This is a genomic window from Pinisolibacter sp., from assembly GCF_036782435.1.
Classification (GTDB): Bacteria; Pseudomonadota; Alphaproteobacteria; order Rhizobiales; family Ancalomicrobiaceae; genus CALBKH01.
In genome coordinates this window covers 115,344-161,212 of record NZ_DAIPZB010000001.1, presented here as the reverse complement: position 1 = coordinate 161,212, position 45,869 = coordinate 115,344, and the positions used below count along the sequence as shown (strand labels likewise).

Here is a 45,869-nt window from a genome sequence, read left to right as displayed (position 1 = left end):
CGGGGACGACGGTGAGGCGGAGCGGCGCGGCCGCCCCGCCCGCGGTTCACCAGTCGGCGACTTCGGGGAACTTGGCGATCATCTCGCAGGCCTCGCCGACCGCCTTGGTGCCGGCCTCGGCGAGCTTCGATAGATCGTCGTGGCCCCAGCGGTGGACATCGCGCAACGACTTCGACAGCACCACCAGCCGGCCGACGGTGAGGATCACCCGGCCGAACCCCTCGTGGCTCATCTTCATCATCGGCGAGGCGATGTGGCCGGCCTCGCCCTCGATGGCGAGGCCGATGGCGGCGTAGAACTTCTCCACCCGCCACAGCACGTCCGGGTCGGGATCTCCGATGATCGGGATCTGGCGGCGCTGTTCCTTGGTGACGATGAAGTCCTTCAGGAGATCGGCGTCGGAGCGCTTCTCCCAGGTGCCGTAGGCATCCTCGGCGCGGACGAGCCGCACCAGTGTCTTCAGGTAGGGCGTGGCGAGGGCGGCCTCGTCGGCGGAGAGTTCGGCGGTGACGGTCATGGTCGGTCCCTTGTTCTCGGCAGGTGAAATTCGGATCCGTCCGAATTTCAGTCGTCGGCGAAGGAAGGTTTCGGGGCGGCGACGCCGGCCTGGGCCAGCACCTTGCGCAGCCACGGCGGCGGCGTACCGGCGAGCATGGCGCGGGTCTTCTCCAGCACCTCTTCGATCGGCGAAGGCGCCTGGACCTTGATCGGATGGATCTTGGCCGAGACCACCTTGGCGGCGGAGGGACCACCGATCGCCAGGCAGAACAGCAGATGGCAACCGGAGAGCGCGTTCACCTTCGGGGTGATGCGGTCGTCGCCGTCGGTCTTGTGCGAACCGGACTCCTCGGTGACGTCGTCGAAGGCGAGCGCCTCGACGAAGCCCCAGCCGGCTTGCGTCACGTCGTAGACGGCGAAACGTCTGGCGGAGCCGAAATGGGCGTCGAGCGCCTTCATGTCGGTGGTGGCGATGGCGACGCGCACCGCCCCGGCGGGGCGCTCGGGCGCGGCGGGCATCTCCCCGTCAGTGGCGACGAGGCTCAGACGACGGACGGCTGTCATGGTCGGTCTCTCTCCTGGCGAAGGGGTTCAGGCCCTCCGGCGTGGGCGCATGGAGGTGGGACTGGAAGATGTTGGCGACTTCGAAGATCAGATCGCGGGTGCCGCGATAGCCGACGTGGGCGCGGTGCTGGGTGCCGAGACGATCGAAGATCGGGAACCCGACCCGGAACAGCGGGATGCCCAACCGCTCGGAGGCCTGACGGCCGTGGCTGTGGGTGACCAGCAGATCGGCGTCGCCGGCGAGTTTCTCGAAGAGCCCGAGGTCGCCGATCTCGACCGTCTCGGCCGGCACGTCGGCGAGGATGCGCGAGCCGCCGACGGTGGTCACCGCGGTGGTCACCTCCGCCCCGAGACCGACGAAGAAGGTCGCCAGCCGGTAGAGCAGATCGGGTTCGGCGGCGATGGCGATCTTCTTGCCGCCGAAGTGGAAATGGCCGTCGAGCAGGGCGTCGGCGAGCTGCGAGCGCTGGCGGCGTAGCTTCGCCGGCACCGGCCGCCCGGAGATCTCCGAGAGCGCCGTGACGAAGCGATCGAAGGGCCTCAGCCCGGTCAGCGTGCCGAACAGCGTGTAGGGGACGTCGGCGACCTCGGCCAGCTTCTCGGCCGCCGCCCGCTGGTTCTCGCCGACGGCGAGGCAATGGACGCATTCACCCAGCGTGCGGATGTCCTCGACCGAGGTGCCGCCGTAGGTGGTCGGGATCCACCTGCCCGGTACGGTGCCGTCGAGCGCGCCGGAGACGTCGGGCAGGATCGTCGGCTCGAGCCCGAAGGCCTCGATCGTCTCGCGGATCTCCTCGATGTCGGCGACCGTCAGGTCGAAGCCGGGGAGAACCGCGACCCGGCGCGGGTTGCGGCGGGCCGAGACGCGGGCGGTGATGCCGTCGATCATCGCGACGACGGCCTTCGACCAGCCGTCCTCGATCGAGCCGTTGAAGTCGGGCGTGGCGGCCAGCACCACCTCGGTGCCGACCAGCGCCTCGGCGCGCTTCGCCTTGATGATCGCCAGATCGCCGGCGAAGTCCTCGCCGCGGGTCTCGACCAGCGCCGTGGTGGCGATGCCGATCAGCTTCGGCTTGGTACGGTTCTTCAGGTTGAGGATCGCCTCTTCGAGGTGATCGGCGCCGCCCATGATGGTGGCGACCTCGTCCATCGCCGTCGTCTGCAGCGGGATCGTCTCCTTGAAGTGGCGGACGAAGAGCACGAGGGCGAAGGAGGTGCAGCCCTGGGAGCCGTGGAACAGCGGCACGCAACCGTCGACGCCGAGATAGGCGAAGGCGGCGCCGAGCGGCTGGCTCGACTTCAAGGGATTGGTGGACGCCGCTTTCTCCGAATGGAGGACGTGGGCCATGGGTTCCTCCTCAGCAATCGTCGGCGTCGCCGGAGCCTGAGCCGGCGAACTTCTTGTAGGTGTGGGTGGGGGTGAGGTCGGACGTGGCGACCGAGGCGAAGCCCAGCCCCCCCTCTCTGTCTCTCCCCCTCGAGGGGGGAGAGGACGATGGGGTACCGCCCGTCGAACCTCCGGCGCCGAAGCTCGACGACTGGCCGACATCCTCACGACCGACGCTTTGCGAAGACCCCATCCCCGCAAGTCCCCTCCCCCCTGGAGGGGGAGGGACAGGGAGGGGGGGCTGGGCGCCGGCGGATCTCCGCGACAGCCCGATCACCGTCTCGCCGATCACGTTGCCCTCCGCGTCGAAGGGCGACGGCGCATTGACCTCGGCCCACATCGGATTGGCGATGGCGATGTCGATCTGGCGGACGAGTTCCACCATGCCGTCGTAGCCGGCGTAGGGGTGGTGGCGCTCCTGGTTGATGTCGAGCCAGGGCATGCGCGCCTTCAGCGCGATGAACTGGGTGCGGCCGCCCGACAGCATGATGTCGGCATCGTGACGCTCGAGCAGCGTGTAGAGATCGCGCGGCGCGAGCCCTTCGAACATCTTGTGCTCGTCCTCGAGCAGCTCTCTGATCCGCTCCTTGTCCTCGTCCGTCGACTTCTTGGTCGAGGTGCCGACGATCTCGATGCCGATCTCCATCAGCGCCGAGGCGACCGACCACGACTTGACGCCGCCGGTGTTGAGCAACACCCGCTTGCCCGAGAGCCGAGCGCGATAGCGCTCCAACTTCGCCCAGACGATCGCCTCTTCCCGGGCGATCAGCGCCTCGGTGCGGTCGATCAGGTCGGCCGGTACGCCGCGCTCGACGAGCAACTTCGCGATCTGCCGGAGCGCGTCGGAGGTGTCGGCGACGCCGTAGAACGAGCCCTCGAAGAAGGGGATGCCCCAGCGCTCCTCCATCTTGCGGGCGAGATTGATCAGCGCCGTCGAGCACACCATCATCGACGCCTTCGCCGTGTGGGCGGACGCGACGTCTAGATAGCGCGCATCGCCGGGGATGCAGGCGCGCACCCGGATGCCGAGCTCGTCGAGGAGCGGCTTCACCATCCAGAATTCACCGACGAGATTGAACTCGCCGAGGATGTTGATGTCGGTCGGGCCGACGTCGTCGGGCTCGTGGGTGCCGATGACGTGATCGAGGAGGGCTTCGCCGGCGAGCTTGTTGCCGAGGTTCTTCGAACCGACGAAGCCGGCGGCATGGACGGGGATGACGGGGACGCCGAACTTGTCGGTGGCATGGCGGCAGACCGCGTCGAGGTCGTCGCCGATCAGCGCGGTGACGCAGGTCTCGTAGACGAAGACCGCCGGGGGGGCGTGCTCCTCGATGATCTCGCGGATCGCCCGGTAGAGCTTCCGCTCGCCCTGCCCCATCACCACGTCGAGTTCGGTGAGATCGGTGGTGAAGGAGGTGCGCCACAGCATCGGGCCGGAGGACGCGGCGCCGCGGTTGTCCCAGGAGTTGCCCTCGCAGGCGAGCGGCGCATGGACGAGATGGGCGGCGTCGGTGATCGGCTGCAGCACGATCTTGGCGCCGTCGAAAGCGCAACCGCCGGCGGCCGCGCCGGGGGTGAGCGGCTTGGAACAGCCCTTCTTGCGCGCCTTGTCGTCCTTCGCCTGGTTCTTGTCGCAACCGGGCTCGTCGAACAGCGCCTGAACCTTCGGCGAGAGCATGTCGTCTTCCCCTCTCGTCGGCTTTGTCGGGGTTCCGACAAAGCGCTTTCGTCAGAGGGGAAGGAGCAAGCGGTGTGCCAGGGGTCGACACAAACGCCGAAGCAGCGTTCAGAAAAAGTCCACCGCAAAGGAAACGTTTATCGTCAATAAAATTTGCGACGGAAATAGCGCACTACCATGCCAACAAAGCGCCGTACGGCAAATTTAAAATCTCTATAATAGGCAAATTGGAGACGTTGACGAACTTGCGAAGCCATCACAGAAGTACAACGTCCACGCTCATAATTCCACATCAAACTGTTTGAAGCGCGAACACAAAGTGATTGATCCACAATTACAGACCACTCGCAAATAGCAAACACCCTTCTCCAACAATTGAGAACGCTTATCCTGATTCATCATCTTAGATGCCGATCGACGGCAGTTTTATATAGATGCCGCAAAAATCGAAATTAATATAAAAACCACAATACGCCAAACCCAATTAGCCAAATATTTTCCAATGATAAATATTAAGAAAAATAAGCGGCCACCTTCTTGGTAGCCGCTACTATAATACATCTAAATTAAAAGTAATCCCAAAAACCCTACTCAAACCACCGCACATTTGCCTTCACACCGAATCACGATATCCGGGCCGCGATCAAAAGTTGTAAAAGTAATCACTTTCGAGTCGTTTACCATTTTAAGCAACTTCTTTCCAGACTTCCGAAACTTTGGATAGCCTTTTAGGACTCCCCACCCGGACTCGCGCAAAACTTGGAATATCCGCGCTCTGTTGATTTCTTCATAACCATTGCGTGCGCGCCTTATTTGATCTTGGATTGCATGCCACTCAGGGCATTGCATACATCCGTCACCCTCAAACAAAATCGACATTTCTACTCGCCTTCTTGTTCCGTTCGCGGTGAACAATCTTCCAACAAGCTTGTGACCCGCCTATCCAACTCATCCCTTTGCGGCCTAATTACCCCGGCCTCCCGCTTTGTCAACCAGGAAATTCTACCAAGCATAAATACAAAAGGCATAAATAGTAATATCGATACAACACCCATCCAGTCACCAGCATCTCCAGATGATAGGGAGGAATAAAATAGTAACAATATTGATGCTACTGCTGTAGCCAAGACAACGTACCTCATCCATCCATATGTAGCAGCTTCTATTCTTTGAGATGCGCTAATTCTATCCGTTTGTAGCCTTTCAATTTCGAGTTTTAATTCATTATATCTGTGCAGAAAAACATCATCAGAGATAATATAATTGCGACTTTGCTCCATAAGAAGAGAAAGATCATTAATTAAAAGCTCCTCCCTTTTCAAAGCATCTCCTGATAGCGAAATAAACCCAAGAAAACCCAGATTTAACGCAACAGATAACTGAAAAATACTCTGCAGATTGGTCAACCCAAGAGACATTGATAATCTCCTTGAAGCGAGAAAATAACTTATGGACAATTTTTGCGCGATTCTGCCACTTCGTCAAATACCGATTGGAACGAATTTCGTTACGAAACGGCCGCCCTTTCGGGCGGCCGTCGCATGTCCGACAGGTCGGGTTTCCGACGGGCCTCAGCGGGTGAGGTCGAAGGAGTAGTCGGTGACGCCGGGGATGATGGTGTCGGCGTCGAGCTTGTCGAAGACCTTGTCGAGGATCGTCGTCAGCACGCGCAGGCCGCCCTGGTAGCCCATCAGCGGGAAGCGGTGGTGGTGGTGACGGTCGAAGACCGGGAAGGTCAGGCGGATCAGCGGCGTGCCGGTGTCGCGCTCCAGGTACTTGCCGTAGGAGTTGCCGATCATGAAGTCGACCGGCTCGGTGAAGAGCAGCGAGCGCAGATGCCAGAGGTCCTTGCCCGCCCACACCTGGGCCGCCTTGCCGAACGGGTTCGCCGCCAGCATCTCCTTCATCTCGGCATCCCAGGCCTTGGTGCCGTTGGTCGCGAGACAGTGGGTCGGCTCGCCGCCGGTCTCCATGATGAACTGGGCCATGGCGCGAACGAAGTCCGGATCGCCGTAGATCGCGTACTTCTTGCCGTGCAGGTGCGACTGGCTGTCGGCCATGGCGTCGACGAGGCGGCCGCGTTCCATGCGGATCGCTTCGGGGATCGCCTTGCCCGAGAGCTCCGAGACCTTCATCAGGAAGGCGTCGGTGGCGCGGATGCCGAGCGGGTAGTTGAAGGTCGCGGTCTCCTGGCCCTGCTCGGCGATGTAGTCCATCGTCTTGCGGGTGTTCCAGTATTGCAGCGAGATCGTGCCCTTGGCGTTCAGCGCGCCCTTGACCTGATCGATGGTGGTGCCGCCGTCGTACATGCGGAACTCACCGTCCGAGGGGGTGTCGAACTGGTCGGAGGCGTCGGAGATGAAGGTGTAGTCGACACCCATCATGTCGAGGAGGCGCTTCAGCTCGCGGTTGTTGCCGACGCAGTAGCCGTCGAAGCCGGGGATGATGTTGATCGAGGTGCCGGGAGTGCGCTCGGCGCCCTTCCAGAAGTTCTCGAGGATACCCTTGATCATGTTGTCGTAGCCGTCGACGTGGCTGCCGACGAAGGCCGGGGTGTGGGCGTAGGGGACGGGGAAGTCCTCCGCCACCGAGCCCTTCTTCTTGGCGTTCTGGATGAAGCCCTGCAGGTCGTCGCCGATGACTTCGGCCATGCAGGTGGTCGACACCGCGATCATGTCGGGCTGATAGAGCGACGAGCAGTTGGCGAGGCCGTCGATCATGTTCTGCAGGCCGCCGAACACCGCCGCGTCTTCGGTCATCGACGAGGAGACCGCCGAGCACGGCTCCTTGAAGTGACGGGAGAGGTGCGAACGATAGTAGGCGACGCAACCCTGCGAGCCGTGCACGAAGCTCATACACTTGGAGAAGCCGGCGGCGGCGAACACCGCGCCGAGCGGCTGGCAGGCCTTGGCCGGGTTCACGACGAGGGATTCTCGAGCGAAGTTCTTCTCGCGATAGTCCCAGGTCTTGGTGAACTCGCCCTGTTCGGCGACTTTGTCGTCCGGCACCGGGCATTCGAACTCGGCGCGCTTGCGGGCGAACATCTCCTGGTACTCGGGCTCGCGGAAGAGCGGAGCGTGGTCGAGCACGCGATCGGCTGACTGCGGCATGTCTGGTCACCTCTCTTGGGGCCTCCGCGCCATACGGCGGACGTGCACCGGGGTGTGAACGAGGGTTCGCGCGGGCGAAGAGCTCGCGGCGGGATGTCGTGTCGTCGTTTCGGCTTCGTCGGATCGGAGGGGCCGAGCCCCCCCTCCCTGTCCCTCCCCCTGTCCAACTCGGATCTATCCGAGTTGGACCACTTCCAAGGGCCGAAATCGGATACATCCGATTTCGGTGGGGGAAGGAACGCTGGGGTCGACGCCCCGCCCGCTCTTCGCGCCGCGCCCGGAAGACCGGACTCCGATTTGCGAAGGTCCTCTCCTCTGGAGTCCCCTCCCCCCTATCGAAATCGGATACATCCGATTTCGAACTTTCCGGGTTGTCCAACTCGGAAACATCCGAGTTGGACTTGGGGAGGGACAGGGAGAGGGGGCTGGGCCTCACCGGATCACACCGGTGCCCCCCGAGCATTCGGCCGATCACTCCGCCGCGGCTGCGAGCGGCGCTTCCTTGGTCCAGGGGGCGTCGAACAGATCCCAGACCGGGTTGTTGATCGCCAGATCCATGTCGCGCGCGAAGATCGCGAAGCCGTCGTAGCCGTGGTACGGGCCGGAGTAGTCCCAGGAGTGCATCTGACGGAACGGGATGCCCATCTTCTGCACCGGGTACTTCTCCTTGATGCCCGAGCCGACCAGGTCGGGACGGACCTTCTCGATGAACTTCTCGAGTTCGTAGCCGGTGACGTCGTCGTAGATCAGCGTGCCCTTCTTCACGTAGTGACCGGTGCGCTGGTAGTCGTCGTTGTGGGCGAACTCGTAGCCCGTGCCGGCGATCTCCATGCCCAGGTCTTCGTAGGCGTTGACCACGTGACGGGGGCGCAGGCCACCGACGTAGAGCATCACCTTCTTGCCCTTCAGGCGCGGGCCGTACTTGTCGATGATCTTGTCGACCAGCGGCTGGTACTTGGCGATCACCTCTTCCGCCTTGGCCTCGATCTCGGGGCCGTAGTGCTTGGCGATCTTGCGCAAGCTCAGGGCGATCTGCGAGGGACCGAAGAAGTTGTACTCCATCCACGGGATACCGTACTTCTCTTCCATGTGCCGGCAGATGTAGTTCATCGAGCGGTAGCAGTGGATGAGGTTGAGCTTGGCCTTGGGGGCGTTCTCGACCTCGGCGAGCGTCGCATCGCCCGACCAGTTGCCGACGACGCGCAGACCGATCTCCTCGAGCAGGATGCGCGAGGCCCAGGCGTCGCCGCCGATGTTGTAGTCGCCGATGACGTTGACGTCGTAGGGCGTGGTGACGACCTCGCGATCCTTCTTGTCGAAGACCCAGTCGCGGATCGCGTCGTTGGCGATGTGGTGGCCGAGCGACTGCGAGACGCCGCGGAAGCCTTCGCAACGCACCGGCACGATGGTGGTGTCGTGCTCCTTGGCCTTCTTCTTCGACACCGCTTCGATGTCGTCGCCGATCAGGCCGATCGGGCATTCCGACTGGATCGAGATGCCGTTCGCCAGCGGGAACAGACCCTCGATCTCGTCGATGATGCGCTCGAGCTTCTTGTCGCCGCCGAAGACGATGTCACGCTCCTGGAAGTCGGAGGTGAACTGCATCGTCACGAAGGTGTCGATGCCGGTGTTGCCGATGTAGTAGTTGCGGCGCTGGGACCAGGAGTACTGGCCGCAGCCGACGGGGCCGTGGGAGATGTGGACCATGTCCTTGATCGGACCCCACACCACGCCCTTGGAGCCGGCGTAGGCGCAGCCGCGGATGGTCATGACACCCGGGATCGACTTGATGTTCGACTTGACGTCGCACTCGGTGATCGCCTGGGTCTCGCCCTCGATCTCCTCGGTGCCGGCGTCGGACGCGACCGACAGATGCTTCTTGCGGCGCTTGGCGAACTTGTCGGGATACTGAGCGAGGACCTCCTCGATCAGCTTGGCGTGCATTTCGCCGTCGTTCTCATAATCGAGGCTCATGGGAACCCCCTTCTTCGAGGACCGGCGGGCATGGCTTCGCCCACGCACGGTCCGGAGCCGTGGCGCATGGCCCGCGAAGGGGCCGTTCGATGGAGATGGATCCTCCGAGGAGGGCCGGGTCGCGGGAGTGCCGCGACCCGACGACACCGCATCACTGCGCGGCGGCTTCCTTGGCCTGAAGCTCGGCGAGCTGCTGCTCTTCGGTCTTCATGATGCCGAACTCGATCAGCATGTCCTCGAGCTCTTCCATGGTGATCGGGGTCGGGATGACGCCCTTGCCGGAGTTCTCGTGGATCTTGCGGGCCAGTTCGCGGTACTCGCCGGCCTGCTTGGAGGTCGGAGCGTACTCGATGACCGTCTGGCGGCGCAGCTCGGCGTGCTGGACGATGTTGTCGCGCGGCACGAAGTGGATGAGCTTGCAGCCCAGACGCTCGGCGAGAGCCTCGGCGAGCTCGAGTTCCTTGTCGGTCTGACGCTCGTTGCAGATCAGTCCGCCGAGGCGCACGCCGCCGGAGTGGGCGTACTTCAGGATGCCCTTGGCGATGTTGTTGGCGGCATAGAGCGCCATCATCTCGCCGGACATGACGATGTAGATCTCTTGCGCCTTGTTCTCGCGGATCGGCATGGCGAAGCCGCCGCAGACGACGTCGCCGAGCACGTCGTAGGACACGTAGTCCACGTCGTCGTAGGCGCCGTTCTCTTCCAGGAAGTTGATGGCGGTGATGACGCCGCGGCCGGCGCAGCCGACGCCCGGCTCCGGGCCACCGGACTCGGTGCACTTGATGCCCTTGTAGCCGATCTTCATGACGTCCTCGATTTCGAGGTCCTCGACCGAGCCGGCTTCCGCCGCGAGATGAAGAACGGTGTCCTGGAGCTTGGTGTTCAGGATCAGGCGGGTCGAGTCCGCCTTGGGATCGCAGCCGACGATGAGGATCTTCTGACCCATCTCGACGAGAGCGGCGAGCGTGTTCTGGGAGGTGGTGGACTTGCCGATGCCACCCTTGCCGTAGAAGGCGATCTGCCGAAGCTTGGCCATGTTTCGAACCCCTTCGAGGAAACGCGGTTTCGTGGAAACTGGTCGGACACCGTCCGGTGTCGTTCATCCGTCCGGCAGCTTCCGCCGCCTTCGCAGCCAAGAGATTTCAAGCTTCGTGCCAACTGCCGAAGGAGCCGGCGCTAAATTTTTTATGTCAATGAAAACAACATGATGCTGTGTTCTCACATAATTCGGAGGGCTCGGACCGGCCCTGTCGCGACCCCGACATTTCGCGACAAGCGCTGTCGGGGTCGCGTCCGACACGGCCGGACCTCCCCATCCCGACAGGTCCTGTCGCGACCCCGACAAATTCGCGACACCCCTCCCCTCGCGCCCGCCCGCGCGAGGCGCGCGCACTCGTTCCGTCCTGGAAAAACCGGGGAAATCGGAGCTCCCGGCGCCTTGGCGCGGGGCTTGCTCGAAGGGGGTGACGCGAACCCCGTCTCGGGGCGCGGGCCGCCCCCGGGGTGCGCCTTCGTCCATGGGGTTCTCGCCGGTCCTCACCCCGCAAGTGGAGCCACGCGCATGGCCAATGTCACCTTTTCCTCCCCACTCCTCCACAAGGACGTGACCGTCTACGCCATCGCCGGCGATCGCGGCACGATCCTGTCGGTCGCCGAGAAGAACAAGATCCCGATCCCGTTCGAGTGCCGCGACGGCGAATGCGGCTCGTGCCTGTGCGAGATCGTCACGCTCACCGGCAAGACCATGGGCTCGATGCTCACCGACAAGGAGAAGAGCATGTTGAAGTCGCTCGGCAAGATCACCTCCGCCGAGATCGCCAAGGCCGAGACCGACGACATCATGCCGAAGTACCGGCTCGCTTGTCAGACCATCGTCCGCGACCAGGACATCCTGGTGAAGTTCGCCGGCGACGAGCCCGGCGGCGCCGAGTGATCCTCCCCCGACGGGCGGGGTCCGCCCCGCCCGCCGCCACATCGAGTGGAGACGAGAGATGAAGAACGTCGAGGAATTCCTCGCCTATGCCATCAAGCTCGAGGAGGAGGCGATGTTGCGCTTCGGCGAGCTCGCCGACAGTATGGCGACCTACGGCAACGCCCAGGTGGCGAAGCTCTTCCGCCGGCTCTCCGACTATTCGGCGCTGCACATGGGCGACGCCAAGGCGCGGGCCGGCTTCCGCGAGATCCCGGAGATGGGACCGCAGGACTTCCACTGGCCGCAGGGCGAGAGCCCCGAACGCGCCGCCATCTGGGCCGCCGATCCGTTCATCGCCCGCGACGAGGCGCTGCACATCGCACTGGAGGCGGAAAAGGCGGGCCTCGCCTTCTACGCCCACGTGCTCGCCACCACCGACGATCCCGAGATCCGAGTTCTCGCCAAGGAGTTCGTCGAGGAGGAGGAGGGCCACGTGCGCGAACTGGAGAAGTGGATCGCCGCCCACGACGCCGGCAAGCCGCTGCCCGTCGACGCCTGAGGGGCGGCCGACCCGCCCGACTTGACCACCCGGCCCGCACGATGCGGGCGCGGGTGTTTCGTCACGCGCCTTCGAAGCCGGTCAGCACGCCGACGACGTTGTCACCGATCGCCGCCACCGCGTAGCCGCCCTCGAGCACGAAGACGGTCGGCAGGCCGAGGCGGGCGATGTGCGCGCCGATCGCCGGATAGTCGGCGGTCTTCAGGCGGAAGTGGCTGATCGGGTCGCCCTCGTAGGTGTCGACGCCGAGCGAGACGACGAGCGCCTCGGCGCCGGTCTCGCCGATGCGCCGGCAGCCCTGCTCGAGCGCCGCGCTCCAGACCGACCAGTCGGAACCCGCGGGCATCGGCAGGTTGAGGTTGAAGCCCCTCCCCTCGCCGTCGCCGACCTCGTCGGCCGCACCGAGGAAATAGGGGTATTCGGTCGCCGGATCGCCGTGCAGGTTGACGACCACGACGTCGGAGCGTCGCCAGAAGATCTCCTGGGTGCCGTTGCCGTGGTGGAAGTCGACGTCGAGGACGGCGACGCGTTTCGCCCCGCGATCGAGGAGGTGCTGCGCGGCGCAGGCGGCGTTGTTGATGTAGCAGTAGCCGCCGGCGGCGCGGACACCGGCGTGATGACCGGGCGGACGCGCCAGCGAGAACGCCGCCCGGTCGCCCGCCGCCAACGTGTCGGCCGCGGCGAGTGCGCAGGCGTAGGAGGACTCGATCGCGTCCCAGGTCCCGGCGACGAAGGCGGATCCCGCGTCGAAGGAATAGTAGCCGAGGAGCGCGTGATCTTCTCGGGGCGGAGGTCGTCGCGCAGGCCCGGCGTCGGCCAGACGAAGGGCAACGCCGATCCGCCGTGGCCGGCCTCGGTCCACAGCCGCCACGCGTCGCGCAGGAAGTCGACATAGTCGGGACGGTGGACGCGGCGGGCGACGTCGAGGTTCGCCTCGCCCGGCTCGAGGATCGGCCCGAGCCCGACCTCGGCGACGCGGGCGCGAACGATCTCGGCGCGTTCGGGACATTCGAAGCCCGCGAGCAGCCGGCCGGCGGTCAGTTCGAGTTGGCCGGTGTGACCGGCGTGGCGGGGCGAATGGAAGGTTTTCACGGCGCGGTCCTCACGGCTCTCATGGCGGCGGCAGTCCAGGTCCGCTTCGCGGCCGATGACACCGTCGCCTTCGCATCTTCGGTCGACGGCCAACGCGATCCGTCCCGTTCGGCCCTGGTTCGGCGTCTCTTCCGTCGTCTGAGCACGGCGACGCCTTCGCCGAACCGCCGCGGCCCCGTGGGCGAGCCGCTCCGGCCGGTTTCACCGCGCCTTCCTCCAACGCTCCCGGTGACGATCGCCTCGAGCACACGTGAATATCTGAACGTTGCATCGAAGGCTTCGATCAATTTAGTTCTTCTGAAAGGGCGGATCATCGAAACGCTCGCCCTCCTGGAGGCCCCATGACGACGCTGCGCCACGCTACGACGTTTCTCTCCGTCCTCGCTCTCACCACGGCTTGCGCGGCGGTCTCCGCCGGTGCGGCGGAACCGGCGGAGATCGTGACCCGGATCTTCGCCGCGACGCCCGCGGGCGACGGCAAGGACCTCGGTACGATCCGCGCACGTGCAGCGCAGGCCCCAGCGGTCGGCGTCGTCTTCACCGCCGATCTCGCCGGGCTCGCTCCCGGTATGCATGGTTTCCACATGCACGAGAACCCGACCTGCGCGCCGGCGGCGAACAAAGACGGCCAGATGGTCGCGGCGCTGGCTGCCGGCGGACACTACGACCCGGACAAGACCGGCAAGCACGAAGGTCCCGATGGTCACGGCCACCTCGGCGACCTCCCCTACCTTTCGGTCGGCGCCGACGGTGTTTCGAAAGCGAGCGTCTCGGCTCCGCGCCTCACGATGGACCATCTCGCCGGACGCTCGCTGATGATCCATGCCGGCGGCGACAACTACTCGGATCAGCCCGCGGCGCTCGGCGGCGGCGGAGCCCGCATGGCCTGCGGGGTCATCGGCCGATAGGTCGCCGGACCGCGAGAGCCCTCGCACACGACGTCGCGCACCCCCGCACGCCTCGTGCAGGGTGGCGACGTCTGCACGCGATGGCGGCCGGGCTGCTCCGTCAGCCCACCAGGATCGCGCTCGCCTCGGTCAGCGGCATGTCGAGCACCGTGACGCCCATGTCGGCGTAGAAGCGGACTTCGTTCTTCGTCGCCGTCGCGAGGTCGGCGATCGCCACGTGGCCGCCGGCGGAGCGCTTGGTGATCTGCTTGGCGTAGATCCTCAGCATCTGGTCGTGGAAGCGACAGCCGACGAAGAGGAAGCCACGATCGGCGCGCCGGCTCTTCACCTCCTCGGGGATCGGCGACTGGATGTCGATCTCGGTCAGAACCTCGACGTAATCCGAGTCGGCGACGAGAAAGTTCTTCGCCGGGGTGATGCCGCCGTGGGGCTTGTAGAGCACCGTCCGCGCCGATCGCGCGACCTCGGGGAGCACTTCCACGCCCGAGGGGTCGTAGGCCTTGACCCAGATGTCGCGGCTCTCGCCGGCCCGCGTCACGCCCTGGATCTCGACATAGTCGTCGCGTCCGGCGGCCGTCAGGGCGGCGCGGAAGGCACCGTCGTACCAGGTGTCGACGACCAACGAGAGCGGCAGTCCGGCGAGGAAGTTCATCAGGCGCGGCGGCGTGACCGGCGCGGAGAAGACCTCCGCCATCCAGCCGGTGAGCGTCTTACGGTGGCGGCGCTGCTCGATGAACTGGGCGACCGACCACATCGAGTTGCGGATGCGCGAGGGGGCGGGCGCCCTGGCGTTCAGCGCCGCGGCGATCGCCTCCGGGGTCGCGGGAACAGGCGACGCCGCGCCGTCGGCGGTCAGGAGATCTGGCCCCAGGAACGGTGCGAGGCGATCGGCGAGGAGGGCGGCGCGGACGTCCGCGAGCTTCGCCGCGGCCGCCGCGCCGGTGAGCGCGATCGGGTCGGTACGGGTGGCGGTCATGGTCATCTCTCACTCCTCGTCGACGGCGCGTGTCTCGCGGCCTCGATCTTCCATCATCCGGCGGCCGAGCCGCGGGTTCATCCATCGATCGTCTCGTCCGACCTCGGGCCTTCTCCCCGCGGAGACCGGCGGCGGGACCTCGAACTGACCCCCGGCTTTCCCCTTCTCCCCTCGCGGGAGAAGGTGCCCCGTCAGGGGCGGACGAGGGGTGCGCACGGCAGTGCGCATCGACCGACCATCGGCGTCGTACCGGAGGAAAGGCCCAGCCCCCTCATCCGGCCTTCGGCCACCTTCTCCCGCAAGGGGAGAAGGGAGGGTCTCCCGGATGCGCCTCGCGGAACGCCGAGAGTGTTGCTCCGACCTTCCCCACCCGTCATCCCCGGGCTCGACCCGGGGACCCATCTGCCTTTCCCCGCGTCGCGCCGCCGATGGGTCGCCGGGTCGAACCCGGCGATGACGGCGGAGAGGGCGGCGTTCCGGTCGAGGTCACGCGTTTCCCGGCAGGCGGGCCACCCCCGATCACTCGTCGTCGCCGACCTTGCGGGCGTTGACGGTCACCGGCAGGCGGGTGTCGGCGGGCATCGCCGGCAGGATCAGCACCCAGCCGTTCTTCATCTTCACCGAGCCGCCCCACATGCTCTCCTTCTCCATCTCGACGATCGGCTCCTCGAGATCCTTCTTCGGCAGATAGGCCGAAAGGCCCTTGGGGGTGTTGCGGATCATGACCTTCATGCGTGGGCTTCCCTCTCGTCCCGCGACCGGCGTGGGCCCGGCCGCTTCCCCCGGCTCGGGGCCGGAAAATTCGCTTTCGGCACCCCGAACGGGACGCACGACGTCGCCTCACGCGGCGGCGACCGCCGCCTCGGCGTCGCCGTCCGGCGCCGTTTGCGGATTGTCGAGGCTGATCAGTTCCTTGCCGCGCATGCCGACGATGGTGCCGCGCTCCGGCCACTCGACCGCGTAGATCCAGAACATCTGCAGGAAGGTGCCGATGTCGCGCACGTAACCCATGTCGCCCTTCTGGACGAGCGGCTCGCCGATCTCCTTGCGTGGATAGGTGCCGTCGTTCTTGACCATGCGCTTGGCCCGCACCCGCTCGCCCGGCTTGAACACCGGCGGTCTGCGGACCTCGACTTCTTCCTCGCGTCCGAGCCCCATCACACGTCCCCCTGCGGTTCGAGCCTCTGGCGCGCGCTCTCGCGCACCACGTCTTCCGGATCGTCGAGAAAGCGGGGAAGCTCCTCGAGCGGCGCGCGCTCCACCACGGTGAAGCGCACTCTGAGATCCTCGTCGTCGGCCAAGAGTTTCAGGTGCTCCGGCCGCATCCGTTCGGCGACGATCAGGCGGACCGTCGGATCGACGTCGGCGACCATCGCGGTCAGCAGATTGTCGTCGATGCGTCGCGCCGCCTCGCGGCGGATGTCGGCGTCCGCGTCGTGGATGACGCGGACGAGCAGCGCCGGCGGCGCCTTGCGCGCCGCGGCGAGGCGGACGCCGTAGTCGGGATCGGCGAGGAGCGGCACGAGATCGTCCCCGTCGAGCCGGCGCGCGATGGTCATCCGCACGCGACGGTCGGGATCGCCGACGAAACGCCGCACCCGGGTCTTGGGCAGTCTCAGCGCCACCATGGCGCGGACGTCCGGCTCGGGGTCGTCGATCAGCGGCGTCAGGCGGAAGAGGCTGGCGTATTTCGCCGCCAGCGTCCGCACCTCGAAATAGGGATGCCCGAGGTAGCGATCGGCCTGCAGCGGATTGGCCGCAAAGAAGCGGTCGATGCGCTTGCCGCGGCGATCATTCACGCAGGTCCGGCCGAGATCGCACATCCCCGCCCGGCGGTTCTCCTCGTGGGCACAGTCCCGGCAGGAGACCGGATTGCCCAGCCAATCGACCGTCTCGTCTTCGACGACCGGCTGGGCCACGGGTTCGGTGCGCTCGCTCTCGGATCCGGCCATGCGGCGTCCCCTCTCGCCGGTGGTCGCGACGGCTCAGGCCTTGATGCAGGTCTTGGGCACCGGGCAGACGGCGGCGCACTGCTGGGTGTCCATGCCGTCGCATTCGGTGCACTTGGCCGGGTCGATGATGTAGGTTTCGCCCTTCATCTTGATGGCGGCGGAGGGGCACTCGAACTCGCAGGCGCCGCAGCTGGTGCACTGGGAGGCGATGATCTTGAAGGCCATGGAAGTCTTCTCCTGTGGTCGTCACGTCGTGTCGGCGGCGGAGCGCCGGGTGGGGCCGTCCGGAGGGATCCCCGGACCTGACGCGAGCGAACGACGGCCCAACTTCCGTCGACACCCACGAAGCTCCGGGACGGGCCGATCCGGCCCCGCCCCGGAAAAGGCGGGCGGTCAGGCGACCGCGGTGATCGGCTCGACGCCGTATTCGGCGGCATAGAGCGCGCCGATCGCCGTCTCGATGTAGTCGAAGCCGTAAGCATCGGTGGCGCGGATGCCGGCGGCCGTCAGCATGCCCTTGGGGCAGTCGCCGATCTTGGCGCAGAGCACCACCTCGACGCCTTCCAGCGCCCGGATCACGCTGTCGAGCGTCGCGTCCTCGCCCCAGCCGCCCTCGCAGTACTGGGTCTCGACCTTGCGGTGACCGACGAAGGTGATGCCCTTCGGACCGGCTTCGTAGACCTGGAACTCCTTGGCGTGGCCGAAGTGTTCGTTGATGCGGCCGCCGCCCTTGGTCGCCACCGCGACGAGGAGCTTGGCTTCCGCCGCGACGTCCTTGACCGCCGCCACCGCCGCCTGCTTGGCCTCGACGTGATCGCCGCGCTCCTTGGCCACGATCTCGCGATAGGCCTCGCGCTTGGAGGCGTCGTAGGTGACGGTCTCGGGCAACTGATCGAGGGTGAACTCCTGGCCGCGGTCCTCTCCGAGGAGGCCGACGGCGTCGGCGCGGCACTGGCGGCAGTGGCGCATCAGCTTGGCGCCGCCCTCGAGTTCGTCCTGGAGAGCCTTCAGCTCCATCGCCGTCGGCCCGCGCTGGCCGGTGAGGCCGTAATGGGTGCCGTGCGCCGGATCGGAGATCAGCGGCATGACGTTGTGGAGGAAGGCGCCGCGCTCCTTCACCCACTTGTTGACTTCGAGCAGGTGCTCGTCGTTGACGCCGGGGATCAGCACCGAGTTGATCTTGGTGAGGATACCGCGGGCGGTGAGCATCTCCAGCCCGAGCATCTGGCGCTCGTGCAGGATGCGCGCCGCCTCGATGCCCTCGTAGCGACGCTTGTTGTAATAGATCCAGGGATAGATCTTCGCGCCGATCTCGGGATCGACCATGTTGATGGTGATCGTGACGTGATCGACGTTCATCTCGGCGAGTTCGTCGACGTGATCGGGCAGCGCCAGACCGTTGGTCGAGATGCAGAGCTTGATGTCGGGGATCTCCTTCGAGATCGCCTCGAAGGTCGCCTTGGTCTTCTTCCAATCGTAGCAGGCGTCACCCGGGCCGGCGATACCGAGCACCGACAGCTGCGGCACCTCGTTGGCCACGGTGACGACCTTGCGCATCGCCTGATCGGGGGTCAGCTTCTCGGAGACGACGCCGGGGCGGCTCTCGTTGGCGCAGTCATACTTCCTGTTGCAGTAGTTGCACTGGATGTTGCAGGCCGGCGCCACGGCGACGTGCATGCGGGCGAAATAGTGGTGCGCCTCTTCCGAATAGCAGGGATGATCCTTGATCTTCTCCCAGGTGGCGGCATCCATGTCGTCGGGCTTGGCCGACGAGCCGCAGGACGACGACGAACAACCGCCCGACGCGGCGGTCTTCTCGAGCGCGTCGACGTCGATCGGCTGGAGCAGGCTGTCGAGCGAGATCATCGGCTGGTTCATGCGACCACTCCCCTCGGTATGGTTCGAGAGAGAGTTCGCAAGGGGCATGCCAGCGCTTCATGCCTCTGTTTTATCGAAGTTTTCTTCAGACTGAGCGAATTCCGACACAGGCCGGACCGACATCGGTGTCGAATGTCCGACAACGTCCGGCGGCCGATCTCCAAGGTCGGTGAAAAAGAGAGACGGCCCGGAGTTCTCCGGGCCGCCCCAGGGTCGTCGACAGGAGGAACGTCGGCGATCAGAACCTCTTCAATTCGATGTCGTGCTTCTTCAGGGCGTAGCCGATCTGTCGGGGGGTCAGCCCGAGCAGACGGGCGGCCTTGGCCTGCACCCAGCCGGAGCGCTCCATGGCGTCGACCAGACGGTCGCGCTCCGATTGGCGGCCGCCGAGGGCCGGACAGGCGGGATCGGCGGCGTGTTCGCACAAGCCCGCCGGGATCTCGCTGCCGCCGGCGGAAGGGGCCGCGACCGGAGCGGACGCCGCGACCGCCGGGGGGACGCCCCAGTCGGGGGTCGGCGCCACGGCGACCGCACCGGAAGCGAGCACATCGATCGGGTCGGGAGTGGCGGGCGGCTTCGGCGCGCTCTTCCACAGGAGCGCGGAGAGGCAGTTGCCGCTGTGACAGGCGAAGTCCGCCGCGACGATCTGTTCGCCGTGAGCGAGCGTCGCGGTGCGGCGGACGCAGTTCTCAAGCTCGCGCACGTTGCCCGGGAAGTAGCAGCGCTTGAGCATCTCCATCCCCGAGGTGGCGATCGCCAGATGGCGGCCGTTCTCGGCGTTGAAGCGCTCGACGAAGGCGCGGGCGAGTTGCGGGATGTCGCCGGGGCGTTCGCGCAACGGCGGCAGGAACACCGGCACGACGTTGATGCGATAGTAGAGATCGGCGCGGAACTCCCCCTTGGCGACCGCCTCCTCGAGGTTCTTGTTGGTGGCGCAGACGAGGCGAACGTCGACCTTCAACGTCTTGTTGCCGCCGACCCGCTCGAACTCGCCCTCCTGGAGGACGCGCAGCAGCTTGGCCTGGAAGGCGGGTGAGATCTCGCCGATCTCGTCGAGCAGCAGCGTACCGCCGTGTGCCATCTCGAAGCGGCCGGCGCGGGTGGCCACGGCGCCGGTGAAGGAGCCCTTCTCGTGGCCGAAGAGTTCGCTCTCCAGCACGCTCTCGGGCAGCGCCGCGCAGTTGAGCTTGACGAAGGGCTTGTGCTTGCGCGGGGAGAGATCGTGGATGGCGCGGGCGAAGAGCTCCTTGCCGGTGCCGCTCTCGCCGCGCAACAGCACCGTCGAGTTCGACTTGGCGACGACGGCGATGGTGGCGAGAACCCGCTTCACCGGGGCGCTGTCGCCGACGATGCCGTCGACCTTCGGGGCCGGCGACCGGGTCCGCTGGGCCAGTTCGTTGCCGAGCGCCTTCTCGAAGGCGCCGCGCTCGTCGAGCAGGCGCTGGCGATCGGCGGCGAGGATGCGGTGGAGACGCACCGTCTGCCCAGCGAGGCTCGCCACCATCGACAGGAAGCGAAGGTCGTCGTCGATGCGGAAGAGGGTCTGGCCGTCCCAGATGCGATCGATCGACAGCGTGCCGACCACCTTGTCGGCCACCTTGATCGGGACGCCGAGGAAGGACACGCGAGCGCCGCTCCCCTCCGCCATCGCCGCCTCGGCTTCGGCGAAGAGCGGATCGGTCGCCACGTCGTGGACGACCAGCGGCGTCGCGGTGGCGACGATGCGATCGATCACGCCGCGCGGCAGGCAGTCGATGGCGCGACCGCCCCCCTGCCGGGTCCAGCCGGCGGTCGCGACGATCTCGATCTCGCCGGGATCGTCGAGAACGACGATCATCCCGCGCCGCATCCTGAGGAACGAAGTCAGGACGTTGACGACGTTCGACAGGGCCACCTCGAGGCGCGCCGGAGTCGTCAGGATCTTCGAGATCTCGTAGATCCCGAACAGCGCCATCTCCGCGCTGACCTTGCCGCGTACTTCCGATACCGGCGATGTCGAAGGCTTTTCATCGGCGCGACGATCACCGCCCTCGCCGTTTACGGCGATGGTGGAAATGCCCATGCGTCATCTCCTTCCAGATCTCCCTCTTCTTCGGCAATTTTCGTGCCGAAAGATCTGTCCGGGGCATTCCGGATGCTGAGCCTCGACTGTCGGAATGTCACGCTGCTTTTGTGAGCAAGCCTTCTCGCAGCTGCACAATGGAATCGCAATAACCTTCCGTCCTTGAAATATTTCGCGATACGGCAAGGGGCGCCGGGCTCGTCCGCATGTCCCGATCGCAAACGGGCTTCCGACATCGAGGGAGCCTTCGCGCGCGCGACGCGGCACGAGTCGGGATCGACGGCGCAGCCTCACGCGACGTCGTGCGGCTCCTCGCCGCTCGGCGTCACCGATCGGTCCGCTCCTACGGTCGCGTCGAGCGGTTCAGCCGACGCTCGCGCATCCAGATCACCAGACCGGAGGCGATGATGATCGCCGCGCCGGCCATCGTCCACCGATCGGGAACGGTGTCGAAGAGGAACCAGCCCCAGAAGCCCATGTAGAGGAGGTAGATATAGGTGTAGGGCGTCAGCGCCCCGGCTTCGGCGTAGCCGTAGGCGCGGGTGAGCGTCTCGTGGCTGGCCCAGCCGAAGACGCCCATGCCGAGCAGCAACACCCATTCCACGAGCGAACCCGGGGTCACCCACACCCAGGCTGCGACCGGGGCGAGGACGACGGTGCCGATCAGCCCGGCGTAGAGCTGCATGGTGTCGGTCGAGACGCTGCCGGCGAGCTTGCGGGTCATCAGCGAGTAGACGGCGAAGATGACGGCGTTGGTGAAGGACAGCAGCATCGCCCAGTGGAAGCTGGCGTCGAAGGGGCGCAGCGCGACGACGATGCCGACGAAGCCGGCGACAATGGCGCTCCACCGCCAGATCCCGACCCGCTCGCCGAGCACCGGCCCCGACAGCGCGGCGATGATGATCGGCGCGGAGAAGAGGATGGTCGCGGTCAGCGTCAACGGCAGATAGCGCAGCGCGAAGAAGTTGATGACCGTCGAAAACATGAGGATGAAGCCGCGGGTCAGCACCAGCCGTTTGTGGGTGGTGCCGAAGCGCGCGACGGAGCCGCCCTGGCGGGCAATCAGCGCGAGCGCGATCACCGAATGGCCGAAGTAGCGGAAGAACGCCGCCTGGAACGCCGGAATGCCCGCGAGAACCAGGGACTTCCCGGCGGCATCGACACAGGAGAAGCCGAGATAGGTCAACAGCATCAGCGCGATGGCGAGCATCGGGCGATCTTCGTTGGGGCGTGCGGTCGTCCCGGCCATCGTTCTCGTCCGCTCCGCCTTCCGGTCGTCCCCAGGCGTTCCTAGGCGTCCCGCCGAATCAGGGTCGAGACGAAATCGACCAGTCGCGGCACGTTGTCCTTGCCGTGGCCACCGGCCACCGCCAGATCGAGCAGCAGCTTGGCGGCGCCCGACATGACCGTCGCCGAGCCCGAGTCCTCGGCCATACGGATGTAGTAGCCGACGTCCTTGCGGGCGTTCTCGAGCGCGAAGGCGAGCTTGTCGGCGTCGCCGTCGATCGCATAGGCCTTGACCAGGTCCATCATGCCGGAATGGAGCGGACCGGCCGACATCACGTCGTAGATCTTCTGCCGCGGGATGCCGGTGGCGTCGGCCATGACGAAGACCTCCGACATGGCGGAGGCCGTGGTCATGGCGAAGAAGTTGTTGATCAGCTTGATGGTGTGGCCCGAACCGAGGGTGCCGAGGTGGAAGACGTTCTCGCCAAGATCGTCGAGGATCGGGCGGATGCGGGCGAAGGTCGCCTCGTCGCCGGCGCACATGATGTTGAGCTTGCCCTCGCGGCCGTGCGACGGGGTGCGGCCGAGCGGTGCGTCCATGTAGGTCGCTCCGACCGCGGCCACCGCGGCGCCGATCGCCCGGGTCGAGGCCGGCAGGGACGTACCGAAATCGATGGCGACGGCGCCCGGCCTCAATCCGGCGATGACACCGTCGTCGCCGTACATGCGGCTCTCGACCTGTGCGGAGGTGCCCATGCACAGCATGACGACGTCGCTCGCCGCGGCGAGGTCGCGCGCCGTCTTCGCCTCGCGCGCGCCGCGCGCGCGCGCCGCCTCGACGCCCGATCTGTCACGGTGACCGAGCACCGTCACCGCGTAGTCGCGATCGAGGAGTCGTTGGACCATGGCCGATCCCATCAGGCCGAGCCCGATGAAGCCGATCGTGGGTCTGGTCATGTGCTTTTCTCCGCTTTCCGACGCCCGAGCGCCGGCTCACATCGTCGCGCCGATCTGCCAGGGCACGAATTCGAGGTCACCGAGGCCTTCGGCCTCGGACTTGGATTTCTCGCCCGACGCGACTCGGAGCATGAGATCGTAGATCTCCCTGCCCTTCTCTTCGAGCCCGATCCCGGCGGAGAGCATCGCGCCGGCGTCGACGTCCATGTCGTCGCTCATCCGCCGATACATGTCGGTGTTGGTGGCGATCTTGATACAGGGCGCCGGCTTCGAGCCGAAGGCCGAGCCGCGCCCGGTGGTGAAGGCGATGAGATTGCACCCCGAGGCGATCTGGCCGGTGGCCGAGACCGGGTCGTAGCCCGGCGAATCCATGAAGGTGAAGCCGCGCGCCGTCACCGGTTCGGCGTAGCGATAGACGCCGGCGAGCGGCGTCGTGCCGCCCTTCATCGCCGCCCCGAGAGACTTCTCGAGGATGGTCGTCAGGCCGCCCTTCTTGTTGCCGGGGCTCGGATTGTTGTCCATCGAACCGCGGTTGCGGGCGGTATAGTCCTCCCACCAGCGGATCAGCGCGACGAGCTTCTCGCCGGTCGGCCGGTCGACGGCGCGACGGGTCAGGAGATGTTCGGCGCCGTAGATCTCCGGCGTCTCGGCGAGCACCCCGGTGCCGCCCTGCGCCACCAGGAGATCGCAGGCGCGACCCAGCGCCGGGTTGGCGGTGATGCCCGACCAGGCATCCGACCCGCCGCATTGCAGCCCGACCATCAGTTCGGAGGCCGGACAGGGCGTGCGCCGCGCCCGGTCGGCGATCGGCAAAATCTCGCGCACCTTCTCGATACCGCGTTCGATGGTGCGCCGCAGGCCGGCGACCTCCTGGATGTTCATCGTCTGGAACAACGGCCCCCGCTCGACCCCGTAGGCGTCGAGGAGCCAGTCGATCTGGTTGGTCTCGCAGCCGAGCCCGACCATCAGCACGCCGGCGACGTTGGGATGGCGGGCATAGCCCCACATCACCCGCTGCAACGCGTCGAAGCCCTCGCCCGACGAGGCCATGCCGCAGCCGGTGCCGTGGACGAAGGCGACGACGCCGTCGACGTTGGGGTAGCGCGCCATCTCCTCCGGCCCGAAGGCCGAGGCGATGGCGCGGGCCGCCGTCGCCGAGCAGTTCACCGAGGTGAGTACGGCGATGAAGTTGCGTGTCCCGACCCGGCCGTCGGCGCGCCGGTAGCCCATGAAGGTGTCGCGATCGGCCTCCGCCACCATCACCGGCCGCCGGAGGTCGGTCGAGAACTCGTAGCCCGCATCGACGTGGCGGAACTCGAGATTGTGGGTGTGGACGTGCTCGCCGGCGCGGATGTCCGTCGCGGCGAAGCCGATGATCTGGGCGTATTTGCGCACCGGCGCGCCGGCCGGGATGTCGACGGTGGCGATCTTGTGCCCGCGCGGGATGGCGACCGACGCCGCCGTTCCTTCGACGGCCGCGCCGATCTCCAGCGCCCGCGTCACCGTGACGACGTTGTCGGCATCGTCGAGCCGGATGAAATCCCTCATGCCGCGATCTCCCGAATCGTCTCGAACCGCACCGTCCGTCCCTCGCAGAGGAGAAATGGTATACCGATTCGGTCCGATCCTACTCGCTCCGCCGCACGCCTCGGGTCCATCGTCGCGCCGTCCTCAGGACCGGAAGAACATGGTCAGTTCGGGGAAGAAGAACACGAGCATCAGCACCAGCAGCTGGATCGCCATGAACGGCATGAAGCCGCGGAAGATGTCCTGCAGACTGATCTGCGGCGGAGCGACCGACTTCAGATAGAAGGCCGCCGGGCCGAAGGGCGGTGACAGGAACGACACCTGCATGTTGACGCAGAACAGGATACCGAACCACACCGGCACGAAGCTGCGGGCGTCGACCAGCGGCGAGAAGACGCCGATCTCCTCGACCGGCAGCTTCAGCACGATCGGCAGGAACACCGGCATGACCAGCAGCACGATGCCGACCCAATCCATGAAGGCGCCGAGGAAGAGGAAGATCACCATCATCACCGCGAGGATCATGAGCGTCGGCATCTCGGCCCCGACGATCAGGTTGGCGACATAGGTCGGCCCGCCGGCGATGGTGTAGGCGCCGGCCAGCGCGGTGGCGCCGAAGGTCACCCAGATGATCGTGCCGGTGGAGCGGAAGGTGCGCATCAGCGCTTCCTTCACCAGCGTGAAGGTGAGTTCGCCGCGGATGGCGATGAGGATCAGCACGGCGACGCAGCCCATGCCGGCGGCTTCGGTGATCCCGGTGACGCCGCCGTAGATCGAGCCGAGCACGATGAGGACGACGATCATCGGGGCGACGAGGCCGCGGGTCATCTTCCAGGTGTCGTGGATGTTCTTCCGGCCGAAGACGAGCCGCGGCAGGACGAGGCCGGCGGCGAACAGCGCCGCGAAGATCGCGATCCGATCGAAGCCGTAGGGCTTGTAGTCGTCCGGTTTGAGAAGGCCGAAGTGGTTCTGCGTCTCGATCATCGCCGCGTGGGAGAGACCGAGAGCGCCGGCCACCGCACCCAGCCACAGCAGGAAGGTGACGAAGGCGAGCCGCTTCTCGGCCGCCGGCAACTCGTCCTCGTCGGGTTCGGGCAGCGGCGCCAGCGACGGGTTCAGCTTGGTGCGAATGACGATGTAGGCGATGTAGAGGCCGCCGAGGATGAAGCCGGGCACGAAGGCGCCGCGGAACAGCGCGTCGATCGAGGTGTCGGTGATCAGTCCGTACATGATCAGCACGATCGACGGCGGGATCATCGTCCCGAGCGAGCCGGAGGCGCAGATGGTGCCGACCGCCATGTTCTGATCGTAGCCGAGGCGCAGCATCTGCGGCAGCGCGATCAGTCCGAGGAGAACCACCTCGCCGCCGATGATGCCCGACATGGCGGCCATGACGATGGCCATGATCGAGGTGACGATGGCGATGCCGCCGCGGGTCCGGCTCAGCCAGAGGAGCAGGCTGTCGTACATGTCGCGGGCGATCGACGATCGTTCGAGCAGCGTCGCCATGAGGATGAAGAGCGGGACCGAGATCAACACGTAATCGGTGGCGAGGCCGTACATCCGCTGCGCCAGGATGTTGAGCGGCCCGGTGCCGAAATGGCCGTAGAGCAGGTTCGGCCCGAACTTCATCACCATCACCACCACGGCGAGGAAGCCGGAGGCGAAGCCGAGCGGCATGCCGATCGCCAGCAGCATCAGCATGCCGAGCATCACCACGAGCGAGATCGTACCGATGTCCATGAGTGTCCGTCCCGTGTCTCCGCCGGCTCGGAAGCCCGAAAGGCGCCGGTCTCTCGTTTCGTCGCGGGTGAAATGAGGGCGAAACGTCGCCGCGGATCAGCCCGCGGCGGATCTCTGTTGCGCGGCGTGCTCGGCGGCGCGCTCGGCCGCATGCTCGGCTTCGCGTTTCGCGTCGATCTCCGCCTCCGAACGGCGGATCGCCTCGACGTCGATGTCGACCTCGTCGAGGATGGAGTGTTCGGCGGCGGTTCGGCCCCAATCGGCGATCAGATTGGAGACCGCCTGAATGGCGGTGAGCGTCACCACGATCAGGATGAGCGGCTTGATGGTGGCCGGCAGCGGCGGGTCCCAGGCGGTGCCGAAGGTCTCCCAACGCATCATCTTGGCCCAGGCTTCGCCGAAGCCGCCCCACACCACCGAGAAGACGAAGATCAGCAGCAACAGCGTCGAGACGACGTCGAAGGTGCGCCGGAGCCACAACGGCGCCATGTCACGCAACAGCGTGATGCGGATGTGGCTGCGCTGCTGCATCGAATAGAGGCCGGCGAGCAGATAGACCGCACCGGCGATCCACAGGGACATCTCGTTGGCCCACAGCGTCGGGCTGGCGAAGATGTAGCGCATCACCACTTCGATGGTCATCACCACCACGATGACGGCGGGCAGGATCATCGAGATCCGGCTCACCGACCACGTGACGAGATCGACCGGACCGGTCCGTTCGTGCTCGACCATGGAGGTCTCCCCGACAGGGCGCGACGAGAGAGAGGAGCGGCGGGCCGGTGACCGACCCGCCGCGATCGGCTCACTTGACCAGGAGGCCGAGTCCGTCGAGGTACGACTTGTGGCTGGCGACGAGGGCCTTCGCTTCCGGCGTGGTGGCGAACTCGTCCCAGGAGGCCTGCGCCGCCTTGTGGAAGGCCTGGCGATCGGCGGCGCTCCAGTCGGAGATGGTCACACCCTTCGCCTTGAGCTTGGCGGCGGCCTCGTTGTTGGCCTTGTCACCCGCCATCGCCTGACGCAGCGCCAGCTTCTCCATGGCGACTTCCATGATGCGGCGCTGAGCCGCCGGCATGCCCTCCCACTTCGCCTTGTTGCAGGCGAGGTGGTCGGACGGCATCGAATGGAAGCCCGGATAGTTGGCGTGCTTGGCGATGTCGTAGAGGCCCATCGCCATGTTGTTGGCCAGGATCGAGGCGTCGGCGCCGTCGATGATGCCGGTCTGCAGCGCGGTGAACACCTCGGTGAAGTCCATCACCACCGGCTTGGAACCGAGCTTCTCGAAGATCTTGGTCTCCATGCCCGGGGGCGAACGGAACTTCCAGCCCTTGAGGTCGGCGATGCCGGCGATCGGCTTGGTCGAGGCGAGCGATTCCTGGCCGACGACCCACCAGCCGATGAGCTGCATGTCGTACTTGTTGTAGAGCTTCTGGGCGACGTCCTTGCCGCCGCCGAGGAGCAGCCAGCTGAGCTGCTGATAGGGCGTGTCGTAACCGCCCATGATGTCGCCGACGAACTGGAAAGCCGGGTTCTTGCCGGTCTGATAGGCGCCGCCGGTCATGTCGCAGTCGAGGATGCCGCTCGCCGCCGCGTCGAAGGTTTCGACCGACTTCACCACCGACGACGAATAGAACATCTCGATCTTGATGGCGCCGCCCGACATCGTCTGGACGTCGTCGACGAACATCGCGGCGTTCTTGCCCGAGATCGTCTCCGGTCCGTAGTGCGTCTGGATGCGCAGCGTGGTCGTGGCGTCGGCGGCGAAGGCGCCCGTGGCGGCCATGGCAACTGCGGCCGTCATCGCGAGAAGCGACTTCTTCAGTTTCATGGGCTCTTTCCTCCTGATTGGCCGGCGCCGGATTCTTGTCGCGCCGTGGCGTTTTCTCCCTGCCGCGACCTTTCCGCAGCAGCCGGGACCTTAACGTCCAATTTTTCCGCAAACAAGCCGAACTTTTAAATTCCGATGAATTTTAAAATTCGTTGGACTTCTCGAAAGCTGCTTGTATCGTACCCGGGTCGAGCGGCCGACGGGCAGGCGCGGCGCATGGAGGATTTCGATGATCGACGAGAACGACATGACGCCGTCGTCCGCTTACCGGATCATCAAACGGCGTCTGATGGCCGGCGGATTCGCAGGCGGCCAGAAGCTGCGACCCGATCTCCACAAGGACGAATTCGGCATCTCGGCCAGCGCCATGCGCGAGGTGTTCCTGCGCCTGTCCCACGAACATCTGCTCGAACAGGAGGAGCAGCGCGGGTTCCACGTGCCGCGTGCCTCCGAGCGGCGGCTGACCGAACTGATGCAGTTGCGCATCCTGTTGGAGTGCGAAGGCGCTCGGCAGGCGATCGAGTTCGGGGACATCGAATGGGAAGCGCGGCTGAACGCCGCCCACTACAAACTCGCCCACCTCGAGACCAAGATGCGGGCGACGAGCGATCTGACCCAGTACATCGGCATGTGGACCCGGGTGGACTGGGAGTTCCACGACACGCTCCTGTCGGCCTGCCCGTCCGAGACGCTGCGCCAGACCCATCGCAACATCTACGAGCGTTTTCGCCAGCAGGTGGTGCTGACCCTCGATTCGGCCGGTTTCCGCGAGGAGACGCTGCCCGAGCACGAGGCGATCCTGCAGGCGGCCATCACCCGTGACGCCAAGGCCTGCTGCCGCGCCCTGGAGAGCCATCTCCAGACGCTGCGCGAAGACCTGCGCCGCCAGAAGATCCCCGCCTGACCCGATGCTTGGAGTGAGTGGCGGATGACCATCTCCGGATATTTCGATCTGAGCGGCCGCACCGCACTGGTGACCGGCTCGAGCATGGGGATCGGCTTCACCCTGGCGCGCGGCCTGGCGGCCCACGGCGCCCGCGTCGTCGTCAACGGCCGCGACCGCGAGCGCCTCGAGGCCGCCGCGGCGAGCCTGCGCGAGGACGGCGCCGAGGTGAGCGTCGCCGCCTTCGACGTCACCGACGCCACGGCGGTGAACGAGGCGATCGAGCGGATCGAGGCGGAGACCCCGATCGACATCCTGATCAACAACGCCGGCATGCAATACCGGACGCCGCTCGAGGACTATCCCGACGACAAATGGGATCTGCTGCTGCGCACCAACGTCACCAGCGCCTTCCTGGTCGGCAAGGCGGTGGCGCGGCGGATGATCCCGCGGCGCGCCGGCAAGATCGTCAACATCGCCTCGGTGCAGAGCGAATTGGCGCGTCCCGGCATCGCCCCCTACACCGCCACCAAAGGCGCGATCCGCAACCTGACGCGCGGCATGGCGACCGACTGGGCGAAATACGGCATCCAGGTCAACGCCATCGCGCCCGGCTACTTCAAGACGCCGCTCAACCGCGCCCTCGTGGAAGATCCGGACTTCACCGCCTGGCTGGAGAAGCGTACCCCTGCGGGGCGCTGGGGCGAGGTCGAGGAACTGGTCGCCGCGGCGGTCTTCCTCGTCGGATCCGGCTCCTCCTTCGTCAACGGCCACGTCCTCCATGTCGACGGCGGCATCACGGCCTCCCTCTGATCGGTGACCCGACCATGACCCGACCGCACGTCGCCTTTCTCGGAACCGGCCTGATGGGCGCGCCGATGGCCGCCAATCTGGCGAAGGCAGGCTTCCCGGTGACGGCCTGGAACCGCAGCGCCGAGAAAGCCGAGCCGTTGCGCGCTTTCGGCGTCACCGTCGCCGCCACGCCGACCGACGCTGTCGCCGACGCCGACGTGGTGGTCACCATGTTGTCCAACGGCGCCTCGGTCGACGACCTCCTCTTCGCCCAGGGTGTCGCCGCGGCGATGCGCGCGGGTGCCGTCGTCGTCGACATGAGCTCGGTGAAGCCCACCGAGGCCCGCGACCACGCGGCTCGGCTGGCGGCGATGGGCATCGGCCATGTCGACGCCCCGGTCTCCGGCGGGACGAAGGGCGCGGAAGCGGCGAGCCTCGCCATCATGGCCGGCGGAGATGCGGCGGTGATCGAGACGGTGCGACCGGTCCTCGCGGCGATGGGGCGGCCGGTGCGGGTCGGCCCGCACGGCGCCGGCCAGCTCGCCAAGCTCGCCAATCAGGCGATCGTCGCGGTGACCATCGGCGTCGTCGCCGAGGCGATGCTGCTGGTCGAGAAGGGCGGCGGCGATCCGGCGGCGGTGCGGCTCGCCCTCAAGGGCGGTTTCGCCGATTCGATCGTTCTCCAACAGCACGGCGAGCGCATGACCACCGGCAATTTCGTGCCCGGCGGCCGGTCGATCAACCAGTTGAAGGACATCGTCAACGCCCTCGAGGCGGCGAGCGCCTGCGGCCTGACGTTGCCGCTGACCGAACAGATGCGGGCCCGCTTCGAACGTTTCGTCCGCGACCTCGACGGCGCCGACGAGGACCATTCCGGCATCTATCTCGAACTCCTCGAACTGAACGGAATCGGCCGATGACGGGGAACGACACGATCCGGGTTCTCGTACTCGGCGGCGCCGGCATGATCGGCCGCAAGCTCGCCGGGCGCCTCGCCGCCGAGGGGATCGGCCGGCCGATCGGCGAACTCGTGCTCCACGACCTCGTCGAAGCGACGGGCATGGAGGCCCCCATCCCCGTCCGCGCCCTCACCGGGACCATCGCCGATCCGGCGGAGGCGACCCGCCTCGCGGTGCTGCGGCCCGACGTCGTCTTCCATCTGGCGGCGATCGTCTCCGGCGACGCGGAGGCGAATTTCGACAAGGGATGGGACGTCAACGCCCGCGGCTCCTGGCACCTCTTCGAGGCGCTCCGCGCCGAACACCTCGCGAGCGGCGGCGCCTATGTGCCGCGCGTCGTCTTCGCCTCGTCGATCGCGGTCTACGGCCCGCCGTTCCCGGAGAAGATCGGCGACGACTTCCTCACCGCGCCGCAAACCTCCTACGGCGCCCAGAAGGCGATGACCGAACTGCTTCTCGCCGACTATTCGCGAAAGGGATTCGTCGACGGAATCTCGATCCGCCTGCCGACCATCTGCGTGCGCCCGGGCAAGCCGAACCTCGCCGCTTCGTCCTTCTTCTCCGGCATCATCCGCGAGCCGCTGAACGGACAGGAGGCGATCCTGCCGGTCGCCGACACGGTGCGCCACTGGCACGCCTCGCCGCGCTCGGCCGCCCGTTTCCTCACCCACGCCGCGACGCTCGACACGGCCCGCCTCGCCGGGCGGCGCAGCCTCGCCATGCCGGGGGTGTCCTGCACCGTCGCCGAACAGATCGAGGCGCTACGCGCCGTCGCCGGCGAGGCGGCGGTGAAGCTGATCCGCCGCGTGCCCGACGAACGCATCGCCCGCATCGTCGGCGGCTGGCCGCGCGATTTCGATCCGGTGGCCGCTCGGTCGCTCGGGTTCACGGCGGAAGAGAGTTTCGCGGAGATCATCCGCATCCACATCGAGGACGACCGGCCGCGAACCGTGTGAGCGGGCCGGCCGACGTCGATCGCGATCGAGACGGTCGGCCGACGCGGCGCGCACGAGATAATTCGACAGACGAACGCCATCGGCGAAGGGGAAGAGATCATGGGTACGAAACCGAGGCTCGAAGGCAAGCGGGTTCTCGCCACCGCGGCCGGTCAGGGGATCGGCCGGGCCACCGTGATCGCCATGGCGGAGGAAGGGGCGAAGGTCTTCGCCACCGACATCAACGACAAGACGCTCGCCGAACTCGCCGGGCTCGGCCATCCCGGTATCGAGACCTTCGTGCTCGATGCGCGCTCCGACGCGTCGGTGAAGGAGGGCGTGGCGCGTGCCACCCCCGACGTGCTCTTCAACTGTGCCGGCTTCGTCCACGCCGGCACCATCCTCGACTGCACCGACGAGGAGTGGGACTTCGGCTTCGATCTCAACGTCCGTTCGATGCTGCGCACCATCCGCGCGGCGCTGCCCGGCATGGTCGAACGCGGCGTCGGCTCGATCGTCAACATGTCGTCGGTGGCGTCCTCGATCGTCGGCGCGCCCAACCGCTTCATCTACGGCACCACCAAGGCGGCGGTGATCGGCTTGACCAAGTCGATCGCTCGCGACTTCGTCACCACCGGCGTACGCTGCAACGCCATCTGCCCCGGTACGGTCGAGAGCCCGTCGCTGCACGACCGCCTGCGCGCCACCGGTGACTACGAGGCGGCGATGAAGGCTTTCGTCGCTCGCCAGCCGATGGGCCGCATCGGCCGCGCCGAGGAGATCGCCGCGCTCGCCGTCTACCTCGCCTCCGACGAGAGCGCCTTCACCACCGGCCAGGCCTGCATCATCGACGGCGGCTGGTCCGGCTGACGTCGCCGGCATCACCCGTGGTCCACTCCCCATCCGAAGGTCGACTGTCATGACCCAGAAGAAAGATCCGGCGAAGCTGCGTTCGCGGCAGTGGTTCGACAATCCCCACGACCGGGAGATGACGGCGCTCTACCTCGAGCGCTATCTCAACTACGGCCTGACCCGCGAGGAGTTGCAGGGCGGCAACCCGATCATCGGCATCGCCCAGACCGGCTCCGATCTCTCCCCCTGCAACCGCCACCACATCGAGCTGACCAAGCGGTTGCGCGACGGCATCATCGCCGCCGGCGGCGTGCCGCTGGAGATCCCGGTCCATCCGATCCAGGAGACCGGCAAGCGGCCGACGGCGATGCTCGATCGCAACCTCGCCTATCTGTCGTTGGTGGAGAGCCTGTTCGGCTATCCGATCGACGGCGTCGTCCTCAACATCGGCTGCGACAAGACCACCCCCGCCCTGCTGATGGCCGCGGCGACCGTCGACATTCCGGCGATCGCCTTCTCCGTCGGCCCGATGCTGAACGGCTGGTACGACGGCAAGCGGACGGGATCGGGCACCATCGTGTGGAAGGCGCGCGAGCTCCACGCCGCCGGCGAGATCGACGACGCCGGCTTCCTCGACCTCGTCGCCTCGTCGACGACGTCGGTCGGCTACTGCTCGACCATGGGTACCGCCACGACGATGAACTCGCTCGCCGAGGCGCTGGGCATGCAGTTGCCGGGTTCGGCCGCCATCCCCGCCGCCTATCGCGAGCGCGGCCAGATGGCCTATGCGACGGGCAAGCGCATCGTCGACATGGTGCACGAGGATCTGAAACCCTCGCGCATCATGACCCGCGAGGCCTTCGAGAACGCCATCGTCGTCAACTCGGCGATCGGCGGCTCGACCAATGCGCCGATCCACCTCAACGGCGTCGCCCGTCTCGCCGGCGTCGCGCTCGACAACGACGACTGGCAGCGGATCGGCGGCGACGTGCCGCTGCTGGTCAATCTCCAGCCGGCAGGCGAATACCTCGGCGAAGACTATCACCGGGCCGGCGGCGTGCCGGCGGTGGTCGGCGAGTTGATCCGCGCCGGGCGCCTGCCCCATCCCGACGCGCTCACCGCCAACGGCCGGACGATCGGCGAGAACTGCGCAGGCGCGACGATCCGCAACACCGAGGTGATCCGCCCCTTCGCCACGCCGATGAAGACGAAGGCCGGGTTCGTCAATCTCAAGGGCAATCTCTTCGACAGCGCCATCATGAAGATGTCGGTGGTCTCCGACGAGTTCCGCGCCCGCTATCTCGAGAATCCCGCCGACCCGGACGCCTTCGAAGGCCGCGCCGTGGTCTTCGAAGGGCCGGAGGACTTCCACGCCCGCATCGACGACCCGAGCCTCGCCATCGACGAGACCTGCATCCTGGTCATGCGCGGCGCCGGGCCGATCGGCTATCCGGGCGGCGCCGAGGTCGTCAACATGCGGCCGCCGTCCTACCTCATCGAGAAGGGCATCACCATGCTCGCCTGTGTCGGCGACGGCCGGCAGTCGGGAACCTCCGGCTCGCCGTCGATCCTCAACGCCTCGCCGGAAGCGGCGGACGGCGGCGGTCTGGCGCTTCTCACGACCGGCGATCGGGTCCGCATCGACCTGAAGAAGGGCGTCGTCGACATGCTCGTTCCGGACGACGAGATCGCGCGGCGCCGCGAGGCGCTCGCGGCCCGTGGCGGCTTCCCCGTTCCCGCCTCCCAGTCGCCATGGCAGGAGATCTTCCGCGAGCGGGTCGAGCCCTTCTCCCGCGGCATGACGCTGCGGGGCTCGGACTGCTACCGCGACATCGCCGCACGCCACATGCCGCGCGACAACCACTGACCCGAACCGGCCGATCCGAGGCCGACATCCGAGATCTTCGAAAGGCAACCGACATGAAACTCGTCCGCTACGGCAACCCGGGGGAAGAGAAGCCCGGCCTGATCGACGCCTCGGGCACGCTGCGCGACCTCTCCGCCCATGTCGCCGACATCGCCGGCGACGTTCTTCTCGACGAGGGCCTCGCCCGCCTCGCCGCGCTCGACCCGGCGTCGCTGCCGGCGGTCGCCGGGACGCCGCGCCTCGGCGCCTGCGTCGGCTCGATCGGCAAGTTCATGTGCATCGGTCTCAACTACGCCGACCACGCCGCCGAATCGAACCTGCCGCTGCCGGCCCATCCGGTGCTGTTCATGAAGGCGACCTCGGCGGTCGTCGGCCCGAACGACGACGTGGTGATGCCGCGTGGCTCGACCACCACCGACTGGGAGGTCGAACTCGGGGTGGTGATCGGCAAGAAGGCGAAATACGTCTCGGAGGCCGACGCGCTCTCCCACGTCGCCGGCTACTGCGTCATCAACGACGTCTCCGAACGCACCTATCAGACGGCGCTCTCCGGCCAGTGGACCAAGGGCAAGTCCTGCGACACCTTCGGCCCGACCGGCCCGTGGCTGGTCACCCGCGACGAGATCGCCGATCCGCAGAATCTCGCGATGTGGCTCGACGTCAACGGCCGACGCCGTCAGACCGGCAGCACGAAGACGATGGTCTTCACCGTCGCCCGGATCATCGCCCACCTGTCGACCCTCTTCACCCTCCACCCCGGCGACGTGATCTCGACCGGTACGCCGCCCGGCGTCGGCATGGGCATCAAGCCGACGCCGGTCTACCTGAAGGCCGGCGACGTCATCGAACTCGGCATCGAGAACCTCGGCGCGCAGCGCCAGCGGGTCCGCGCAGACGACTGAGACGACCGGTTCGCGACCGCCGGCGTCTTCGACATCTCCGGCGGCCGCGCCACCCACCGACCGATCCGAGGAAGGAAGATCCCTCCCATGAAGCCTCGTCTGTTGCTCGTCGGAAGAACCACGCCGCGGGTCCTCGCCGCCCTCGAAGACGCCTTCGTGGTGGACAAGGGTGCCGAGCTGGCGGACTGGGAGGCCTATCTCGCCGCGAACGGCGCGGCGATCGAGGCGGTCGCCACCAACGGTCACGACGGGCTGAAGCCGGAGATCATGGCGCGCCTGCCGAACCTGAAGGTCATCTCGTGCTTCGGCGTCGGCTACGACGCCATCGACGCCAAGGCGGCGGCGGCGCGCGGCATCGCCGTCACCCACACGCCGAACGTCCTCAACGCCGACGTCGCCAACACCGCCATCGCGCTCATGCTCGCGGTGTCGCGGCGCATCGTCCGCGACGATGCCTATGTGAGGGCCGGCAAATGGTCCGGCTTCGGCGCGGCGGCGCTGACGCAGTCGATCGAGGGCAAGAAGGTCGGCATCGTCGGCCTCGGCCGCATCGGCGAGACCATCGCCCGCAAGCTCGCCGCCGCCTTCGACTGCGACATCGCCTATCACACCCGCAATCGACGGACCGACGTCCCCTGGCGCCACTACGCCGACCTCGTCGCGATGGCAGGCGACGTCGACTTCCTCGTCGTCATCACCCCCGGCGGCGCCTCGACGAACAAGCTGATCGGCCGCGCCGTGATCGAGGCCCTCGGACCCGAGGGGACACTGATCAACGTCGCCCGAGGCAGCGTCGTCGACGAGAAGGAACTGGTCGCCGCACTCCTCGACGGCCGCCTCGGCGCCGCCGGCCTCGACGTTTTCGCCAACGAGCCGAACGTGCCGGCGGAACTCTTCCCGCTCGACAACGTCGTCCTCCTGCCCCACGTCGGCAGCGCCACGGTGGAGACCCGCCGCGCCATGGGCGATCTGACGGTCGAGAACCTTCGCCGCTTCTTCGACGAGGGCAAGGTGACGACGCCGGTCCCCGAATGCGCCCATCTCCCGGCGGCGGGCGGGTCCGCATGACGCCCCCCTCACCCACCTCGCCCGAAGCTGCGATCGCCGCTCTGGCCGCAGCGTTCGACGCGCGCGCCTTCGCGCCCGGCGAAGCGATCCCGGAGAAGTACCTCACCGACTGGAGCGGACTTTCGATCGTCCGTCCCCTCGCTCTCCTCCGCCCCGCCACCACCGCGGACGTCGCCGAGGCGCTGCGCATCTGCCACCATCACGACCTACCGGTGGTGCCGCAGGGCGGGATGACCGGGCTGTGCGGCGGGGCGCGGCCGATCGCCGGGGCTGTCGCTCTGTCGCTCGAACGGTTGACCGGCATCGAGGAGATCGACGTCGCCGGAGCGACCGTCACCGTCCGCGCCGGCACGCCGCTCGAGGCCGTCCAGACCGCGGCGGCCGAGCACGGCCTCTACATGCCGCTCGATCTCGGCGCCCGCGGCTCCTGCACCATCGGCGGCAACATCGCCACCAACGCCGGCGGCAACCGGGTGATCCGCTACGGCATGACGCGCAATCTGGTGCTCGGTCTCGAAGTGGTGCTCGCCGACGGCACGGTGATCACCAGCCTCAACCGGATGATCAAGAACAACGCCGGGTACGACGTCAAACAGGCCTTCATCGGCTCGGAGGGCACGCTCGGCATCGTCACCCGGGCGGTGCTGAGGCTCGCGCCTCTGCCGGTCTTCACCTCGGCCGCCGTCTGCGCCGTCGAGAGTTTCGCGGCGGTCGTCGATCTCCTGTCGCGGGCGCGGCGGGAGCTCGGTGCCATGCTCTCCGCCTTCGAGGTGATGTGGGCCGACTACTGGGAGCTGATCGCCACCACGCCGGGCCTACGGATGCCGCTTTCCGCGGGCCATCCGTTCTATGTGCTCATCGAAGTCCAGGGCACCGACGAGGACCACGACGGCGCCAAGTTCGACGCCTTCCTCGAGGCGACGGCAGAGGACGGGCTCCTCGTCGATGCCGTCGTCGCCCGCTCGATCGGCGACCTGAAATCGTTCTGGGACGTCCGCGACGCCGTCTCCGAATTCCCCCGGACCTTCGGCGCCCATGTGCCCTTCGACATCGGCCTGCCGATCGGCCGGATGGACGCCTTCGTCACCGCCTGCCGCGCCGCGTTGCGGGCCGCGATCCCCGATGTCGCGGCGCTCTTCTACGGCCACGTCGGCGACGGCAACCTGCACATCGTGGCGCGTGACCGCAGCGCCGCCGAACAGCCGAAGCACGAAATCTGCGACATCGTCTACGGCCTCGTCGGCGAGTACGGGGGAACGGTCTCGGCCGAGCACGGCATCGGCACTTCCAAGATGGAATGGCTGGGGCTCACCCGCTCGGCCCTGGAGATCGAGGCGATGCGCCGTCTCAAGGCGGCGTTCGATCCGAAGAACCTGCTCAATCCCGGAAAGGTCTTCTGACGCGGACGAAGGAATCACCGATCCCACTCGGGTGCGGGGTCCCTGCGACATCGACATCCCACTTTTCGATACGACGGCCTCTCGCGTTTTCAGGAGCCATGCGCATGACCGATCGACGAGCCGAGGTTCTCAATTCCGAATTCGCCGATCTCGTCGTCGCCGAGACCGCCAATCCCTATCGACACTGCATCCAGGGCCTCTCCAACGAGCCGATCACGGTCAGGGCGCTCCTGCGCCGCGCCGACGCGCTGCTCGCCGGCGACCGCGATTTCACCGGCCTCGGCGACTACGGGCTCGCCGAGATCGTGGCGCGCCTCGCGGCGAACCGGCCGCGCATCTGCATCATCCAGGGCTCGGCAGATCATCCGGCCCATCTTCTCGACCACGAGCACATGCTGCGCGCCGCCGCCCGCGTCTGGCAGAACGGCGGCGTGCCCTTCACCTTCGGCATCCCGGTGATCTGCGACGGCACCGCCCAGTCGAACATCGGCCAGAGCTATTCGCTCGCCAGCCGCAACCACACCGCCATGGCGGTGAACATCAACTTCGAGGGCCATTCCTATCACGCGGCCTACGTGCTCTCCGGCTGCGACAAGACCCCGACCGGCATCCTCTCCGGCCTCGCCGCCGCCGATCGGGCGCGGCGCGAACCGGAGCGCGGCACCGCACCGGTGTGGGCGGTGTTCGTCCCCTCGCACGTGTTGAAGGGCGGACGCATCCCGCCCGCGACCCGCGCCAAGCTCGCCGCGATCCAGGACGAGGCGCGGGCGATCGGCGACGCTCAGCTCGCCGCCGACATCGAGGAGAACTGCCGCTACATCCTGCAGTGCTCGTCGGACGAGGCCTTCCTCGGCCAGCTCGAACGCGCCGTCGGCCACGGCATCGTTTCGCGCGGCGAGGCCGACGCGATCCTGAACGAACTGGCGATGGCCACCTGCGACGAGAAGGGCGGCATCTGCGCCTTCAACGGCACCGGCAACTCGTCGCGCACCCTGGTCTCCGCCCTCGGACTGGTGCCGCGCGGCGCCGAACTGCTGATGGAGGAGCCGGGGCTCGACCTCGTCTCGTCGAGCGTCGACACGCTCTTCCGCATGATCAACAAGCCGGAGCTGGCGCTCTGCGACATCCTCGCGGCGAACTACGCCAATGCCGTGCGCATCCACGGCGCCACCGGTTCGTCGTCGAACCTGATGCTGCACATGCCCTGCGTCATGCGCCACGCCGGCTTCGACGTCACGCTCTTCGACTACGCCCGTATCGCAGACGCCCACTCGGTTCCCGACGTCTTCGCCCATTCGCTGACCGAGGGTCGCGACACCTTCGTGCTGGCCGAGCAGGCGGCGGCGGGGTTCCACCACGGCATCGACAGCATCTACAAGGTACTCGACGATCTCGGCGTGCCGATGGATCTCGACGCGCCGACGGTGACCGGCAGGACCTGGCGCGAGCGCGTCGCGGCGCTGCCGGTGGCGGTGTCGCCGAAGCTGCCCGAGGAACGCTCGGTGATCCGCACCAGGCCGATCCGCGCCCGCTCCGGCACCGACGTCCTCGCCGGCAATTTCTTCTCCACCTGCATCCTCAAGGTCGCGGGCATGTCGAGCGAGCAGGTCGCCCGCTTCGACGGCCGCGTCTTCCTCGTCCGCCATTACGAGAACGAGACGGTGTGCAACGGCGAGCTGCGCTCGACCGATCTGGTGAAGACCCTGTGCGGGACGATGGATCTGCCGCCGGCGCTGACCGATCGTCTCAGGGCGATCAACGGCGGCGATCCGGGCGACGATCTCGCCGCCATGGTGGTCAAGGGCACGCTGGCCTTCGCCTTCGTCATCGCCGGTCAGGGACCGAAGGCCTTCGGCATGCCGGAGATGTTCGCGCCCTCCACCTACCTGCGTCACCAGGGGACGCTGGAGCGAACTTCTATCCTGATGACCGACGGCCGCTATTCGGGCGTGACCAAGGGCGCCTGCATCGGCCACGTGACGCCGGAGGCCTACGAGGGTGGCGGCATCGGCGCGCTGGTGACCGGGGACCTGTTGTGGGTCAGGCTCGGGGAACGGCGGATCGATGTTCTCGACCGCGAGGCGTTCCTCACCGGCCGGCTCGAACCGCTGGCGCAGGCGCCGCTCGACGAACGCGCCGATCTCGTCGCCGAGCGTCACGCCCGGATGGAGGCGCGCAAGCGTCAGGTCGCGGCGTGCAACTGGATCGACGACACCACCTCGGCCGAAACCGGTGTGGTGCCCCTCTCCGTCGACCGCCGCGCCGTGCTGCCCTGGCCGGGGCGCGGCGCGGCGGGATAGGGACCGGATCGCGCCGGGCGTTCGGAAGCGGGGCGACAACGCGACGTCTGTTCGGTGGTCTCGGGCTCGTCGGAGGCCGCTCTTCCTTCTCCCCTCGCGGGAGAAGGTGCCCCGCAGGGGCGGATGAGGGGGTGCCGCGTCAGCGGCATCGGGGAACGGCGACGGACTCCTGCGTGCGAGGAGAGGCCCGGACCCCTCATCCGGCCTTCGGCCACCTTCTCCCGCAAGGGGAGAAGGGACGCCCGCGGCATTCCCCCTGCCTCGATCGAAGTCGACGCCGCGACGCGCGATCGCCCTGCCTTCAGAACGTCAGCTGTACCTTCATGGCGCGCGAGCGATCGCTCGCCAGTTCGAAGGCGTCGACCGCCGCCTGGAAGGGCATCGAGGCGCTGATCACCGGGGTGACGTCGATCTTGCCCTCGCCCATCAGGCGGACGGCCAGTTCGAATTCGGGATCGAAGCGGAAGGTGCCGCGGATCTGCAGCTCCTTGGCGACGATGACGTTGATCGGCAGGCTCATGTCGCCGCCGACACCGAGTTGCACCAGGATGCCGCCGGGCCTGAGCATGTCGAGCGCCGAGCGCACCGCCGACTGATTGGCGGAAGCCTCGAACACCACGTCGAAGACGCCTTTGCCGGCACGCCAGGGCTCGAGCGCCCCGGCGTCGGTGGCGACGTTGATGGCGTGATCGGCGCCGAGCCGGCGCGCCACCTCGAGCGGCCTGTCGGCGACGTCGGTCGCCACCAGTTCGGCCGCGCCGGCGGTCTTCGCCACCAGCACCATCAGCGCGCCGATCGGCCCGGTGCCGGTCACCAGCACGCGCTTGCCGAAGAGCGCGCCGGCCTGCGCCGCGGCGTGGAGGCACACCGACAGCGGCTCGGCCATCGCCGCTTCGGCGAGCGTCGTCCGGTCGGAGACGGGAACGGCGCGGAAGTCGTCGACCGTCACATATTCGCGGAAGCCGCCCTGGACATGGGGAAAGCGCATGGCCGAGCCCATGAAGCGCATGTCGAGGCACTGGTTGCGCCGACCCTCGCGACAGTGGACGCAGGTGCCGCAGGGCTTGCTCGGATTGACCGCGACGCGGGTGCCGATGGCGAGATGGGAGACGCCCTCGCCGAGCGCGACGACCTCACCGGCGATCTCGTGGCCGAGCGCCATCGGCTGGCGGATGCGCACCGTGCCGAAACCGCCGTCGTGGTAGTAGTGCAGGTCCGAGCCGCAGATGCCGCCGGCGCCGATCTTCACCCGGACCTCGCCCCGCCCCGGGGCCGGATCGGGAAACTCTTCGAGCCTCAGGTCCTTGGGGGCGTGAACGACGACGGCGCGCATGGGCTCTCCTCCCGACCTCGGTCCTCGGCGACGGCTCCACCGGCATTCCGGATCTCGGCCGTTCCCGTTCGATACCGCCTCGATGCCATATCTTGTAATATATCACAACATGTCTTATGCGTCGTCGAACGGTCCCGTCACGAGGGCCGAGACGAGGGAGGCCGGGCATGCCTGCGGGTTCGACGGTCGTGGAACTGGTTCCGACGGCGGACGACGCGGCGCCGCGACGGCGCAATCGCGTCAATTTCTTCGAGTTGGCGCATCAGCGCATCGAAGAGAAGCTGGTCACCTGTGAGCTGAAGCCGGGGCGTTCGCTCAACCTTCAGGAGCTCCAGGACCTGACCGGCCTCGGCCGCACCCCGGTACACAATGCCGTGAACCGGCTCGCCGCCGACACGCTGATCATCATCCGCCCGCGCCACGGCCTGCAGATCGCGCCCATCGACCTCGCCCGCGAACGGCTGCTGCTGCGCCTCCGCCGCGACATCGAACGCTTCGTGGTGAAGCTCGCCGCCGAGCGGGCGAGCCTGTCGCATCGCAATCAGATGCTGCACATCGAGCGGCTGCTGCGCGACAAGCGCGACACCATCGGTCTCGACGATTTCAACGTCCTCGACCGGCGCATCGACGCGCTGATCCTGGCGGCGGCCGGCGAGCCTTTCCTCGAACACACGCTCAGGCCGCTCCACACGATCTTCCGCCGCATCGGCTACATCCATCACCGCTTCATGCCGGATCACACCGATCTCGGCGAGACCGTCGACGTCCACCTCGCGCTGCTCGCGGCGATCGCCAAGCGCGACGCGGAGAAGGCGGGCGCCGCTTCCGACGCTCTCGTCGACTACGTCGACCGCATGTTCGACGTCATGGAGACCGGGCTCGATCCGCGCCTCCTCGATTGTTCGATCGAACCCCTGCTCGGGGCCTGAAGGAGACGAGCCCGCCCATGCAGCCGAAGATCGTCTTCCACGGCGAGAACGCCTCGTCCTTCGCGCCCGGCTTCGCCGCGCTGCTCGATCGGCCGGCCGAGATCCGCGTCCTGCCCGACGCGTTGACCGATCCGGACGACATCCGCGCCTATGCCGAGGCGGACGTGATCGTCGGGGTGAAGTTCGACGCGAGCCTGCCGCGGCCCGAGCGGCTCTCGCTCTTCCACGTTCCGGGCGCCGGATACGACGCCGTCGACCTCGCGGCATTGCCGGCGGAGGCCGCCGTCTGCAACTGCTTCGGCCACGAACAGGCGATCGCCGAATACGTCTTCGCCGCCCTCCTCGCCCGCCACGTGCCGCTCGCCACCGCGGACGCGGACCTGCGCCGCGGCGTCTGGTCGTTCCAGTCGGGCGCGCCGGCCCGCCTCCACCCGGAGATGGCCGGCAAGACCATCGGTCTCCTCGGCTACGGCCACATCGGCAAGGCGATCGCGCGGCGCGCCAAGGTCTTCGACATGGAGGTCGTCGTCGCCAACCGCAGCAGCGTCGCGACCGGCGACGAGATCGATCTCGCCTTCACTCTCGATCGCCTCGACGCGTTCTGGAGCGCCGCCGACTTCTTCGTCGTGTCGGTGCCGGCGACGCGGGAGACCGCGGGCATGGTCGACGCCGCCGCCTTCGCGGCGATGCGGCCGCATGCGGTGATCTTCAACGTCGGCCGCGGCGCCACCATCGACGAGCGGGCGCTCTACGAGGCGTTGCGCGAGAAGCGTATCGGCGGTGCGGTGATCGACACCTGGTGGCGCTATCCGAGCGCCGCCGAGCCGGCGCCGCATCCCTCGAACCTGCCGTTCCACGAGCTTTCGAACATCGTGATGACCCCGCACATGTCGGGATGGACCGAAGGCACCGTCGCCCGCCGCCGCGCCGTCATCGCCGACAACGTCGTCCGTCGTCTCGACGGGTGTTCGCTGGTCAACGTCGTCCGCCCCGGCCTCGCGCCGGTGCGCGACGAGACCGACGGCTGAACGACCAGGGAGAGCCGAGGCGAAGTCCCTCGGCGGGAGGAGAGCCCGATGAAGATCACCAGGATCGAGACGCTGCGCCTCGACGAGTTCGCCAACCTTCTCTGGGTCCACATCCACACCGACGCCGGCGTGATCGGCCTCGGCGAGACCTTCTACGGCGCCGGCGCGGTCGAGGCCCACATCCACGACACGCTGAGCCTGCGCCTGCTCGGTCGAAATCCGCTGCACATCGAAGCGATCGCGCGCGACATGGTCAACCTGCCGCTCGCCCAGTCCTCGACCGGCGCCGAATATCGGGCCGCGTCGGCGATCGACATCGCGCTGTGGGACCTCTTCGGCAAGGTCTGCGGCCAGCCGGTGCATCAGATGCTCGGCGGCCTCTGCCACGACGGCGTGCGCGTCTACAACACCTGCGCCGGCTACGGCTACGTCCGCTCCCACAAGATCAAACCGGTCGACACCTGGAACCTCGATCGCACCGACGGCCCCTACGAGGATCTGAAGGCCTTCATGACCGACGCCGGGGCGCTCGCCGAAAGCCTGCTCGAGCAGGGCATTCCGGCCATGAAGATCTGGCCCTTCGACCCGGCGGCGATCGAGAACAACGGCCTCTACATCACCGCCGAGCAGATGAAGAAGGCGGTCGAGCCGTTCGAGAAGATCCGCAAGGCGGTCGGCGATCGGATCGAGATCATGGTCGAGTTCCACTGCCTGTGGAACCTGCCGACGGCGAAGAAGATCGCTCGCGTCCTCGAGGACTACGCACCCACCTGGTACGAGGACCCGATCCGCATGAACTCGCCGGCGGCGCTCGCCGAATATTCGGCGGCGACCGACGTCTGGGTCTGCGCCAGCGAGACGCTGGGGTCGCGCTGGCCCTACAAGGACATGCTGGAACAGGACGCCATCCAGGTGGTGATGACCGATCTCGCCTGGACCGGCGGCCTCACCGAGGGGCGCAAGATCGCGTCCCTGGCGGAGACCTGGCATCGGCCCTATGCGCCGCACGACTGCACCGGCCCGGTCGGCTACGTCGCCGCCGTCCATTCCTCGCTCGCGACGCCGAACACGCTGATCCAGGAATCGGTGCGCGCTTTCTACACCGGCTGGTACCGCGAACTGGTCACCGAGATGCCGAAGATCGAGAACGGCCGCGTCCTGCCGATGGAGGGCGTCGGCCTGTGCACCGAACTGCTGCCGGCCGTCTACGAACGTTCCGACCTGCGCGTCCGGCGCTCCGAACTGCGAGGATGACCCAGATGATCGCTCGAGCCTTCGACCTCGGCGGCCGCACCGCGCTCGTCACCGGATCGACCCGCGGCCTCGGCCGCAGCTTCGCGGAAGGCTTGGCGGAAGCCGGTGCGGCGGTGGTGATCAACGGCAGCACCGCCGAGGGGGTCGCCGCAACCGCCCGCGATCTCCGGGCGAGCGGTCACACCGTCCACGAGGCGCCGTTCGACGTCACCGACGAGGCGGCGGTGAAGGCCGCCTTCGCCGCGCTCGATGCGCGCGGCGTCGCGGTCGACATCCTGGTCAACAATGCCGGCATCCAGTTCCGCAAGCCGCTGCTCGACCTCGACACCGCAGACTGGCGCCGGGTGATCGAGGTGAACCTGACCTCGGCCTTCGTCGTGGGCCGCGAGGCGGCACGGCGGATGGTGGCGCGCGGTCACGGCAAGATCGTCAACATCGGCTCGCTGACCAGCGAACTCGCTCGCGCGACCGTCGCCCCCTACACGGCGGCGAAGGGCGGTATCAAGATGCTGACCCGGTCGATGACGGCGGAATGGGCGGGTAAGGGCCTGACGATCAACGCCGTCGGCCCAGGCTACATCGCCACCGAGATGAACACGGCGCTGATGAACGATCCGGAATTCGACGGCTGGGTCAGGCGGCGCACGCCCGCGGGGCGCTGGGGAAAGCCGGAGGACGTGGTGGGAACCGTCGTCTTCCTCGCCGCCCCGGCCTCCGACTATATCAGCGGCCAGATCATCTACGTCGACGGCGGCATGATGGCGGTCCTTTGAGCCCGCCGCCGATCCGGCCGCTTCAGCGGCTGAGAGCGAGGAAGCGGCGACCGCGATTGCCGTCGCGGATCATCATCTCCTCGACCCGCCGCGCGGCGCGTTCGGAGACGCGCTGATAGAGCGCCTTGGCGATCGACACCGGCAGATCGGAGCGCTTGGCCAGCGCCAGATCCATGTCGTTCTGCGCCGTGGTCATGTTGGAGAAGAAGTCGAAGGTGGTGATCGACAGCTTCGCCTCGTCGTTGGCGGCGAGCGTCAGATGGACCTTGAGGGTGCCGAGTTCGACCAACTGATCGGTGACCGGGATCCCCGTCCCCGCCCGCTGGGCGATGACCAGCAGAGTCGATTCGCTCGGATCCTTGGCGATGACGGTCATCAGCTCGTCGTCGCTGAGGCGGGCGCGCTCGATGATCGGGCGCGACACCAGATAGACGTCGTGCAGAAGCGCACCGAGAACCCCGGACGGCAGACCGCCGATGTCGGCGACCGTATCGGCGAAGGCCATGCGTTCGAACAACGTCGCCGGCCCGAGCAGATGGATCACCGTCTCGGTGTAGAGCGCGGCGTCGTAGTGGCCCGTGCGCCCGCGACCGGCGGCGTGCAGTTCCGCCAGCGGCTTCAAGAGGTGCCCGCACCCGCCGCCTCGAGACTTTGCGATCTCGAGACGAATCTTGCCCAACGGGTCTTCGCTGTTGCGCCAGTTCACATCCATGACGCGAGGATACGGTCCGGAAATGAACAGCGATTTAATCGATCGAGGAA

General features: G+C 67.0%; 42 protein-coding genes. 18 read left to right on the top strand and 24 right to left on the bottom strand.

The genetic code is table 11. The features are described from left to right. Positions 1-46: 46 nt before the first annotated feature. The 8 genes from V7Q42_RS00670 to nifH all read right to left on the bottom strand — a co-directional run bounded on the left by V7Q42_RS00670 (position 47) and on the right by nifH (position 10,247). Positions 47-517 (bottom strand): NifX-associated nitrogen fixation protein, encoded by a 471-nt coding sequence (locus tag V7Q42_RS00670; RefSeq protein WP_333821668.1) that lies wholly within the window; start codon positions 515-517, stop codon positions 47-49. 47 nt (positions 518-564) lie between these two features. Then, positions 565-1,062, bottom strand: coding sequence for a nitrogen fixation protein NifX (gene nifX, locus V7Q42_RS00665; protein ID WP_333821667.1), 498 nt, complete (start codon positions 1,060-1,062; stop codon positions 565-567). Then, entirely contained in the window at positions 1,025-2,410 is a 1,386-nt protein-coding gene (gene nifN, locus V7Q42_RS00660; protein WP_333821666.1) for a nitrogenase iron-molybdenum cofactor biosynthesis protein NifN, read from the bottom strand. The genes nifX and nifN overlap by 38 nt, the downstream gene beginning before the upstream one ends. 10 nt (positions 2,411-2,420) lie before the next feature. Continuing rightward, complete coding sequence (gene nifE, locus V7Q42_RS00655) at positions 2,421-4,127, bottom strand: nitrogenase iron-molybdenum cofactor biosynthesis protein NifE (RefSeq protein ID WP_333821664.1); 1,707 nt, start codon at positions 4,125-4,127, stop codon at positions 2,421-2,423. A gap of 881 nt (positions 4,128-5,008) precedes the next feature. Continuing rightward, positions 5,009-5,533, bottom strand: coding sequence for a hypothetical protein (locus V7Q42_RS00650; protein WP_333821663.1), 525 nt, complete (start codon positions 5,531-5,533; stop codon positions 5,009-5,011). 165 nt (positions 5,534-5,698) lie between these two features. After that, a complete protein-coding gene (gene nifK / locus V7Q42_RS00645) occupies positions 5,699-7,237 on the bottom strand; it encodes a nitrogenase molybdenum-iron protein subunit beta (protein WP_333821662.1) in 1,539 nt (512 codons plus the stop codon). A gap of 471 nt (positions 7,238-7,708) precedes the next feature. Further along, a complete protein-coding gene (nifD, locus tag V7Q42_RS00640; protein WP_333821661.1) occupies positions 7,709-9,211 on the bottom strand; it encodes a nitrogenase molybdenum-iron protein alpha chain in 1,503 nt (500 codons plus the stop codon). 151 nt (positions 9,212-9,362) lie between these two features. Next, positions 9,363-10,247 carry a nitrogenase iron protein gene (nifH, locus tag V7Q42_RS00635; protein ID WP_333821660.1) on the bottom strand — a complete coding sequence of 295 codons (885 nt, stop codon included), beginning with the start codon at positions 10,245-10,247 and terminating at the stop codon, positions 9,363-9,365. 525 nt (positions 10,248-10,772) lie between these two features. Between nifH and V7Q42_RS00630 the strand changes: the two genes are divergently transcribed. Together V7Q42_RS00630 and V7Q42_RS00625 are read left to right on the top strand one after the other, a co-directional pair. Beyond that, positions 10,773-11,144, top strand: coding sequence for a 2Fe-2S iron-sulfur cluster-binding protein (locus V7Q42_RS00630; RefSeq protein ID WP_333821659.1), 372 nt, complete (start codon positions 10,773-10,775; stop codon positions 11,142-11,144). 58 nt (positions 11,145-11,202) lie between these two features. After that, positions 11,203-11,682: a ferritin-like domain-containing protein gene (locus V7Q42_RS00625; protein WP_333821658.1), complete on the top strand. Its 480-nt coding sequence runs from the start codon at positions 11,203-11,205 to the stop codon at positions 11,680-11,682. 61 nt (positions 11,683-11,743) lie between these two features. On the opposite strand, the gene V7Q42_RS00620 is transcribed toward V7Q42_RS00625, so the two are convergent. Then, positions 11,744-12,553 carry a histone deacetylase family protein gene (locus tag V7Q42_RS00620; protein WP_333821657.1) on the bottom strand — a complete coding sequence of 270 codons (810 nt, stop codon included), beginning with the start codon at positions 12,551-12,553 and terminating at the stop codon, positions 11,744-11,746. 32 nt (positions 12,554-12,585) lie between these two features. On the opposite strand from V7Q42_RS00620, the gene V7Q42_RS00615 reads away from it, so the two are divergent. Continuing rightward, positions 12,586-13,119 carry a hypothetical protein gene (locus V7Q42_RS00615; protein ID WP_333821656.1) on the top strand — a complete coding sequence of 178 codons (534 nt, stop codon included), beginning with the start codon at positions 12,586-12,588 and terminating at the stop codon, positions 13,117-13,119. After that, positions 13,116-13,682, top strand: coding sequence for a superoxide dismutase [Cu-Zn] SodC (gene sodC, locus V7Q42_RS00610; protein ID WP_333821655.1), 567 nt, complete (start codon positions 13,116-13,118; stop codon positions 13,680-13,682). Before V7Q42_RS00615 ends, sodC begins: the two co-directional genes overlap by 4 nt. Positions 13,683-13,782: 100 nt before the next feature. Here sodC and V7Q42_RS00605 read toward each other — a convergent pair whose 3' ends face one another. From V7Q42_RS00605 to V7Q42_RS00545, 13 genes are all read right to left on the bottom strand, one after another. Further along, positions 13,783-14,664, bottom strand: coding sequence for an SIR2 family NAD-dependent protein deacylase (locus V7Q42_RS00605; protein ID WP_333821654.1), 882 nt, complete (start codon positions 14,662-14,664; stop codon positions 13,783-13,785). Between the two features lie 513 nt (positions 14,665-15,177). Further along, positions 15,178-15,390 carry a putative nitrogen fixation protein NifT gene (nifT, locus tag V7Q42_RS00600; RefSeq protein WP_333821652.1) on the bottom strand — a complete coding sequence of 71 codons (213 nt, stop codon included), beginning with the start codon at positions 15,388-15,390 and terminating at the stop codon, positions 15,178-15,180. Between the two features lie 108 nt (positions 15,391-15,498). Next, positions 15,499-15,816: a nitrogen fixation protein NifZ gene (locus tag V7Q42_RS00595; protein WP_333821651.1), complete on the bottom strand. Its 318-nt coding sequence runs from the start codon at positions 15,814-15,816 to the stop codon at positions 15,499-15,501. Then, positions 15,816-16,610, bottom strand: a complete 795-nt coding sequence (locus V7Q42_RS00590; RefSeq protein WP_333821650.1) for a 4Fe4S-binding leucine-rich repeat protein — start codon at positions 16,608-16,610, stop codon at positions 15,816-15,818. The genes V7Q42_RS00595 and V7Q42_RS00590 overlap by 1 nt, the downstream gene beginning before the upstream one ends. Positions 16,611-16,643: 33 nt before the next feature. After that, positions 16,644-16,835 carry a 4Fe-4S dicluster domain-containing protein gene (locus V7Q42_RS00585; protein ID WP_333821649.1) on the bottom strand — a complete coding sequence of 64 codons (192 nt, stop codon included), beginning with the start codon at positions 16,833-16,835 and terminating at the stop codon, positions 16,644-16,646. 168 nt (positions 16,836-17,003) lie between these two features. Beyond that, entirely contained in the window at positions 17,004-18,488 is a 1,485-nt protein-coding gene (gene nifB, locus V7Q42_RS00580) for a nitrogenase cofactor biosynthesis protein NifB (RefSeq protein WP_333821648.1), read from the bottom strand. Between the two features lie 238 nt (positions 18,489-18,726). Next, entirely contained in the window at positions 18,727-20,442 is a 1,716-nt protein-coding gene (gene nifA, locus V7Q42_RS00575; protein ID WP_333821647.1) for a nif-specific transcriptional activator NifA, read from the bottom strand. Between the two features lie 451 nt (positions 20,443-20,893). Continuing rightward, a complete protein-coding gene (locus V7Q42_RS00570) occupies positions 20,894-21,799 on the bottom strand; it encodes a DMT family transporter (RefSeq protein WP_333821646.1) in 906 nt (301 codons plus the stop codon). A gap of 41 nt (positions 21,800-21,840) precedes the next feature. Beyond that, complete coding sequence (locus V7Q42_RS00565; protein ID WP_333821645.1) at positions 21,841-22,734, bottom strand: NAD(P)-dependent oxidoreductase; 894 nt, start codon at positions 22,732-22,734, stop codon at positions 21,841-21,843. A gap of 36 nt (positions 22,735-22,770) precedes the next feature. After that, the gene (locus tag V7Q42_RS00560; protein ID WP_333821644.1) at positions 22,771-24,282 is read right to left on the bottom strand and encodes a UxaA family hydrolase; all 1,512 of its coding nucleotides are present in this window, start codon (positions 24,280-24,282) and stop codon (positions 22,771-22,773) included. 123 nt (positions 24,283-24,405) lie between these two features. Next, entirely contained in the window at positions 24,406-26,004 is a 1,599-nt protein-coding gene (locus V7Q42_RS00555) for a TRAP transporter large permease (RefSeq protein ID WP_333821643.1), read from the bottom strand. Between the two features lie 96 nt (positions 26,005-26,100). Further along, the gene (locus tag V7Q42_RS00550) at positions 26,101-26,739 is read right to left on the bottom strand and encodes a TRAP transporter small permease subunit (protein ID WP_333821642.1); all 639 of its coding nucleotides are present in this window, start codon (positions 26,737-26,739) and stop codon (positions 26,101-26,103) included. A gap of 70 nt (positions 26,740-26,809) precedes the next feature. Beyond that, on the bottom strand, positions 26,810-27,832 hold the full coding sequence (locus V7Q42_RS00545; RefSeq protein WP_333821641.1) for a TRAP transporter substrate-binding protein: 1,023 nt from the start codon (positions 27,830-27,832) through the stop codon (positions 26,810-26,812). Between the two features lie 229 nt (positions 27,833-28,061). Between V7Q42_RS00545 and V7Q42_RS00540 the strand changes: the two genes are divergently transcribed. The 10 genes from V7Q42_RS00540 (at position 28,062) to V7Q42_RS00495 (ending at position 39,790) form a co-directional block, all read left to right on the top strand. Next, positions 28,062-28,736: a GntR family transcriptional regulator gene (locus tag V7Q42_RS00540; RefSeq protein WP_333821640.1), complete on the top strand. Its 675-nt coding sequence runs from the start codon at positions 28,062-28,064 to the stop codon at positions 28,734-28,736. A 30-nt stretch (positions 28,737-28,766) separates the two neighbouring features. Continuing rightward, a complete protein-coding gene (locus V7Q42_RS00535; RefSeq protein WP_333821737.1) occupies positions 28,767-29,528 on the top strand; it encodes an SDR family oxidoreductase in 762 nt (253 codons plus the stop codon). A 14-nt stretch (positions 29,529-29,542) separates the two neighbouring features. Next, entirely contained in the window at positions 29,543-30,427 is an 885-nt protein-coding gene (locus V7Q42_RS00530) for an NAD(P)-dependent oxidoreductase (protein ID WP_333821638.1), read from the top strand. Positions 30,428-30,441: 14 nt separating this feature from the next. After that, entirely contained in the window at positions 30,442-31,422 is a 981-nt protein-coding gene (denD, locus tag V7Q42_RS00525; RefSeq protein WP_333821736.1) for a D-erythronate dehydrogenase, read from the top strand. A 99-nt stretch (positions 31,423-31,521) separates the two neighbouring features. Then, on the top strand, positions 31,522-32,271 hold the full coding sequence (locus tag V7Q42_RS00520; RefSeq protein WP_333821637.1) for an SDR family oxidoreductase: 750 nt from the start codon (positions 31,522-31,524) through the stop codon (positions 32,269-32,271). 49 nt (positions 32,272-32,320) lie between these two features. Further along, on the top strand, positions 32,321-34,120 hold the full coding sequence (locus V7Q42_RS00515) for an IlvD/Edd family dehydratase (RefSeq protein WP_333821636.1): 1,800 nt from the start codon (positions 32,321-32,323) through the stop codon (positions 34,118-34,120). 53 nt (positions 34,121-34,173) lie between these two features. Continuing rightward, positions 34,174-35,022, top strand: a complete 849-nt coding sequence (locus V7Q42_RS00510) for a fumarylacetoacetate hydrolase family protein (protein WP_333821635.1) — start codon at positions 34,174-34,176, stop codon at positions 35,020-35,022. A gap of 87 nt (positions 35,023-35,109) precedes the next feature. After that, on the top strand, positions 35,110-36,090 hold the full coding sequence (locus V7Q42_RS00505; protein ID WP_333821634.1) for a 2-hydroxyacid dehydrogenase: 981 nt from the start codon (positions 35,110-35,112) through the stop codon (positions 36,088-36,090). Beyond that, the gene (locus tag V7Q42_RS00500; RefSeq protein ID WP_333821633.1) at positions 36,087-37,490 is read left to right on the top strand and encodes an FAD-binding oxidoreductase; all 1,404 of its coding nucleotides are present in this window, start codon (positions 36,087-36,089) and stop codon (positions 37,488-37,490) included. Before V7Q42_RS00505 ends, V7Q42_RS00500 begins: the two co-directional genes overlap by 4 nt. 104 nt (positions 37,491-37,594) lie before the next feature. Beyond that, positions 37,595-39,790, top strand: coding sequence for a dihydroxy-acid dehydratase domain-containing protein (locus V7Q42_RS00495; RefSeq protein WP_333821632.1), 2,196 nt, complete (start codon positions 37,595-37,597; stop codon positions 39,788-39,790). A 301-nt stretch (positions 39,791-40,091) separates the two neighbouring features. Here the strand turns inward: V7Q42_RS00495 and V7Q42_RS00490 are convergent, their stop codons facing one another. After that, positions 40,092-41,123 (bottom strand): L-idonate 5-dehydrogenase, encoded by a 1,032-nt coding sequence (locus V7Q42_RS00490; RefSeq protein WP_333821631.1) that lies wholly within the window; start codon positions 41,121-41,123, stop codon positions 40,092-40,094. Between the two features lie 167 nt (positions 41,124-41,290). Here V7Q42_RS00490 and V7Q42_RS00485 point away from each other — a divergent pair, with 167 nt between their 5' ends. The 4 genes from V7Q42_RS00485 to V7Q42_RS00470 are packed head-to-tail and all read left to right on the top strand — an operon-like array spanning position 41,291 to position 45,107. Beyond that, on the top strand, positions 41,291-42,052 hold the full coding sequence (locus V7Q42_RS00485) for a GntR family transcriptional regulator (RefSeq protein ID WP_333821629.1): 762 nt from the start codon (positions 41,291-41,293) through the stop codon (positions 42,050-42,052). Between the two features lie 17 nt (positions 42,053-42,069). Continuing rightward, complete coding sequence (locus V7Q42_RS00480) at positions 42,070-43,080, top strand: 2-hydroxyacid dehydrogenase (protein ID WP_333821628.1); 1,011 nt, start codon at positions 42,070-42,072, stop codon at positions 43,078-43,080. A 48-nt stretch (positions 43,081-43,128) separates the two neighbouring features. Further along, on the top strand, positions 43,129-44,334 hold the full coding sequence (locus V7Q42_RS00475) for a mandelate racemase/muconate lactonizing enzyme family protein (RefSeq protein ID WP_333821627.1): 1,206 nt from the start codon (positions 43,129-43,131) through the stop codon (positions 44,332-44,334). Positions 44,335-44,339: 5 nt separating this feature from the next. Further along, positions 44,340-45,107 (top strand): SDR family oxidoreductase, encoded by a 768-nt coding sequence (locus V7Q42_RS00470; protein ID WP_333821626.1) that lies wholly within the window; start codon positions 44,340-44,342, stop codon positions 45,105-45,107. 22 nt (positions 45,108-45,129) lie between these two features. Here V7Q42_RS00470 and V7Q42_RS00465 read toward each other — a convergent pair whose 3' ends face one another. Continuing rightward, positions 45,130-45,729, bottom strand: a complete 600-nt coding sequence (locus tag V7Q42_RS00465) for a DUF2336 domain-containing protein (protein WP_333821625.1) — start codon at positions 45,727-45,729, stop codon at positions 45,130-45,132. Positions 45,730-45,869 lie beyond the last annotated feature (140 nt).

Bases quoted from the DNA above. Each gene is read 5' to 3' on its own strand.
- V7Q42_RS00560 (WP_333821644.1), bottom strand. From the start codon at position 24,282: ATGAGGGATTTCATCCGGCTCGACGATGCCGACAACGTCGTCACGGTG.
- V7Q42_RS00540 (WP_333821640.1), top strand. From the start codon at position 28,062: ATGATCGACGAGAACGACATGACGCCGTCGTCCGCTTACCGGATCATC.
- nifT (WP_333821652.1), bottom strand. From the start codon at position 15,390: ATGAAGGTCATGATCCGCAACACCCCCAAGGGCCTTTCGGCCTATCTG.
- nifE (WP_333821664.1), bottom strand. From the start codon at position 4,127: ATGCTCTCGCCGAAGGTTCAGGCGCTGTTCGACGAGCCCGGTTGCGAC.
- nifB (WP_333821648.1), bottom strand. From the start codon at position 18,488: ATGAACCAGCCGATGATCTCGCTCGACAGCCTGCTCCAGCCGATCGAC.
- nifK (WP_333821662.1), bottom strand. From the start codon at position 7,237: ATGCCGCAGTCAGCCGATCGCGTGCTCGACCACGCTCCGCTCTTCCGC.
- V7Q42_RS00545 (WP_333821641.1), bottom strand. From the start codon at position 27,832: ATGAAACTGAAGAAGTCGCTTCTCGCGATGACGGCCGCAGTTGCCATG.
- V7Q42_RS00595 (WP_333821651.1), bottom strand. From the start codon at position 15,816: ATGGGGCTCGGACGCGAGGAAGAAGTCGAGGTCCGCAGACCGCCGGTG.
- V7Q42_RS00475 (WP_333821627.1), top strand. From the start codon at position 43,129: ATGAAGATCACCAGGATCGAGACGCTGCGCCTCGACGAGTTCGCCAAC.
- V7Q42_RS00485 (WP_333821629.1), top strand. From the start codon at position 41,291: ATGCCTGCGGGTTCGACGGTCGTGGAACTGGTTCCGACGGCGGACGAC.
- nifA (WP_333821647.1), bottom strand. From the start codon at position 20,442: ATGGCGCTGTTCGGGATCTACGAGATCTCGAAGATCCTGACGACTCCG.
- V7Q42_RS00555 (WP_333821643.1), bottom strand. From the start codon at position 26,004: ATGGACATCGGTACGATCTCGCTCGTGGTGATGCTCGGCATGCTGATG.
- nifD (WP_333821661.1), bottom strand. From the start codon at position 9,211: ATGAGCCTCGATTATGAGAACGACGGCGAAATGCACGCCAAGCTGATC.
- V7Q42_RS00510 (WP_333821635.1), top strand. From the start codon at position 34,174: ATGAAACTCGTCCGCTACGGCAACCCGGGGGAAGAGAAGCCCGGCCTG.
- V7Q42_RS00520 (WP_333821637.1), top strand. From the start codon at position 31,522: ATGGGTACGAAACCGAGGCTCGAAGGCAAGCGGGTTCTCGCCACCGCG.
- V7Q42_RS00480 (WP_333821628.1), top strand. From the start codon at position 42,070: ATGCAGCCGAAGATCGTCTTCCACGGCGAGAACGCCTCGTCCTTCGCG.
- V7Q42_RS00530 (WP_333821638.1), top strand. From the start codon at position 29,543: ATGACCCGACCGCACGTCGCCTTTCTCGGAACCGGCCTGATGGGCGCG.
- V7Q42_RS00515 (WP_333821636.1), top strand. From the start codon at position 32,321: ATGACCCAGAAGAAAGATCCGGCGAAGCTGCGTTCGCGGCAGTGGTTC.
- V7Q42_RS00630 (WP_333821659.1), top strand. From the start codon at position 10,773: ATGGCCAATGTCACCTTTTCCTCCCCACTCCTCCACAAGGACGTGACC.
- V7Q42_RS00590 (WP_333821650.1), bottom strand. From the start codon at position 16,610: ATGGCCGGATCCGAGAGCGAGCGCACCGAACCCGTGGCCCAGCCGGTC.
- V7Q42_RS00495 (WP_333821632.1), top strand. From the start codon at position 37,595: ATGACCGATCGACGAGCCGAGGTTCTCAATTCCGAATTCGCCGATCTC.
- V7Q42_RS00500 (WP_333821633.1), top strand. From the start codon at position 36,087: ATGACGCCCCCCTCACCCACCTCGCCCGAAGCTGCGATCGCCGCTCTG.
- V7Q42_RS00585 (WP_333821649.1), bottom strand. From the start codon at position 16,835: ATGGCCTTCAAGATCATCGCCTCCCAGTGCACCAGCTGCGGCGCCTGC.
- nifH (WP_333821660.1), bottom strand. From the start codon at position 10,247: ATGGCCAAGCTTCGGCAGATCGCCTTCTACGGCAAGGGTGGCATCGGC.
- V7Q42_RS00470 (WP_333821626.1), top strand. From the start codon at position 44,340: ATGATCGCTCGAGCCTTCGACCTCGGCGGCCGCACCGCGCTCGTCACC.
- V7Q42_RS00505 (WP_333821634.1), top strand. From the start codon at position 35,110: ATGAAGCCTCGTCTGTTGCTCGTCGGAAGAACCACGCCGCGGGTCCTC.
- V7Q42_RS00670 (WP_333821668.1), bottom strand. From the start codon at position 517: ATGACCGTCACCGCCGAACTCTCCGCCGACGAGGCCGCCCTCGCCACG.
- V7Q42_RS00570 (WP_333821646.1), bottom strand. From the start codon at position 21,799: ATGGCCGGGACGACCGCACGCCCCAACGAAGATCGCCCGATGCTCGCC.
- V7Q42_RS00605 (WP_333821654.1), bottom strand. From the start codon at position 14,664: ATGACCATGACCGCCACCCGTACCGACCCGATCGCGCTCACCGGCGCG.
- V7Q42_RS00565 (WP_333821645.1), bottom strand. From the start codon at position 22,734: ATGACCAGACCCACGATCGGCTTCATCGGGCTCGGCCTGATGGGATCG.
- sodC (WP_333821655.1), top strand. From the start codon at position 13,116: ATGACGACGCTGCGCCACGCTACGACGTTTCTCTCCGTCCTCGCTCTC.
- V7Q42_RS00490 (WP_333821631.1), bottom strand. From the start codon at position 41,123: ATGCGCGCCGTCGTCGTTCACGCCCCCAAGGACCTGAGGCTCGAAGAG.
- V7Q42_RS00625 (WP_333821658.1), top strand. From the start codon at position 11,203: ATGAAGAACGTCGAGGAATTCCTCGCCTATGCCATCAAGCTCGAGGAG.
- nifX (WP_333821667.1), bottom strand. From the start codon at position 1,062: ATGACAGCCGTCCGTCGTCTGAGCCTCGTCGCCACTGACGGGGAGATG.
- nifN (WP_333821666.1), bottom strand. From the start codon at position 2,410: ATGGCCCACGTCCTCCATTCGGAGAAAGCGGCGTCCACCAATCCCTTG.
- V7Q42_RS00550 (WP_333821642.1), bottom strand. From the start codon at position 26,739: ATGGTCGAGCACGAACGGACCGGTCCGGTCGATCTCGTCACGTGGTCG.